Below are 56,607 nucleotides of genomic sequence, written 5' to 3'. Positions count from 1 at the left end.
GGTGAATTTACCTGCGATTTTCTAATGGTTTGAATAAAGGATAAGCACTTAGACCGCAATTGTTCAAAAATAGGGTGGAAGGGCTTGCAATGGTTGCTGTGATGCTTAATAATCCAATCACTCTTTGAGGCAAGCCTCTTAGAAAACGAATCTATGGGGGCCTGGTCCTCCCGCAACAATAGCTCGTGAACTCGGTCAGGCCTGGAAGGGAGCAGCCGCAGCGAGTGACTTGTGTGCCGGGATGTGGCTGGGTTCCCACCCCTTATGAAGCCTGCAATATATGTTCGCATAAATTGCAGGCTTTCTTCATTTCTGCATCATAAGTCTTCATATTTGCACCATAAGTCTTCATAGTCTATTTTTTGTTGTAGGTTTACAACAAAAGTGATTTGCTATGTTCGATCAAACCAAGAAATCATCTCACGTACACAACATCTGTAAGTTCATGAGCTTGAAGAATGATGCTGTTGTCCGCACTCTCTCTATTTTGGAGTTCGATTTCTGCTTTCACCTCGAATATAACGCAAACGTTAAAAGTTTTACCTCTCAACCTTTTGGCTTCCACTATCAATTCAATAATCGTAAGTGCCGATATACCCCAGACTTTTTAGTAACAAATCACAACGAGCAGTCAACCCTCTTCGAAGTAAAACACTCTAGTCAGATTCTCAAACCTGATTTCAGGAATAGATTTGAAGAGAAACAAAGAGTGGCGTTGAATGAGTTCAACAGACGCTTAGTTTTGGTTACTGAGAAACAAATTAGAATGGGACCGACGTTAGATAACTTTAAGTTACTACACCGTTATTCCGGATTGCGAACCGTGACTGAGTTTCAAAAACTAGTATTGGCGTTTATTCAACGAAAACAAATGGTGCAGCTACAAGAGGTGTCTTTGTATTTCGGTTTATCGGAGCAAGACACACTTATCTCTACTCTTCCTTGGATCTCTTCGGGGCAAATCAAAACAGACCTCAACAATATTGGCTTTGGCCTCGAAACCTACGTTTGGTGTTAACTATGCCATCGGACTCTAACAGCATATTTGGGTTCTTTGATGAATTTGAAGCTTCAGAGGGAGAGTCTCAGCAGCTTCCAATAGAGCTAATTCATGAACCTATTGAAATCACCTCAACTATTGATTCTCAATCACCGAAGGTACAGCAAGAAGTTATCCGTCGTATCAAAATCATCGCGTTCGTAGAGAAGCGTTTAAAAGGCGGATGGACCGAGAAAAATTTGAACCCTCTCTTAACTCTTGTGGAATCGGAATTACAACTCATTCCCCCGAGTTGGCGAACTTTAGCAACTTGGAAAAAATCTTACTTTGAAGCGGGGAAAGACCCATGTGCGCTTATTCCTAAGCATACGTTTAAAGGCAATCGACAAAAAGAGTTCGATTCTCAATCTTTAGTTGATGAAGCAATTAACAGCGTATACCTGACTCGTGAACGCTTAAGTGCTGCTGAAGCATATCGATACTATAAGAGTCGAGTGATTCAATTAAATCGTGGGATTGTTGAGGGGAAAATAAAACCAATTGCCGAACGTTCTTTTTACAATCGAATACACGACTTACCTCCTTATGAGGTAGCGAGTGCAAGGTTTGGTAAAAGATACGCAGACCGAGAATTTCGCTCGGTTGGTCAGCAAGTAGTTTCGACCAAACCAATGGAGTATGTCGAAATTGACCATACCCCAGTTCCAGTTATTCTGATTGATGATGAGTTAGATATTCCTTTGGGGCGACCCTACCTGACGATGCTTTATGATCGCTTCAGTAAATGTATCGTTGGGTGCAGTATCAACTTTAGAGAGCCTAGTTTTGACTCTGTCAGAAAGGCGCTATTGAACTCGCTACTAGATAAGAGTTGGGTAAAGCAAAGGTATCCATCCATTGATAATGAATGGCCTTGTCACGGCAAAATTGACTGTTTAGTTGTCGATAATGGTGCTGAATTTTGGAGTCAAAGCTTAGAAGATTCGTTACGGCCTCTAGTGTCTGACATCCAATACAGTCAAGCAGCTAAACCTTGGCGAAAGTCAGGGATCGAAAAGCTGTTTGATCAGATGAATAAAGGGTTAGTGAATTCACTACCTGGAAAAACATTTACCAACCCTACTCAACTACAAGATTACAACCCAAAGAAGGATGCGGTGGTTAGAGTTTCTGTATTTCTTGAATTACTTCATAAATGGATTGTCGATTATTACCACATGGCACCAGATTCAAGAGAACGTGATATTCCATACCACAAGTGGAACCAATCGGAATGGACTCCCTCCTACTACGTTGGTACTGAGAAGGAGCAGTTGAGAGTTGAGCTAGGTTTGCTTAGACACCGAACTATTGGAGTGGCAGGGATTAGACTACATAACTTACGTTATCAGTCCTCCGAACTTATTGAATACCGTAAATATTGGGCATCTAACAATGGTAAAAAGCTTTTTGTTAGGACCAAAACAGACCCCTCTGATATCAGCTACATTCATGTTTACCTAGAATCGGAAAAGAGGTACATAAAAGTTCCAGCGGTAGACAACTCTGGATATACAAAAGGACTGTCCCTTTTTGAACATGAGCGCATACAAAAAGTACGCAGGATTAACACTAAGCAGCTTGCTGATGATGAGGCGCTTGCGGATACATTTCTGTATATGAAAAAACGTATTCAGGAAGAAACCGATAGGTTCCGCAGTGCCAAAAGTAATAAGGGTAGCTTGCCTAAAACGGGTAACACTTCGAAATTAGCAAAATTTAATGATGTGGGCTCAGAGGGGCCAAGCTCAATCAGTACGGCTCCGGCAAAAAAAGAAGCTGCGGTCGTGTTCGATGTTTCAGAACAAGTAGCTGATGATGATTTTGAAGATATTGAGGGGTATTGATTTGAACTTAACATCTAGACAGTTTGAGCAACTAAAACTCTTTGAAACCAGCTTTATCGAGTATCCAGCTATAACTGAAATCTACTCCATTTTCGATCAGCTTCGTTTTAATCACTCCCTTGGCGGTGAACCGGAGTCTTTCTTGTTAACTGGTGAGGCCGGAAGTGGAAAGACGGCTTTGATTAACAACTATTTATCACGCTTTCCGCCGAGTTCAACTTGGAGTAAACAACCTGTTCTTAGCACCAGAGTTCCAAGCCGCATAAATGAACAGAACACGCTTACGCAGTTTTTAGTCGATTTAGATGGAAAGTCAGGTGGAAGAGGTACCCGACGACGTAATGAAATTGCTCTTGGTGAGGCTGTCGTAAAGCAACTTAAACGTAAATCTGTTGAGCTGATTATCGTCAATGAAATTCAAGAGCTTGTGGAGTTTTCTACAGCAGAAGAAAGGCAGGCTATTGCTAATACGTTCAAATACATAAGTGAAGAAGCAAAAGTCTCGTTTGTGTTGGTTGGTATGCCTTATGCTGATGTGATAGCGACAGAGCCGCAATGGAACTCACGATTAAGTTGGAGACGAAAGATTAACTATTTCAAGCTGTTGAAAGCTAACAGCCATTCGAGTGTAACGGCATCTTATAGTTTTGACTTGGAGCAAAAAAAGCACTTTGCTAAATTTGTCGCTGGTTTGAGTGCGAGAATGGGCTTTGATGAACCGCCGGTGCTTACAAAAAATGAAGTGTTATATCCTTTGTTTATTATGTGTAGAGGGGAGTGCCGAGCGTTAAAGCACTTCTTGAAAGACGCACTACTTATGAGTTTCAGTGAGAACGTTGATACGATAGACAAAGAGATATTGTCACGTACCTTTTCATTTAAGTTCCCCTACTTGGACAACCCTTTTAATTGTTCTATCGAGGAGCTTCGTCTTCATCAAATTGACTCTGGATCGTCTTACAACCTGAATGCCATTGCCGTAGAAGATAAGATACTTGCTCCGCGATTTACGGATGCAATTCCATTGAGTATGTTATTGAGCAAAAATGGACTTAAAGCTTAAGTATTACTTCTCGCTCTTTAGGTTATCCAACAGCACCACCTTCTCTTCATCACTCATCTTATCAATGGCGCACGCTAACTCAGCGCTCAATTCGCTCCTACAGAAAAAGTAGTTTAGCGGCACATCTAACTCTTCAGCCATACGTTCAAGCGTACCAATATCGGGTACATGTCTGCCTTTCTCGTAATGATTCATACGACCGCTAGCAGAACTTTGCTCCATACCAATTTTCACCCCTAAATCTTTTTGGGTGATCTTGGCTTTTTTACGCGCAGCTTTGAGCCTCGCAGGGATTGGGTTGTCTTTTTGCACTTACACATTTCTTTTCAACCTTTAGATAACTTAGATTGTCTAAGTTTTACTGATTTTTGTATACTTAGCAATCCTAAGTTTTTATTGCCTGTAAGAGTCTCATGAAGAAAGTAATCAGAATTAACCCTCACATGTTTAACCTATTGATTGAAAAAGGGATGGATAATTTCTCCGTCACAGAAGCTAGGGATGCTTTGTTAAACGGTACTTCAGCTTTCCCGAGCAAGGACGACGCGCGAAAGTATGTTTATAAGCAACTTCTATCTTTTGAGGAGAAAGGCTGGCTTTCTGTTATTGGGGTTCGCAGAGACAAACGCTACCATCAAACTAACGAATTCAAAGCGCTCACAATTGAGCCTAGATCGGGTCGAAATAGGAAAGCTAAGGTCGACTCAACGGATATTCAAATTCCAGAGTGCTCTCTAAATGCACTAGAGCGAGAGAAGAAACAGCATGAAGGCGAGTTGGCGATTACTCTAGGCGAGATTGAGGAATACCAATCGTTGTTAACGCGTTTCCCAAACAACAAGCAAGATATGCAGCCGCTATTTAATGCAGCAAGAGAACGCTCAGCCAAGCTATTAGGCAGAATTAATGCACTAACCAACTGGATGCAAGTCGCGCAAAGCAAGGCTCATCAATGTTAAGAGCATGGCAAGCCGAGTGTGCAGCTCAAGCTATCGAGAAATTCACTTCAAATAAGCATTCACATTTCTTCTGCCAAGCGACCCCTGGAGCGGGCAAAACCGTTATGGCCGCCGAGGTGGCGAGTCGGTTATTTGAAAGAGGCATGATTGACTTAGTGCTGTGCTTCTCGCCCTCTCTGACTGTTGCTGAAGGGATGCAAAAGACCTTTTCATGGAAGCTCGAATGTTCCTTTAATGGAGGCTTGGGCTCTCTAGGTGGGTCTTATACTTATCAATCGATCCGTTTTTTAGGGGAGAACTTTTGGAACACCGTCAGTAAATATCGAGTACTAGTGGTATTTGATGAGATCCACCATTGTTCGTTTGATGACGAGGGGCGGTCAAATTCATGGGGGCTAGAAATTGTTTCTAAGATCCAAGGCTTTGCTCGTTACACTCTGGCGCTGTCGGGCACGCCTTGGCGTTCTGACCGACTACCGATCGTCATGGCTGAGTATTCCGACCCTGATGGTAAGGTTGTTTGCGATTATCAATACGGCTTGCAACAGGCAGTTGAAGATAAGGTATGCCGCCGCCCTAAAATCGTTTTAATCGATAATGAACACCTGAGCGTTAAGGCTGGCAGTGACAATCAACACTTCGCCTCTATTCTTGATTGCCTTAAACAATCCGATGTCTCTTACCAAAGCGTCATTCACAACGAAGACGCTATGAATTACATACTAAATAGCGGTTGCCAAAAGTTAGAGCAGATAAGGCAAGAGTCCCCAAGTGCTGGAGGCTTGGTGGTCGCCTCTTCTATTAAGCACGCTAAAGACATTCAAAAGCGACTTGTTGAGCACTTTAATCAATCAGCATGCATAGTGACTTATCATCACGATAATCCGTTAAATGAAATTGAATCTTTTCGTCATTCAAGCGTTCAGTGGATAGTCAGTGTTGGGATGATAAGTGAAGGAACGGATATTCCAAGGCTGCAGGTTTGCTGTCATATGAGTTCGGTAAAAACGGAGCTTTACTTTAGACAAGTCCTTGGAAGGATATTGAGAGTTAATGATTCACCCAATCAAGAAGCCTGGTTGTATACCTTTGCCGAAGAAAGTTTGATTGGGTTTGCTGAAAGAATTGAGCAGGATATTCCTGATAGCTGCATGTACATTAAACAAGATAACAACGTACCGAGTGGTGTTGATGAAATACGCCTGCAGTCAAGCACTGTATCGGAAAGCGTTCAATCTAATCGACCCCAACCAAGCTTACTTAGTTGGGGAGAAACTTCAGATATGATGAATTCAAATAATGCAGGGTTCACTTTAGCATTTGATGAACTGAGGTTAGGCCAATTTAAACAGCGAGTGATCGCTGCATTTATCTAAATAGATTCCGCTTCAATCTCTTTCAGTGTTTTGCCTGTAGCACTTCTCCAGTAATCGGGTCCGCTGTAAGGGTAACCAAGTAGTACTGCGGCGGCTTGAGATGCTCTCGGCTCCAATAATTTTTGCCCTAGATAATCAATAACATTACCGCTCGGTGATCACAGACATAGTAGACACGTTTGCAACAAACTTTTGGACAAAAGCTTGCTAGAGTTATTGTACTAGTCGATAGTAATACACATTAGATTTTGTAGGGGTAGTGAAGGAATCTAACGAATGCCCTCACTCCATTGACCATCACATGTGTTACCCGCAGTGGTTTAACCTTTTAATTTGTAGCCAAATTAACTATTTCACTACACCACGTCACAGACTATTGTAATATTTACATCACACCGCCAAAAAGAAAGTAACACGATGATTTAAAAAGAAAATCAAACAAGACTCCATAATGATACCCTTCCTTATACCCTGTAATTACTAAGATGCATAATATACAGGGGAATAGCATATTAAATACCACTATTTTAGGAAGCTACACTCTAAAACTATTTATGGTTACTTTTGAAGGCAGAGAACTCCAAACAACTGGTGGAATGTGACCGTAACAATTTACTCGCTAAGTCGCAATGGGGCACATTGCGAGATAGAAAATGTTGTTGGTTCACTCTAAATTAGTGGCCAAATTCACTTAGCCACAACATACCAACTTCGATTGGCTTAGGTAATGAAGGTAGTGACTTGGTTTAGGTGGCCAAGTCAGCTATCTTTCATATTGACGGACAATTTAACGCTGACATTTTGTGAGCCCCCGAAAAATAAGAGAGCAGATATATGCAAAGTAATTTCCTCAGTCACTTCATGTCCTTATTATCTATTACTAGCGATTACATCTACTTTAAGGATATGAATTATAGGTTCATATTGTGCAGTCAGAACTTTGCAGAGCTTGTCGGGAAAAACTCATGGAGGGAACTTCACGATAAAGATGACTTTGATCTGTTTCCTCATGAACATGCATTAATGTATCGTAAGGAAGATGAGAAAATAATCGAAGGTCGAATACAGAAAACAACCTCAATCGAACCTTATACAGATAGTGAGGGAAATGAGGGCTGGGTATCTACCTGTAAATGGCCTCTTTACAAAGATGGAGGAAGTGAGTTGATAGGAATGTTCGGTATTAGTCGTGATATTACTGAGCAAGTAAAGCTTCAAAAACTTCTTGACCTTAAGGAAAAAGAATTAGTTGAGGCAAATATAAAATTAAAGGAGCTTAGCGAGATTGATCCTTTGACAGGGCTATATAATCGTCGTATTTATTCAGCATATTTAAAAAAAATTTCAGCCTTAGCAATGCGATCTGGTGAGCCCTTGTCACTTCTGATTATAGATATTGATAATTTCAAAAACTACAATGATAATTATGGTCATGCTGCGGGGGATACAACGCTAAAGATAATTTCTAGCCAATTAAGAAAAAATGTGTATAGAGATTCTGATCTACTAGTAAGGTATGGTGGAGAAGAGTTTGTGGCTGTATTGCCCAATACTAACCTCCGTGATGCAAAACATGTCGCAGAAAGAATAAGAAAAAATATACAAGCTGAAGCAATGACTCATGAATACTCTTCCGATGCAGGTGTTGTCACGGTAAGTATTGGCATTTCTACTATCAAAGGAAAAGTTATTGATACCGATAACTTGTTTTTACAAGCTGACAATTCCCTTTATAAGGCTAAAACATCGGGAAGGAATAGGTGTGAAGCCTTTTGTTGTGGCTAAGTAATGTTGGCCACTAATTTATAGTTCCTAGGGCGCTTTGGGGCGAAAGCGATTTAGCTAATTACTATCACGTTAGGCTAAATAATCTCTTTAACTGATAGTGTAGTGGATTAGCAAATTTGGTTAGATAGTTAGAGTTCTAGGCATGAAAAAAAGTAAGTCAAATGATGCTTTAGTGAAGAGTTTGTTCAATCGGTCGAAACACACAATGGGGCAGAATTTTCTTAGCTCTTTCGCATCATAGTTGTGATAACCAAGCGATTCTGTCGTATTTTGAATGAGTTCATAGGCATTTTTTCAAAATATGTTGGCCTCTATGGTTGCAATGCATGAAATATCTCCGATACTAAAACTTAGAAACTCTAAGTTTTAGTGGTGACATGTGAAAACGGACATTCAACTTTACCCTGACGAATCGCTCGAAAGCTTCTTGTTGCGTTTATCGCAAGAGCAAGGTTACGAGCGATTTTCTCATTTCGCCGAAGGTATCTGGTTCGACACCATGGATCAGCATGAAGCGATTGCTGGTGCTTTCCCGCTAGAGCTCAACCGAGTTAATATCTACCACGCTCAAACCACAAGCCAAATGCGGGTACGGGTTCTTATCCACCTTGAGAACCAATTAAAGCTCAATAACTTTGGTGTATTGCGCCTAGCGCTATCACATTCAAAAGCTCAATTCTCTCCGCAATACAAAGCCGTACATAGATTTGGTTCTGACTATCCTTATGCTTTTCTTCGTAAGCGCTTCACGCCTATTTGCCCTCTGTGTATTAACGAAGCACCCTACATTCGCCAGCAGTGGCAATTTATCTCTCACCAAGCTTGTGAACATCATGGCTGTAAACTGATTCATCACTGCCCTGAGTGTAAGTCGAGACTTGAATACCAAAGTACCGAGAGTATTGGCCAGTGTGAATGTGGGTATGAACTTCGAAACTCGCCAGTAGAGGATGCGCCAGAGGTTGAGGTGTTGGTCGCTCAATGGTTGTCAGGAAGTGATTCAAAACCCTTGGGATTATTGAAAGCAGAAATGACGTTATCTGAGCGTTATGGTTTTTTTCTTTGGTATGTAAATCGTTATGGCGATATCGATGACCTCAGTTTTGAGTCATTCATTGAATATTGTGGCTCTTGGCCAACGGCATTGTGGCAAGACCTCGATGCCTTGAAAGAGAAGGCAGAACTTGTGCGAGTAAAAGATTGGAAGAAGATGTTTTTCAATGAAGCTTTTGGTGCTCTGCTTAAAGATTGCCGTCAGTTACCCAGTCGGCAGTTGAGTCACAATATAGTGCTTGCACAGATGTTAGCTTACTTTACAAAGCTAATGGCAACAGTGCCCTCAAGCGGCAAAGGAAATATCGGTGATGTACTGCTCAGCCCCTTAGAAGCTTCTACATTGCTTTCTTGCACCACCGATGAAGTGTATCGGCTGTATGAGTTTGGTGAGATTAAAGCCGCTGTCAGGCCGCGAATGCATACAAAGATAGCGAGTCATGAGTCGGCGTTTACTTTAAGAAGTGTCATCGAAACAAAGCTGACTCGAATGAGCTCTGAAAGTGATGGTTTAAGTGTATATCTACCTGAGTGGTAATTATGACGAAATTAAGTGGCTTATTAGCAATTGAAGACGAGGCAGTAAAGCAGTCTGCTTTAAAGAAGATGTTCATGCCCTATACGGAAGATGTCTGTGTTGAAGGATGTGAAAAAGAAGCGTTAACGATCTTGCTTAATCTCAGTTCAAGCCATCAATCAGATAGATGTTCGGATTGGTTGGATGTAGCCCGAGCTAAAAGGCATTTAAAAGCGGCTGAGAACCTAGACGTATCCCTTGACGAGATCAAATGGTTCCACACTCATAATCTCAAGTTTCCAGACTGCCGAGTTAAAGACCAGCGGATAGTTGCACAGCCTCTTGTGACAACCGAGGCATTTGTTTCAAGCGGAGTATTAGAGCAACGTCTGGGGTGGGCGCATAACTCTGCAGTGTATCGCCACATATTGTGGTTATTGAATCCTTTCCGCTGGCAATCACAGTCCGTGAGTCTTCTTTCACTTGTTCAGCAAGAAACCCCTGTTTGGGTTGAGCTGCTCAAAGAATTTGGGTTAGGTGCTAAGTCACTTGCTCGCTTACAAAACACAATGGCAGAACAGCTGCCTGAAAATAGCTTTCCTGACAGTGTCAGTACTTATAGCAAGCAACTACGGTTTCCATGGGAGGGTGATTATATTTCGGTGACCCCGGTGGTGAGTCATGCCATTCAGAGCGAGTTAGAAGTGAGATCGCGAAGTCAGGAAAGTAAGCTCAGCTTTGTGTCTTTATCGCTGCCAAACTCTGCCAGTATCGGGAACTTGTGTGGCAGTTTGGGTGGGCATATGAAAGTCCTTAACTACCCGCTAGACGTCAAACCAGCGCAGGGTGGGACGTTAACTGAAAGTCGCAAAAAGAGTGGCCACTACTTTGATGACTATCAGGTAACTAACGCTAAAATTTGTCAGGTGTTAAATCATCTAATTGGTTCAGAGCCATCAAAAACACAGAAGCAAAGGGAGAGCGCTCGTAAGGTTAGAAGTAAGATATTGCGAAAGCAGATAGCCTTGTGGATGCTTCCATTAATTGAGTTAAGAGATATCGTTGATGCTGACCCCAACCAACAGCAATTGGAACATGATGACACTTTAGCTCAAGCCTTTTTGACCCAACCAGAATCGGATCTGGGCTCTTTAGCTAGTGAGTTTAACCGTTGCTTACATCTCGCGTTTCAGAATAACAAGTATGCCGCCAAGTTTGCCTATCATCCTAAGCTAATGCAGGTCGTCAAAGCCCAAATTGTATGGGTACTTGAACAACTTAGTAAACCAAATAGCAATGAAGATAAGGTAGCGGGTGAGCAGTATATCTATTTGTCATCAATGAGAGTGCAAGATGCGGTCGCAATGAGTAGCCCATATCTGTGTGGTGCTCCTTCTTTGACGGCTATTTGGGGGTTCATGCACCGCTATCAAAGAGAGTTTAATAAGCGAGCTAATTGTGATTCCCCGTTTGAGTTTTCGAGTTTCTCTTTTTATGTTCAAAGCGAGAAGATTCAACCGACAGCGAAGCTGACTGAACCCAACTCAGTCGCCAAAGCGCGAACGGTTTCTAAAGCGAAGCGACCAACTATTCGTAGTGAACGATTGGCGGACCTAGAAATAGACTTAGTTATCAGAGTCCACAGTGACAGCCGAATTTCAGACTTTAAGTCCGCGCTTAAAACGGCACTTCCCGTAGCTTTTGCCGGAGGGGCATTATACCAACCACAGCTATCGACGCAGATTGAGTGGCTAAGGACGTTTACCAGTAGGAGTGAGCTTTTCCATGTCTTAAAAGGGTTACCAGCATACGGGCGATGGTTATATCCAAGTGAAAAACAGCCGAATGATTTTAATGATCTAGAACGTTTAATCACTAAAGGTGCTGATAACTTGCCAGTTTCTATTGGCTACCATTTGTTAGAACAACCAACTAAACGGGGCAACTCAATCACCAGTTGTCACGCTTATGCAGAGAATGCGATAGGGCTTGCTCAGCGAGTAACCCCGATAGAAGTACGTTTTAGTGGAAGAGATCACTTTTTAAAGCACGCCTTTTGGTCGATAGAATGCAGTAGCGAAACTATTCTTATAAAAAACTATAGGGATTAATCGTTTATGGAACTTTGCACTCAGCTGAACTATGTTCGATCACTCTCTGCTGGCAAAGCATATTTCTACTATCTATCTAAAAGTGGTGAGATGTGTCCCCTTGAAATTGATAGAACTAGGTTGCGAGCACCAAAAGGTGGTTATGCAGAAGCATATAAAGGGGGCAAGTTCGTAAAAAAGAATGTTGCTCCACAAGATTTAGCTTACTCCAATCCTCAGTTCATCGAAGAGTGTTATGTCAAACCTGGGATTGATGATATCTACTGTGCATTCCCGCTTCGAATTCGAGCCAATTCTCTAACCCCAGATATCTGTAGTGACGATGAAGTGCGCAGTAAGCTTTCGTTACTGGCTAATACTTATAAAGAGCTCAATGGCTATCAGGAGTTAGCTCATCGATACGCGAAGAATATACTGCTTGGCCGTTGGCTTTGGAGAAACAGGGAGTGTCGAAACCTGTCGATAGAAGTGACCACCAGTGATTCGCAAACCTTGATTATAGAAAACGCAACAAGGCTTTCTTGGTATGGTCATTGGGATGAGGCTTCAGCAGAATACCTAGAAAAGCTCACAGCCTATTTGATGCGAGCCCTTTCTGACCCGACCGAATATTTCTACATGGATGTCAAAGCTAAAATTGGAGTTGGTTGGGGAGATGAGGTTTACCCAAGCCAAGAGTTTTTAGATAGCCGAGAAGATGGTGTTCCGACTAAGCAGTTAGCTACCGTCGAACTATTGAACGGAAAGGAAACCGTTGCGTTTCATGGTCAAAAAGTTGGAGCCGCATTGCAATCGATTGACGATTGGTGGCATGAAAACGCAGATAAACCATTAAGAGTGAACGAATATGGGGCAGATCGAGAATACGTTATAGCAAGGCGACACGTGTCCCATGGAAATGACTTTTACCAATTAGTCAGAAATACAGAGAACTGGATTGAAAGCATGACAGCTTCTCAAGTCATCCCAAATGATGTGCACTTCATCATGTCTGTCTTGATCAAAGGCGGCCTATTCAATTGTTCTAAAGCGAAGTAAGGGATAGATATGACTAAGCGTTACTATTTCTTAATACGTTACATGCCTGCACAAGCCGACCATGAATTATTGGCAGGACGGTGTATATCCCAAATGCACTTGTTTATGGTCAATAACCGACAAGCCATGAATAAAATAGGTGTGAGCTTTCCCGACTGGAGTGATGTTACGGTTGGTCAAGCCATAGCTTTTGTTGCCGAAGATAAAGAGATGATGGTTGGACTCTCTTTTCAGCCCTATTTCTCTGTGATGGTAAATGAAGGTTTGTTTGAGATTTCTAGTGTTTATGAGGTGCCTGACACTGCGGCAGAGGTGAGGTTTACCCGTAACCAAACGATCGGGAAAAGTTTTTTGGGTTCCAAAAAACGCCGAATCAAACGCAGTATGGCGAGAGCCGAACTAGCTGGTGTTGAACCATCGTTACCAGCCACTAATGAAGCTCGTGTCATCGATAGTTTTCATCGAATACCAATCTCCAGCGGTTCATCTGGGGAAGATTATATGTTGTTCGTACAAAAGGAGCTTGTTAGTGAGCGCGATGCAGTAAACTTTAACAGCTATGGTTTAGCCACCAATCAAGAAAGAAAAGGCACGGTACCTGAGTTACGCTTTTAAACCCTTTTTCTAAAGCTCTTTTTCGGAGAAGTAAAAACAAGGAGTTACAGACGTAAGAAGAAAAAGGGTATTTTGGGATTTTGTTATGTAAAACCAGTGGCATTAACAGCTTAATGACTATAGTTAACAGTGTCCTGCCGCATAGGCAGCTAAGAATGAGTGTATCTGTGAACTCAAACCCCTCAATTGGTGTCCTGCCGCATAGGCAGCTAAGAATAGGCCAGGAAGAAAGCAACCAACCTGCTGAACAAGCAGTTAAGAATCAAAACCATCATGTTTAGGCTTGATGGTTTTTTATTAGTTGGTCGATTTTATCCGAGGTGTTTTTTAACACGGAAGTTTCCAGAATCTTCATAGGTTGAATTAGCCAGGCTTATCATTTTACCAACATATCCCTATAATACTTTTGAGGTTGTAATAAACAAGAGACACGGTATGAGTAAAATTATCAAGGCAGCTTTTGATGGCAGTGCTAATGATAGTATAAGCGATATCATTGCTAAAGTTATGGCACTTCGTCTGGAAGAATCAGAGTATAAAAATGACGAATTTTATCTATCAGATGAAAACTATGAATTAGCGAATATTATTATTGGTCAACTAGATGATCAAGCCCAAAAGCTAAGGGAGGCTTATCGCGAGATAGGGCTTTCAGCGCATGTTGAGAGCTACTTTGACAGCTTAACTATTGATGAGCTGTTTGTTGCTAATAGTTGTATCCGAGAGTTTGAAATGATTCTCAATGCAAAGTATTACGCCATGAGTGGTTGCGTTATCGTTTCAGCGGCGTCAGTGATGCAAATAATGAAACAGATTCGTATGTCAGCAGCTAAGTTACGTAGAGTTATTGGTGATCTGATGTCTGTCGAGCGTCAACTTCGAGTTGCTTCAACGGACAAATATGACAGTAGCTTTGAGATGACTAGTGATAAAATCACAAAGCTCAAATTAGCAACAGAAGCAGCGATCACCAGTCATAGCTGAGGTAGGTTTTAGTTGGAAAGCCTTTTATTAATTATAATTTACGGCTTGTTGTTAGCTTTTCTCATAGTAATGATCTTGTTTGGGGAGCACAAAAGGACTATCTGATCCGCCCCACTATCATTGGATATCAGTTAGGCCACTCCATACCTAAAGCTATCCGAGGTTTTATAATTTGGCACAAAACTAAACTCGATTTTGTCCACAAGCTTCTCTGGTTGAATTTTTACCCGTGGCACTTTCTAACTCGAAAGTGCCCCATTCCAATTCGGGATGCATGTCTGTCACACTTCAAGGCTAGCCATTTGGTCTACATTTTCTAACCAGTGCAGTGTCTAGTGAAGTGCGGGCTAACCAAATGGCTCTTTCCTTAGTTGTTCACTACCAGATCATTGGTTTGGGTCACCCGCAGCCCTATAGAGTCTCTAGTTTTACTAGATCACACTTTGTTATATATCTCTAAGCTCGCACCTTCAATGGAATAGCCTGACTCGACCCCTATGTCATCAGAAATTACTGTTTCTGTTTTCAAGGTTCCTGTGATGTAAACGATATCCCAAAGGTCTTTAGTTGGAGTCCCTTCTTCAAACTTGACGTAAATAATCTGGTTTGGAGGTGGTGGTGGAACGTGAATACACGCACCATAAAAGGGAACCAAAAGAAACTCAGAGATTGACTCTGAGTCCCCTTCTAATGGAATCACGAAACCCGGTATTTTGACGTTGCTGCCATTCAGTTCTGGACGAACACTTCCCACTAGAGCCTGCTGAGCAACATTCGCACTATGGTCAAGGGCAGCAAGGGTTTCATCGCTGACGCGTGCACGTTCGCTTTCTGGGATCAGATCAAGCCACTCAATTTCTACCGTATTTTCATCGCGCACTTGGTTTGCTGCAAAAGAGGCAGAGCTGAATGTCACCATGATCAAAGAAGCGATGAACAATATGTGTTTCATATATTAACCTTTGTATTGTACATAACCCTTGTGCTGCACAGATTTGCGCGTCGATGGAAATTGCCACCGGTTTAAGGGGGATTAAGCCGATGGCGAGGGACAAAGCGAGCTAGGGCTTATTTCACTTGGTACTTGCTGTTAGTACGGATGTAGATTGTTGCCTCAGAGTCCCCCGTGTTGGTGATGTTATGAGAGAACTTGCCCTCAGATTCCACGTAGCTTCCCGGGTTTAAAGTAAGATTGCTGCTTTGTTCTTTTGAGTTGTACTCAATCGAGCCTGCAATCACAACGGCGCGGAACTCACTTGCGTCCGTGGTGATTTTTCCTTCAAAGCCGGCAGGCAGTTTGATCATTGAACCACCCATGTCAGAAGTGCTACCCCAAACATACGTTGATTGAACACCGTCTACTTTGATATCGTGAAGATCACTGCTGTTTAGCCACACGATATTGTCTTTATGCAAGTTTAGAGGACGTTCGCCATTATCGAACTTCTCTTCAGATGGTTGAACTAGATATGGACCCGCATCAATCTCAAGGTAGATTAGGTTTGTTTCACCGTTTGCGGCAGTGGTGTGGTCTTCACCTGCTGGTTGCGTCCAGAACGAGCCTGTTGGCATCCACATCTTTTCTGATGTTGGATCGTCATTATGCATTTGACCTTCAATGACCACACCGCGGTACGTGATGTTATGAATGTGCGGTGGTGACTCAAAACCCTTGTTAAAGCGTACCAACATACCTGTTGCGGTATCCGTTGTACGGTCACCCCAAAGGTCCGCAGCTCCCGGGCTAAGTACGCCGCGCAAAGGGTTTAGATAACCCCACTCAATATCGTTTACCGCGACAACTTTTGAAGAACCTTCATCGGCAAAAGAAGGTGTAGTAAGTAGCGTTGCGGCTAGTGCTAATGTCGATGCTTTAAATAATGATTTCATAGTAATGTCTCTGCTGTATTTGCTTGAGATTAATAATATTCAAAATTATTCATTCGATAAACGGGCTAATCTTTAATACACTTTCCTTAAATCGTGGATAATAAAACTGACCATTCGAGTAGTGAAGAGTATAGTGATGAAAATTTCAGATTTACAGGTTTTGTTGAAAGTTGCTGAGCTTCAATCGATTACAGCCGCGGCGAATCAACTTGATATGAGCTCTTCTGCTGCAAGTGTGTCATTAAAACGGATAGAGCAAGAGTTAGGAGCCGAGTTATTTGTTCGAACGACGCGAAAGATGCGCATGACCCCAGAGGGTGAGCGGTATCTACCTTTGTGCCAACAAGCATTGGATTTGTTGCAACAAGGGCAGGTGTTGGTCAATGAAGAGCAGCAATCCATCAGTGGGGAAGTTCGTATCGCGGTGTCTTCTGAGATGGGGCGCAACCTGATGCGCGTTTTGCTTAATGATGTAATGGACAAGCATCAAGACCTGTCATTGAGGCTCCATGTGAGTGATAGCCGAACCGATTTTTACCGCGATGGGGTCGATGTGGCGTTACGAGCTATGACTAAAGGTGCCGCGCAAGAATCCAACTTGTATGGATTTAAGATCTGCGATATCCCTCATGTTCTATGCGCTTCTCCTGATTATATTGAAAATCATGGTCGACCTTTGGTTCCTGATGATTTATATCAACATAAAGCCTTGCTCTACAAACTGTACGAAGTCGTGCACGACGGTTGGGATCTTTATCATGGTGATCAAAAATACAGAATAAAAATGAACAGTGATCGAGCTGTGAATGATGGTGATATTGTTCGTCGGTGGTGTATTGATGGGGTGGGGATAGCGAAGAAATCCGCTATTGATGTCGGTGAAGATTTACTCGCGGGCCGATTAGAGAGGATATTAGTTAATAGCGATATACCACTGACCGAAATGTGGCTGATATTACCGAGTCGTCAGTTGATCTCTCCAGCGATTCGATTAATACGTGATGAGCTAAAAGTCAGGATTCACCAGCTTCGCGACAACTTGCTTGAGCAAGGGTTGATTGAAACTCGTGAATGGCCGTTGGATAACTAGCTATGGTCGCCAATAATTGTTCTAGAGACAAGCTAAACCAGCGTTTGCCATACTTCAGTTAATTCGTCTTTCCCTAATTTAGCAAAAGTGCTAACTCAGAAATGTCCGTGCGACCTGAAGTCGTATGAAGCGTTGTTCACCACGAAGAGTGAACCATCTGTACCACCAGATGCCCCTAAGAGCCTGAATAAAGCAGCGGCTCTGACAATGTAACGAAGCTTGGTCGTTAAACTGAGCGGGAACGGAATCGTGAGAGGACGTTTCTCCTGACAACCACAAGTTGGGTGAGTGCTAGGGGGTCAATATGATGAATGTAATGTGAATCCATTTAAGGCGCGTTATATGATGAAGCAGCGGAAGTGGTTAATACGCTGTAGCCAAAAGGCAACGAGAGTCGGAAAGAGATTGGACATTACTCTTTCGTGGTCATTGCACTCTCCGCACCATTGTGGGCATCTAAGTTGACATTTTACGCGACATACGGAACAGGGTAAGCCTGTATATCTCCCTATGGGAAAGCAGCCTGTGAAGGTTGCCGATAGGTATGCAGGTAAAGGAGGTTAGAAAAAGCGAATGCTACTTTGTAATGAAGTAGATACAGGTTTATATCTGGCGCGAAAGCGAGCTGACTTCTAACTGGTCTCCCGTTGCGAGATAGCTTGAAGAACTTTATTAAAGAAGAAAAGCAAATGATGATTTCGAATGAAATTAGTGCGTCTTCTGACAACGAACCGTGGTTTCTTATTCATCAAGTGGTCATTGGGTCAGTTTTAAAGCTTTGAGTGTGTATCGCAAAGGTAATTTTGTTACTGGGTGCTTAACGGTGCCTTTGTGGAGGCTTGAGCCGTATGCAGTGAAAGTTGCACGTACGGTTCTGAGGAGGGAGGCACCTGGTAACAGGTGCCGCCTATCCGACAGAAGCTTCTTAGCGCATTAACTCATCTCTTGTGATCACCAAGCGATTCTGTCTAGAGGATTAATTGGAGCGTAGTAAATTTACTACGTTGAATCTTAGTCGTTGTTCAAATTTGCAGACTTTCGATGCAATGTTATGCGAACTTATGTTGCAAATTGTACTTTAACTCTTTGATAATTGGTTTGCGTTATGAAGACTTATGTTGCAAGCATCACCTTAAAAAAGCCGCTCTTTATGAGCGGCTTTTTGCTATCTGATGCTTTCTAAAGTGAACACAGTTCGCAATTAGTTTAGTCCACACTGCATACCAAACTATTCGTAAATGCTGTATGAAAAATACTTACTTGCGATTTTTTGATGCTGACCATTGTCGATCAAGCGCTGGATACCGTCATCAATAAGATCTTTGAGTTCATTATCTTGTTTTCGTACCGCGACACCAAAACCACGCCCGAACCATTTTTCTTCTGTAAATTTAGGACCCGTAAAGTGGTAGTCCTTACCTTGCTCCGTTTCAAGAAAGCCCGTATTGAGTCCCATAGAACCACCAAACACGCTATCTAGGCGCCCGTTGAGTAAATCGGTAAAGGCTTCGTCGAATGATCCATAACGCTTGATATCTACATTTGGGTAGATCTCGGAAAGGTATTTGTCACCAATGGTAGTGCGCTGAACTCCAATTGTTAGTTCATTTAAGCTGCCGTCATCCATATTGATTTCACGCCCTTTTTCCATGACAAAACGAGTGGGAACTTTAGCGTAAGGCATCGTGAAGTTAACTTTCTTTTCACGTTCTTCGGTAATTGTCATAGCCGCTATAATTGCATCGTTTTTACGGCTTAAAAGCGAAGGGATAATCCCGTCCCAGTCAGTTTTTGAGATGATACATTTTACTTCTAATTCGACACACAAGGCGTTGGCTAAATCGACTTCAAACCCCTCTAATTCACCATCTTGCGTTGTCCAGCTGAATGGTGGGTATGCTCCTTCCACCGTAAATCGGATTTGCTTCCAATCTTTTGCGTAAGTAAATACTGAGAAAACACTGACGAATACAACAAATATCCACTTCATTTTTATTTCCTTATAGTTTTAATGGATAAGTTGGTTAATCAAATGTTAAATAATATCAATGTTAATGCATATCATTGTGAGCAAAGGCATTAGATAACTTCTGGAACTCTTGCTTCCCAAACTAACTACACGACTTTTTCTTATCTAAATTTCTATTTATATCTTTCATAAACAGTAGCTTGCTGTACTTCTCGCAAGATCTTTAAGATACTCACCTTTGATTTATGTTGCATCTGAAACAAAAATCAATACAATGAGCGCATTATTTTGTTGTAGGTGAAACATTATGGCTAATAAAGCGTATCAATGGATGCTCTATCTAACACTTGGCACCAGTGCCTTGTTTGCTCTTTTCTTGGTGGCAAGTGACAACCTTGCGCCGTTCACAACTCAAGCTCAATTGCACATTCCAACCAGCCGTATTGCTGCAGAAGTGTCGGCGCCAGTGGTGGAGTTGGCTGTTAAGAATGGTCAGGATGTAAAAAAAGGGGAACTGCTAGTTCGCTTAGATCCAACTCGTTTTGAATTGGCGTTAACTCAGGCTGAAGCGGCTTTGGTTGAAGCAGAGCAAAGCTATGAAGCAAACAAGCAGCACTTGCATGGCGCGGAAGCGACGTTACGTCAGCGCCAACACGAAGCTCTGAATGCCGAGAGAAAATTGAAGCGTAACCAGCAATTGATTTCGAGAAAACTTGTTAGCCAAGAAACGCTAGACGATAGCCGATCGGACACGATTGTAAGACAGCAAGCCGTCGAAGCTGCGCAAGCCGATATTGAGCAGATAAAAGCTGAGCTTGAGAAAAGCAGCGACAACGGTGCTTTGGCTGTTGCTCGAACTCGCGTTGAACTGGCGCAATTGGATTTGGACAAAACGACAATCGTCGCGCCTGTTGATGGCGTAATCAGCAATCTCAACCTTAACTCAGGAACCTATGTTGGCGCTGGCAGCCCCGTTTTGTTTTTGGTTGATCGCCAGCATGCTTGGATTAACGCAGACTTCAACGAAAAGGGCAGTGCAAATCTGACTGCGGGAACAACCGTTCGTTTGGTGTTTGATGCAATGCCTGGTGAGGTGTTTGAGGGAAATATTCAAGGTCGTGAACTGGCTATCTATGATGCGAGCAGCGACAACAGCGGCCTCGCGAAAGTCGTGAATGATGATCGCTGGATTCGAGACCAACAAAAAGTGCGTACACAAGTAACGTTGCCGTCACTTGATCACTCATTGTTCTCAGGCTCTAAAGTGAGCGTGATGGTGGTGCCTGAAGCGACGTTTTGGGATGTGATCGGAAGTGCATGGATGGAAGTGCTAGCTCGCATTCGTTACCTAGTTTAACTGTGCTCTTCAATCATCGACTAACTGACTACCCACTGACGAAATAACGATTTACGACCTAAGAGGCAGATTATGAATAACGAAGTTCGAGGCCCGATTAACTGGTCTGAAGTAGCTTGGATCAGCGCTATCGTGTCTTTGGGTATGTTGGCTCAACTTTGGCTACAGCTAGGTGTTGCGGCGTACCTCGCTCTTTATCCGGTAATGGCGGCGACCAAGATTAACGACTACTCAGTGAGAGGTATGCTCAAAGCGTTTCTCCCTATCTTGGGTGTCGCTTGTGTGGCTCTGCTTGTCGATCAGTTATTTGCCTCACACCCGGCAGTGGTTTGGGGGATCAGTTTATGGGTATTTGATTTAGCAAGAAGGTGGGCCGACACGCCTGCCAAACTTGGGAAAATCTACATCCCATTGCTCAATTGGTTTTTGGTGATTGTGTTTGCACAACATGGCCCAATGCCGATGACGGACTGGGTTCGCGATATAGCAGTGAGCATGGTGACGACCATGGTTGTGGTGAGATTTGTGATGCTGTTCTTAAAGCCGCCCAAAGCGATGTCGCCGCTGCCAATGCAAAGTGTTCCTGTGACGTACCAGCAGCGAGTGATATATGTGGTCATGCTTGGAGTTGGTTTAGCATTTTTGATGATGGTCGATTTGATTGCCGCGACGTTCTGTATGATGCCTGTGATTATTGCGGCTGCGCAAAGTGAACGCATGAACTATCAAATGGTGGTGAAAAACTGTTTACAAGCCCACGTTGGTGGTTGTGCATTGGCGTTGGTCTTCGTAACCTTGTTAGCGGGGCAACACTCCTATAATTGGGTGTATATCATTGGACTAACAAGCTTGGTGACCATGATAGCAATTTGGATCAGCGGCAGTCGTGGTGGCGTGCGAGGTATGCATACTGAAGCGATGTTAGGAACTATGCTACCATTGCAACTCTATGTTTCAGCAACCGATCTTGGTTTGCAAGATACCTACTTTCGTGCAGAGTTAATGTCCATCGTGTTGGTATTATTAGTGGTCTGCCAAGGAATTATATATGGAAAATCAACCAGCATTATCCATCACCGGAATTGATGCACTCGACAGCAATCCTATGTTCTTAATGGGCTTTGCTTACAAACAGTTTCGAGCTCAAGTCACCGCTGAGATGGGCACCACTTCGGGCATTTCTCTAGAGATGTTTGGTGCGCTTCGAGTGTTAGATAAGCATGGCAAAATCACTCAGCAAGAGTTAACCAATTACTTGCTTCGAAATCGCTCTGTGACCAAGCGTTTGGTTGATAACGCGATTAAGCTGAACCTTATTGAGGCCAGCAAGAGTGAAACGAACAAAAAGGTAAAACTTCTTTCTTTAACGGAAGAGGGCAAGAAGCTTGCCGAATATTGTGAGCCTATGGTCGATAGTATCAGCGAGCAGTTTCAGAGTGCGTTGAGTGAAGACGAATCCAAGCAGTTACAGACCTTGTTGGCTAAGCTTGTAAAAACAGACCAATTCGTCGACTGATTATGCGATCGAAGGTGTGGGTCTAATAACAATCGAATAAAGAGTAAGTGACATGACATACAAAATATTAGCGATGCTAATGATTAAGCTGTTGTTTACGTTTCGTGGCAGTAAACCTACGTCTAAAATCCCCGCCTCTGACTTTGATGCCGAACGCTTCGCTGGTACATGGTATTCCGCTTGTTTTATCCCGCATCCATTGCAATCAAAGCTCGGTTCTTTGTCGTTTAGCTTTTTATTTGAATCTGACGGTAATCTTAAGCTGACAACTCGAGGCTATAACGCGAAAAAGAATGAGTGGAAGACCAAAGAACAAGCCGCAACATTTAAGGGCTCTCAAACCGAAGCGTGGTTTTCAGTCGAAGCGAATAGCCCTTATGAGAAGCAGAGAAAGGTAATTTTCTTGAATGAAGATTACACTCAGGCTTTGTTGGTGGGTCCTACCAAAAATACCTTACAGATCTTGTATCGCACTGCAGAGTTCACCAAACAAGACTTAGACTCGCTGATTGAACGGGCGCAGAGCATGGGTTTTAAAACCAGTAAGCTAGTTCGTGTGTCACAACATATCAATGATGTGCCTGAACAATAAAGTAAGTTCGGCTAGTCCTGACTAGGTAGCTCGGCTAATAAGCAAACAACATTGCTAACCCGTTCTAATTCGCAGGCAACACCACTGCCGACGCATCTTCCTCTGAATCTTCTTTGTCTTCTACTTGGTCAGCAACCCAATCAATTGTCTTTGTTAGATAAAGCTTGTTGGTTTCGGTGTCACACCAACTCTTGGATAACCCTCTTCGATTGAATTCACTGCCAATTGCTGCGAGTGTCTGGTTACTTGAGCGCCCGTAATACAAGGTGTCGCACAGTTGCAGGTTCGACATCGATTGTGGGTATGTGTTAACCGACGAGGAGTTCATGCTCAGTGCTTTTGATTGGTTATGAGTACATCCTGTTAGGCTCAGGAAAAAGAAAAGGATTAGCGTATTTTTCATGGTGTATCAGGTCTATTGCTGATGATTTGAAGACAGTATTGGCGTGTATGATTAGATTATTGTCAATTTTTTGCCAACTAGTTATAGACCAAGACTTTCCTCCCAGTTAGAAAGCGTTATTAAGCCAACGACAAAAACGGTATTAACAAACAAAAGCGCAATTTTGTACAAAAGCTGAAAGAGACTATAGAGTAGACTGATAAGTCGCTCGATAATCAACAGGCTTGGGAATTGTTATGGAGAACAAGAAACGCTCTAAAGAGAAGGCCGAATATAAGATAACCGAAGAGCTCGGCGGCCTTGAAATTCTTAATGCTGAATACGAAAAGCAGAACTTCTCGCGCCACAGCCACGAGGGCTATACGCTGGGAGTCATCGAGCAGGGCGCTCAGCGTTTCTATCGAACGGGCGGACATCATATTGCGCCACAAAATGCGATTATTCTGGTCAATGCCGACGAAGTCCATAGCGGTCACTCTGCCACTGAAGGCGGTTGGGCGTATCGAGCCATGTATCCACTCCCAGATCAACTTGCCAAGATCACTCAAGAGCTAAACCTACCCAATTACGGCGCGCCTTACTTCCCAAGAGCGGTTGTTGAAGATCCTGAACTCGCCAATCAATTGAGGCTGGTCTTTAACACGATCGATGAATCCGACAATCGCCTGTTAAGAGAGACCTTGATGTACGGGATGCTGGTTAAGCTGATTAGCCGACATGGAAAATCGCCGCTTAACCCTCAACTCGATGGTAAAACTCAGCGTCAGCTCGTTCTGGTTAAAGAGTTCTTAGATGATTTTCCACAAGCCGATGTTTCCCTAGACGAACTATCTAAGTTAGCGGCATTGAGCCCGTTTCACTTAGTGCGTTCTTTTCAAAAAGAGTTTGGTCTTCCGCCACATGCGTATCAAATCCAATCTAGGTTAAGGCTTTCGCGTAAGTTATTGAAACAAGGACATACCATTTCTGATACCGCGCAAGAGTGTGGGTTTCACGACCAAAGCCATTTTCATCGACACTTCAAAAAAGCCAATGGTTACACGCCGGGGCAATACATCAAGATGCTCTAAATCGGACACGTTAATTCAGTCTTTAAATCGAGCAAGTTTGTACAATCGAACCGACTCCACTCTTCTTACATTGAATAGCGAATGTAAAGAGAGAAAAGAATGATATGGACAGTGAAACAATGGATAGACGAACACAGTTATGGAAAGGCGTTTTAGCGGGAATGCCTTTGAGTATTGCGGTAATCCCTTGGGGAATTCTAGCCGGTTCATATGCGATAGATGCCGGATTGAATCAACTTCAAGCGCAAGCGATGTCGGCTATTTTGTTTGCTGGCTCAGCACAACTTGTTGCTGCAGGTATGTTTAAAGCGGGTATTGGTTTAGGCACTATGTTGTTGACCACACTGTTCATCACCTCAAGGCACTTTCTGTATAGCGTATCGATGCGTGACAAAATCAGCCATCTTCCTGCGCGTTGGCGTCTATTACTCGGATTTTGGCTCACCGATGAGCTGTTCGCGATTTGTAGCGGGCAGTCTCAGAAAGAATTTAATCGCTGGTATGCTGCGGGTGTAGGCGGCGGTTTTTATCTCGTTTGGAATATTGCGAGCTTTGTTGGCATTGTCGCGGGAAGCCAAATTCCTTCACTCAATGAAATTGGGCTCGACTTCGCGGTCGCAGCAACCTTTATCGCTTTGGTGTTCCCATTAATCCGAACTCTACCCGTCGTTGTGTGTGTTGTGGTTTCATTGGTCACTTCGGTTGCCATGTCGGTTAACAATATTGAGGGCGGGCTAATGATTGCAGCGATTGCAGGTATGTTAGCGGGCTTTTTGAGTGAATCGTTCCAAGAGCGAAACAACGGTAACAAGACAATCGTGGAGGGGAAATAGAGATGATTTGGTTAACGATATTCCTCATGACTGCGATTGTTTTCTTTAGTCGGTATCTGTTTCTTGAGCCTGCAATCCCGCTTCGACTCAATCAAACCGCAAGGCGCCTATTGCGCTATTCAAGCCCAGCGGTGCTGACTGCGATTTGGGGGCCAATTGTATTTGCTCCTGAACAAACATTTTGGCCAAGCCTTGAAAACCCATACTTGATAGGCGCGGTGGTGACTGGCTTATTGATTTGGAAAACAGGCAATGTGCTACTAACGATCGGCGTTAGCATGGCGGTGTTTTTGTTCTATAACCTTGTCGCGGTTGATTACCTTTTCTCGTGAGCTTCAACTTCAATGTCAACTTAGGCTTTGTGTTTCTCCTATTATTTAAGGGCTGTATAAATATGATTACTTGTTATGTTCGATATGTGATTGATCCTAAAAAGGTAAATGAGTTTGAGGCATACGCAAAAATGTGGATTCCTCTGGTCGCTAAATTCGGGGGCCAACACAATGGTTATTTCTTACCGTCGGAAGGGGCGAACAATATTGCCTTGGCGCTGTTTACCTTTGAAAGTTTGGCTGCCTATGAAGAGTATCGGATTAAATCGTTGAACGATGCTGAGTGTATTAAAGCGTTTGAATTTGCAGACGAAGTTGATTGCATCGTGAGTTATGAACGCAGCTTTTTTAGACCTGTTTTAGAGTGATAGACCTTGCAACGTATAGCGTGGTGGCATCTAATGTACTGATTCACTGTTTGTGTGTTTAGGTTTTGGTAAGGAGTTAGTTTGGCTAAGAAATATTATGTGGTTTGGAAAGGTCGCACACCGGGTATTTTTACCACTTGGAACGAGTGTAAATCCCAAGTCGATGGTTTCGCTGGTGCGAGATATAAATCGTTCCCAACACTAGGCGAGGCTGAGTCTGCTTTCGGTGGTAAAACGTCGTCTGCGTCAGGTTCTACAGCGACAAAGCCAAACTCTGCGGGTAAGGCGACGAAAGCTAAGGTGCCGCCTCTTTCGGAGCAGCAAATCACAGATATGCCTTTTGATATCAAGATCTTTACCGATGGTGCGTGTGAACCAAACCCTGGTGAAGCAGGGACGGGGTTAGCGGTATACCAAAACAACCAATTAACCGAATTGTGGTATGGCTTGTATCAACCTGTTGGTACCAACAATACCGCCGAATTACATGGGCTTAAGCAAGCGTTTATTCTCGCGAAAGAGAAGTTAAACGCGGGCCTCTCTGTTGCGATCTATTGTGATTCTAAGTACTCAATTGATTGTATTACTAAGTGGGCAACGGGTTGGGAGAAAAAGGGCTGGACTAAGTCGGGCGGCGAGATCAAAAACCTCGATATTATTAAGCCTGCGTATGCGCTCTACCAAGAACTGGCTTCAAAAATTACCATCTACCATGTGAACGGTCACGTTGGTATTGAAGGTAACGAATTGGCCGATAGAATGTCGATTGTGGCTATTTCATCGAAAGAGCAACAACTCGCTCAATATCGTGACATCGACGATATTGAGTCTATTTTGGCACTGCGAGCAGGCTAGTTAGGCTTCTTAATGAAAAGCTACTGAAAGCATAAGTCGCGATCATTGGGCAGTGCTAAGTTGAGCGTTACATTTCAAATTGATGTAGCGCTCTTTTGTTTTTGTGGTGCTCCGTTTTCTTATGGTGCATAGTCGTTCTTGTGAGACGCAGCAGCCCTTGCGATGCTTACTGCCTGAGTTCATCCTTATTGAGCAGGGTTCTCTATCCAACGAGATAATTGCTGAGCTTGTTTGATCGAATTAAAACTGTCTTTCACTCTCTCACGTGCCTTTAAACTCATCGATGTTTTATCGTTACTGCTCAGCTGCGCGAAACGCTCAATCGCTTCTCTTAATTCTTCCACGTTTTTTTCGTTAACCACAAAACCTGTCTCTGGTGAGACGATCTCTTTGCATCCCATGATGTTGGTGGTAATGACTGGCGTTCCCACAGCCATCGCTTCTTTTAAAACCAGAGGCCCTGTATCCACACATCCGGTTTCGGAAAAACAGAAGGGCGCGATTAGGCTGTCATAATTCGATAGTTTCTCTTTCACCCATTCATGAGGCTTAGCGCCAAGAAAGGTCACGTTTCGAGTGAGCCCTTGCTCTTTGACCTGTAACTTTAATTGTTGCTCTAAATCGCCAGTACCGATGATATCGAGATGAATGTCGAGAGGTTCGGCAATCGGCGCCAATGCATCAATAAGATGGTGGATACCTTTTTGCTCCACTAATCGGCCAAGGAAAATAAAGCGAAGTTGCTTCGTTTCGGTTTTTGGGTTGAGTTGGAACTGTTTGGTATTAACTCCGCAATGCAGGAGCTTAATGTTTCCTTTCGCCATGGTATTGAAGTCAGCAAGCATGTCTTTACACACTGCAACCACAAAATCACTCGATGAGATTTTATGTTCAATGTCATAAGCGAACTCGTAAACATCATGACCATGAGCAACGAACGAACAGGTGATATTCAGCAGCTTTGCCGCGACGATGGCGTGAGCTGTGGTGTGCTGACAGAAATGCGCATGTACGTGTTCGACGTCGTTTTCCGCGAGTTGCAGCGCTAATTTAAACCCATAAGCGAACAGTGACTTTTTCGGCATGCTGGTTTGCTTAGAAATAAATGAGACAGCCTTGATGAAACCTATCCAGTTAATGCTGGCGACTTTACCCTTCCGAACATTTTTACCTATTTCGACAATGTCGTAGTCGAACTGTTTTTCACTGTTTTCAATTTTGAACGTCATTACACAAACATCGTGCCCACACGCTTTCACAGAGTCGACTTCTGTTTGAATGAAGGTCTCACTGAGTACTGGGTAGGTTGGCGCCACAAATGCTACTTTCTTCATTCCTTACTCCTCAAATCCATATGACTAAAGCTATCAAGCCAAGGTAATAACCAATAAAGCAAGATACGAACCAAGATCGAATCGTAGCTTTGGAGGGCTTTCTGATTGCTTTTCGAAGGTTACCCCTTAAGAGGTAGCTCGTTTTCTCAAATTGATAATCAAATTGGAGTTGCAGTTTTTTTGAACATCTGTGTTTGGTCGTCATTTTGAGAATGGACGCGTAGGTGACTGATATAGAGGTGATTTCATAGCAAGACACTCTCGGCATAGAACATGCAACGTCAGCCATATAACGTATAAATCTGAGGGCGTCATTATGGCTAAAGTAAGTGTTGTTATTCCTACCTACAATTGTTTGGATTACCTGCCGAAAGCGATTGGCAGTGTACTAAAGCAGACTCATCAAGATGTTGAGCTGATTGTCATTGACGATAACAGTAACGATGGAACGTCGACGTATCTTGCTTCTATAGACGATGAACGCATTATTACGTTGTCCACATTGGGTGTTGGTGCGCCTCAAGCGAGAAACCTAGGGATTGACAAGGCGACCGGTGAATACATCGCTTTTTTAGACGCAGACGATTTCTGGTTTCCTGAAAAAATTGAGCGCCAACTCGAATTTCATCAACGTTACCCTGATCTCGCGATGAGCTTTACTAACTACGAGCATCTTACTGAAGATTACCAAGTAATAGTCGACTGCTTTAGTTACTGGTCGCAGTTTCAAGATCAAGATGAGCTGTTCATCAATATCGAGAACCCGTTGGAGTTCATCATAGAAAATAACGTGATTGGAACATCAACGGTCATGGTGAAAGCGGATGTGTTTTCTCAAACAGACAGTTTCAATGCTGACATCAAGTATGGGGAAGATTGGGAACTGTGGCTTCGAATGAGTGAAAACCATCAGATCGGTGTGTTGAACTCGGTGCAGGTTGGCTACTTGATGAGAGCGAGCTCTGTTACCCAAACTGAAAGTCTTAAATTGAGAAATTTGCAGTCTATAGAGACTATTCTTCAACATTACCAAAATGACAGTCAACGATGGAATCTACCCACTTCTAGCTTCAAAATCGCAAAGGCGAGAATACTGGAAGGTTATGCTGACTATTATCGAGGTTTACAACAGAATAGACAGGCTATTGCCTACAGTTTCCGTTCTTTGGTCATGTCACCTCAAAAACGCACATTGCGACACCTAATTGGAGACTGTAAAAGTTTCCTAAAGCCAGCTTGGTAAGGAAAAGGTGACGACTATGGGTTCTTTAAAGCAGTCGGCTTACTACGCCATCGGTATATTAATGATGAAAGGGATTTCATTGGTGATGATCCCGTACATTACGCACAATATGACGTTGGCAGAGTATGGTTCCTTAGAAGCCATTGTCTTGCTGGCAGACATTGGGACGATATTGTTCAGCTTCGGTATTGTCGATGCCATGTATCGTTATGTGGGTGTCGCCGAAGGTGATGAAAAGCAAAAGCTCGTCTCGAACTGCTTCACATTGAGCGTGCTGGTGTGCGTGCTTGGGGGCGCCTTGATTGCCCTCAGTATGCCGTTGTTAATCTTAATGTTGCCAGTTGAATTCCAGCCTTACCAGATACTGCTTCTGCTTATTCCTACCATGCTCGATGGGGCGATTTCTATCCCGCTAACGCTGATGCGTATGAACGCGATGGCGAAACGTTTTTGCATGCTCAATGTGTTGAAAGCCGGTGTTCAAGCCATCATGACTTTTGTTTTGCTTGAGGCTGGATACGGTATAGATGGCGTGTTGATTTCAGCTGCGGTATCCAGTGTGTTGCTAATGGTTTGTTTAGTGCGTTATCAATGGCAAGAGATGGGATCTTTTGGTTGCTTCAAATACTCGGCGAAGATCTTAAAATTCGGACTGCCCGTTCTGGTTGGCGGTGCATCAATGTATATGATCATGGGGCTCGACCGCTGGGTAATGGCAAGCTTCGTCGGTGTCGAAGAACTCGCGATTTATGCGGTTAGCGGAAAGTTCGCGTTGATTCTTGGTCTGTTGTTGCAGCCTTACGCGCTTTGGTGGTTTCCAAACCGTGTGGCGATGCTTCAACAGCCGGGTGGCAGTAAGATGTGTGCCGATAGGGCGTTAGTCGGTGTTAATCTGGCCATTGTATTCGGTTGTTTGATGATCCTTACTGTACCTGGTTTTATTACTTTGATTTTGCCAAGCAGTTATCAATATGCAGGCACGATTGTCGTGGCACTCTTGGCGATTGGTGTGATTAAGAACGCTGGGGATTACCTTAACCTTGGCTGTTTCAGCGGTCACTCAAGCCAATCGCAAATGTGGATACAAGGCGGGTGTGCGATTCTAGCTGCGATTGGTTATTTTGTTGTGACACCGATTTATGGAGTGTGGGGCGTTGTGGTGGTGCTTTGTGGCACTTATGCCGTGAGACTGTCACTGCTCTATATCGTGAGCCAAAAAATGGAGTACTTGCCTTACGAGCATCGTAAATGGATGACAGCGCTGAGTATCGCCATACTTGCCATCATTAGTGATCGAGTTCTTGGCTTGGTGCTGGTTGATGTTCATGACTTTATTCTTGGATCGGCTGTTGGTGTAATCGCGCTGGTGGCCTTTGTTAAATACTCAGTGATCGTTGTCCCGCAAGCTCTGCTCGACAAGTTGATGCTGGGTAAGCAGTCTCACGCAAATTAAAATAAAACACTGTTCATAATGTGTGAGATCCGATAGTTTTTATAAATTCAATGAATGCCATCAATGGAAAGATACATGAACAAGTGGATTGTGCTCTCAGCTCTATTCTCAACCTTATCGTACGCTTCGTCTGAATTGTCTAACCACGACGTACTCACTCAGCACTTTGACGTTCCTGAAGCTATCTCCTTAGAAAATCAAAACAGGGTATGTAATAGCCTTGTTTGTAGTTCGGTGTCTGCGCCAAAATCTGTTCCTGCTGTTGGCGACTTCCCAGAGCGAGAATCAAACCCAACGATAGATACAATTGCGAGCGCTATCTATTTCGTCGGTGAGATTGGTGTCGCCGAAAATCTAGCGACACCCGAGTACGAACAGTTTTTTGAGAACTGATTGAAAATTTACTGTATAGATTTGGTGCTTATTTTTTATGCAGTTACAAAAGATATGAAATGCTGTTATAAACGATAAGACATTGTTTAAGGATTTTATAATCACGGCATTTGGCAATTAGGAAGCACCAATGGAAATCTGGAAGTTACTGCTGTTTATCCCCGCTTGTTTTGCGCTCAACATGACTCCGGGCCCAAACAATTTGTTATCAATGAACAACGCCCGTTGTTACGGATTTCAGGCCGCCTTTGTCGCAGGCCTAGGAAGAATCCTCGCTTTTTCTGGCATGATTGCTTTGGCTGCATCTGGCTTAGCGGTTGTGCTTTATACTTCTGAAACGCTGTTTTTCCTGATCAAACTATTTGGCGCGATGTATCTGTTGTGGATCGCGTTCAACCTATGGCGCTCACACGCCAGTCCGGTCGTGGATATCGAACGAAATAAGAATTGGTTTGGTCTGTTTAAACAAGAATTTGCACTCGCTGCTGGCAATCCAAAAGCGATACTCATTTTCACTGCATTCCTTCCTCAATTTGTCGATGTTTCAGCGAACGTAAATACTCAATTCTTTGTTTTAGGTAGCACCTTTCTAGTGTTAGAAATGCTCGCGATATCGATCTACGCGGCATTTGGCTTATACCTCAGAAACTGGTTCTCTAAGCCACAAATGGCAAAACGTTTCAACAAAGCGTGCTCGGTTTTTCTTGCGTTATCTGGCGCAAATTTGTTGGTTATTCGACAGTAAAACATAAGTAACCTAATCTACTCCTCAGGCGTTAGTTAAGTGGCATCTTCGTTAAGGTAGTTCGTAAGCCTTTAGGCTGTTGATATATTATTAATAGCACCTTTAGTTTGCATGTTTAAACTTGAGGTTCGGTTTAAATGAGGTCTATCTATGAATGTTGTTTGTGCGGAAAAACAAGAACTGGCTGATATCTACCAGCTTGAACATGCTTTGTTTGGCGCTCACGCCTATCCGCTGTTTTTCTTTCGTCAGGCCTTTGATTGCTGGGGAAAAGGTTTATTGGTTGCTAAGCAAGACTCAAAGATTGCTGGCTATGCCTTAACGACAACCACAGACAAGCAGAATGAGTTTTGGGTCCTATCATTGGCTGTAGACCAGAATTATCGTGGCATGGGAGTTGGCCGGAAACTGATGCAACAGGCGATTGAGCAGTTGCCTCGAGATGCTAGGCTTTTGCTCACTGTAGACCCAAATAACACATCGGCTCGTGGGCTTTATGCATCGATGGGGTTCGTTACCATCAAGCAAGAAGACAACTACTTTGGTGATGATGAGCCGAGGTTAGTGATGAAGCTCATCATCTAGATTGTTGCTAACGGTTTTTAACAAAGGCGCTTAACTAAATCAAAGGCTCACATTTCAAAGACAATCTCGTAGCTCTAGGTTAGCATCACGATACCGTGCATTAACACGACACTAGAGGTCAGCCGAGTCCTCATATCAAAGTAGCCATCAGGACCTTGGCTCTGGTTCTCTTCTCTCATCGTCCTTTCAGCTCGCCAAACCGCAATATAACCAAAGATGAGAATCAGAGTTGTCACTAGCTCTTTTTGTTCGCCAAGCAATACTGCCAGCCAAGCGATGAGCACAATCGCGTTGCTTATTAGCAGTGCTTTGTTACTTGATTGGCTTTCAAAGTTTTCGATGCCATTTGCCCACAAGATCCCTGAAAGAAAACTCAAAATTGCCACGCTGTAGGTGATGAACAGCGTTTCACCGCTTATCCCCATAAATTGGCTGTCGGTGAGCGAAAGGAGAAGACCGAATAAAAACGGAATTAACCCCATGTACCCCAGTTTGGCCATGGTGTTACGGGTTTGAGTTGTTGCCATGTAATCCGCCTTCATAACTGCTGCTCAATCGCGTTTTTGAGCGTGGCACTCACTGGAGATGTGGAGCTAGGGAAGGTGGCGACGACTTTACCTTCTTTACTGATCAAGAATTTGTAAAAGTTCCATTTAGGCGTTACGCCCGCTTGCTGTTGTATCTCTGTAAACACGGGGTTGGCGTTGCTACCAGACAGTGAAGCTCGCGCCATCATTGGGAAGGTCACGCCATAGTCTAGGTAACAAACCTTTGCCGTCTTCTCTTCGCTTCCCTTGTCTTGGCGAAAATCATTACTTGGGAAACCGATAACCGTGAAGCCTTGGTCTTTGTAGGTTTGATGAAGTTGCTCGAGTTGCTCAAACTGCGGAGTGAAACCGCACTGACTTGCCGTGTTCACGATCAATAAAGTCTTACCATGAAACTCTTCACACAGCTCAATTTCTTCGTTTGAATTTAACAGCCTTTGTTTGCCGTAGAGTATCTCAGGGCAGCTAGCTGAAAAAGCGAATGAACTTGTTAGGCTCGCGATTAGGGCGGTGGAGCACAGCAGTGAATGTTTCATAAGTCTGACTCATTTTAGTTGGCGTAACTGTTATTACTGTTCAACGACTTAAAATGATCACTTTAAAGACCAGAATTGCTTCAGTATCAGCTATCAGTTAAGTATCAGCTGTCGCTTAGCAAATAGGGCGCCACCAAGCGCCTGATATTCACCTTGGCTCCAAGGCGAGATGCCAGCAGGTACATGCCTCCAATCTTTCGGTGGAGGAATAGAGCGTCTGCTGGTGGCGTGTGCCAATACTCTTGTTCCATGCTGAGTATGGTTCCAGCTTCACGAAGCCTTTGTGCTAAACCACTGGCTTTGAAGTCGTAATCTTCATCGACAAGCATGGGTTCACAGGCCATTTTCACTAAGTTGAGAATCGCTCGGCGCTGGTCTGGGAGGATGGTCTCGCTAAAAAATCCAATCTGCTCTAACGCCTTGTTGAGTCCTTGTTCATCGTGAGTAATCACAGAGGTAAAAGCCAAACGATAGCCATCACTGAAGCGGCCGCTGTATTCTCGGGTTGCTCCAAAGTCTAAAAGCCCAATCTGTCGCTTGTTTTCAACGTAAAGATAGTTGGCGAAGTTGGGATCGGTTTGCACTATCTTGAAGTCAAACAGCTCTTTGAACATTAACTCGAGCAAGCTGTGCATCACAAAATCTCGAGTACTTTGATCATAACCTTCAATTTGCTCTATCGAGATGCCCTCAATGAAGTCCATGGCGAGCACCGATTCTGATGAGATTTGCGTATGAATCTTAGGTACGACGAAGTGAGAGTGCTCTTTAAGCGCATGATAGTAACGAGTCGCGTAGTCAGCCTCGCGAGCATAGTCGGCTTCATCATGTAGTTGTTTTTTCGCCTCTTCTAACAAGCCTTTGTAATCGACTGACTTTGGTATCAACCCAACAATATTGAGCAATGTACCAACGTTGTCCACATCACTGTCGATGCTTTTTCGAATGCCTGGGTATTGGACTTTGATGGCAAGTTTGTCTCCCGCATCACTGTAGGCTTGGTGAACTTGTCCGATGGACGCACTGGCGATCGGTTTAAAGTTGAAGGAAAGAAATTCTGCTTTCCAGTTGATGCCGAGTGAGCTTTCTAACACTTGGTTGAGTTGCTTTGTTGGCAGAGGATCTGCGTCTGAGCGCAGGCGAGAAAGAATATCGGCTAATTCAGGTTCTAAGATATCGCCTGCATCCATTGATAGCATCTGCCCCAGTTTCATTGCTGCACCGCGCAGGTGTGCGAGTTGATCGGTTAGACGAGCAATGTTTTGTGGCGTTAGCAGTAAGTCTTTTGCTTTGGGCCTGTTGCCTTGTGCTATTTGCTTGGTGCCTTCCGTTAGCACATTACCCGCGACCCTTGTTGCCAGCGAGACGAACTTACTGAATCTTGAAATACGATGGGTAGGTAGATTTCTTTCTTTTGCCGACATAAAGGTTCTCACTTAGTTATCAAGACTCACTACAAAGTTCTATCAATCATTACACAACCGTATGTTTTGTTGTGCTAACTTGTCGCGTGGAACAGTAAACAGAATTAAAAGGACAAAGCATGAAATTTATTTGGTTGAAAGTGGCCGTTACGGTATTGGTGTTCGCAGCCCTATTTGGCATCGTTTACTACAAAGTCGCCAGCGGCATGTCTTAACTCAACACTATTTTGTGCAGCTGTTACCGTTGCAACGTGATTTTCCGGTTAGCCAAAACGAAATCTTATATCGATTTTTGGCAAACCGTAGATAACACCAATCTGCCATTGGCTTAAAAATCGCCCAACGTAACGGGGCATACAGCCAACCCTTTCCTACTAGCTTCCACGCTTGGTAAGTCACGTCTAAACCGAGCAGCAGCTTTCCGTTTTCGTCCAGTGCATGCAAGATTGTATTGGCTGCCTCGGCATCTATTTGCGGGTAGTTTGAAAACGCTTCACTGTAGATATCGACGGTCTGGATCTGATCTTTGGAATCAGACTTAGTCAGTGCTGCCATCTCTTTTGCACAAAGTGGACAGGTTCCATCGTAAAATATCGTTAATGCAGTCATTGTTTTCCTTACTATTTTCGTCAATTCTCATTGATACGACATCACCATTTAGGTGGATCATTCTGCCCAGTTATCCGACACTGTTATTGTGACAACCAATTTACAGTATCATCTCGAGGTAACATCCGTTCCATGCATTTAAAAAATAAGAGCCTATCTCCAATGACAACAAAGTTAATGAACCGTTTGATTATAGCTGTGACAGCCCTGATGCTCAGTGGTTGTGTTAGCTACAGCATTACCGAGCAAGAAATGACGAAGTACCTTGAAGACTCAGTGATGCTAGAACAAGAGGTTGGTGTGCAAAGTGTGATGTACGCACAAGTGGCTGTGGATGATCTAGAAGTGCAAATTGGTCGAGCCGATGCACAACGCGTGTCCGTGTTGGCGAATACCAATGCAAAAGTTCAAGTGTTCAATATGCCTAATATGGGGTTGGATTTAGACTTAGAGTTCAGCGCGATTCCCGAATATGACAAAGAGAGCGGCGAGATTTATTTGAAATCACTGCGTTTAGAGCGCTTTGAAGAAAAAGACAAACAGCTTTCTCCTGAGGTCGCCAAACTACTTAAGCCTGCCGTTTCTATGATTGGTTTTGCGTTGTCTCAGTCGCCAGTTTATAAACTGGACAGCAACAAGGTTCAAGAGTCATTGATCAAGTCATCGGAACCTAATCTAGTGATTAAAGACAACAAGCTGGTCATCGAGTTATTCGATTAACCTTTCACGTTTAGCTTAGACTCAGATTTAAAACACAATGGCTGCCGATTTGGTGGCCATTTTTGTTTGTGTTGAATCAGTAAGATTTCTGTTTTTAGACTGTCTATTCAGCTTGTTTTCTCTGGCTTATTTATTGAATTCGCCGCGTATCTCACCTTTACTTTACTCTTGTGAGCAAGTCATCGCTTCAGTCATCAAATCATAAAAAAGAAAAGGTGAGCGAACTATGAAGAATCCAGTAATAGCGGATAACAAACCCGTTAAGGTCGAGCTAACCGAAGGCGAGGAGTATTACTTCTGTACCTGTGGCAAATCGAAAAACCAACCGTTTTGTGATGGTTCTCATGCAGGAACGGGCTTCAAACCAAAGAGTTTCGTGGCCGAGGAAACCGGCGACGCTTACCTGTGCCGCTGTAAGTATTCGAACAACCTCCCTTTTTGCGATGGTACACATAAACAGTTCACAGCGGAACAAGTTGGGCAAGAAGGCCCGGAGGTTCACATTCAAGCGGCTGCGCCAGATTTGTCGCCAGCTGCGAGCGCAACCAAAGAAGAACCTACCGTCGAGTTTATTCATCAACTGGCGCGTGATGGTTTATCCAAGGTTGGACATCATGGGCCAATGACCTCCATGGGCGTTCCAAGACATCTATTGCCTCACTGGGACGATATTCAAGTGATGGTCGCGCAAATGGCCACCAAGCCTTTGCTGGAGAATGTGCCCGTTGGAACTGAACTGATTATTGGCCCCAAAGCGAAGAAGCCACTCAAATTGGACATCTCTTTGTTTGTGTCTGATATGAGTTTTGGCTCGCTATCTGAAGAAGCAAAAGTCTCATTGGCGAAAGGTGCCGAACTCGCAGGGACGGGTATCTGCTCCGGTGAGGGCGGTATGTTACCCGAAGAGCAAGCGGCGAACTCTCGCTACTTTTATGAATTAGCCAGTGCTCAGTTTGGTTACGATGAAGCTAAGCTCAAAAACGTTCAAGCCTTCCACTTTAAAGGCGGGCAGGGTGCCAAAACCGGAACGGGCGGGCACTTACCGGGCGTGAAGAACATAGGCAAGATCGCGGAGGTGCGTGGCATTGAAGCGGGCACGGCAGCGATTTCTCCACCCACCTTTGTCGACCTTAACACGGTCGAGGATTTTAAAAAGTTCGCCGACCGTGTTCGAGAGGTGACAGGCGGTATCCCGATTGGCTTTAAGTTAAGTGCCAATCACATCGAAGAAGACATTCAGTTCGCGCTTGATGCCAGTGCCGATTACATCATCTTAGATGGGCGTGGTGGCGGTACAGGGGCGGCGCCAGAAATGTTCCGTGACCATATCAGTGTTCCCACTATTCCAGCACTCGCTCGCGCTAGAGCCTATCTAGACAAGCAAGGCGTAAGTGACAGAGTCACCTTAATCATTACTGGTGGGCTTCGTGTTCCGATGGACTTCGTAAAAGCGATGGCGCTTGGTGCAGATGGTGTCGCTATCTCGAACAGTGCCATGCAGTCGATAGGTTGTGTTGCCGCCCGAATGTGTAACACCAATAATTGCCCGGCGGGTATCGCGACTCAAAAAGCCGATTTACGCCAACGGTTAAATGTCGAGAAGGCATCGAATCAATTGAAGAACTTCTTCGAAGCCTCGACTGAGTTGATGCAAGTGATGGCGAGAGCGTGTGGTCATGATCATTTGAATCAGTTTAATCCTCACGATTTGGCAACATGGAATCGCGAAATGGCCGAGCTATCCGGTGTCGCTTACTCTGGTGTCTGTCCATTAAATCACTTTAAGTAAATAATACTTCGATAAAGCACACTCAATGTATTTTGGGTGTGCTGACTTTTTCCTGTGTAATGCCAACCTATGTTAAACCTTTCATAATCAACTGCTTTATAAGTGTTTTTAAACTATTTCCTATATTTTGAAAATATCGCTTTACCTCAAGTTAACTTGAGGTTTTATCATCATCCCCAATCTAAAAACACAATCTATCACCTTGTCGCCTAGTGCAGGTTTTGATGTTATCAAACAGACGTTACGAATCTTCAGTTATGAATTTTGAGCTCCGTAATTGAAGTCATGAGTGCAAAAAGGTGAGAAAAATGAACAAGGATCAACAATGAAAGTATTAGCGATTGGCGCGACCAACAGTACAACATCAATTAATCAACAACTTGCAGCGTACACCGCAGGTTTAGTCGAAGGCGCGCAAGTCGAGGTGCTCGACCTTAATGATTTCGAGATGCCAATTTACAGCGAGAAAAGAGAGCAAGATTCAGGTGTTCATCAACACGCTCAACGCTTTTTTAGCAAGATTGGCGAAGCAGATGCTGTGGTCATCTCTTTTGCAGAGTATAACGGCTCATACACCGCAGCCTTTAAGAATGTGTTTGATTGGACATCACGAATCGACATGAAAGTATACCAAAGCAAACCTGTTGTGATGCTCTCCACATCACCAGGTCCAGGCGGCGCAAGCTCTGTGTTGTCGTCTGCGGTAAATTCCGCACCTTATTTTGATGCTGATGTGAAGGGGTCGATGTCGGTGCCAAGTTTCTACGACAACTTTAATGTAGAAACGGGAGAGATCATCAATGCCGAAATGGCCGAGAGCCTGAAATCGATCATGAGTCAGATCTAACTGCATCAGTGAGTGAGAGAATTATTTACATCGGTGCGCAGATAGATAAATACACAAATGGCCATCAAGCGATGGCCATTTAATTGCGTCATTATCTATTGTGATAACTCTGCTGCGGTGTCAACGAAGATACCTTGAATGTCTTTCGCTTCACGCTCAGTTTGACCACCGTGTTTTAGAAACGCACCGATAATTGCTGCGGTTTTCTGCTCTTTTGCGCGCTCTAAGAAGTAACGAAGTTCTAGTTCAGCGCCCGCTTGCTCATCTTTGATTGAGGCAGCGATGATCTCTTTGTACATCACGATATCACGTACTTCTAATTGGCTGATTACACCGAGTGTCGCTGCTAAGAAACCCTCTAGCTCTGCCTTCGGTACAAACTGCGTGATGATGTTACGCTCTTCTGCTTGTTGAGCCGTAAAATCGTTACCAAGCAGCAAAGCTTGTAGCGCTTTGTTTTTGCCCATGCGTCTTGCAAATTGAACTGCGCCTTGGCCACCCGTTGGGATGTTTACATGAATTTCTGGTTGTGCGAACGCCGAGTTTTCAGTGCCGTAAGCAAGGTCACACGCCATCACAAATTCATTACCGCCCCCACGAGCTACGCCATCAACTACCGCGACAGAGACTTGTTTCATCGCTTTAATGTTCTCAATCATGTGGTTGAATTCAATCGAACCAGCTTGTCCACCTTGTGTACCGTTGATCACATTGAGATCTAGGTGAGCCAGAAAGAAGCTCTCATGTAATGATTTGAAGACCACAACCTTAGTATCACGATCATCTTTCAATGAAAGTACAAAGGCATTGATCTCGTTGATCAAGTCGAAAGTCAGCACGTTCACTGGTGGGTTGTTGATCGATACTGTTGCGGTGCCATTTTGGTTAGTCACAGATAGTAGTGTCATGGGGTGTTCCTCTATTAGGTCGGGACTGAATGTTGTCTCCGTTATGTGCAGCTACTATAGATTTGTAATAAGATGAGAAAAATAGTCATATTGGCACTTGATTGGTGCCTTAAATGCAACAAAGGGCGTTATGGATATATCGAGTCGTTTATTATTGTTACTTGAAGTGGTTGAGCTGGGTTCGTTTGTCAAAGTGGCGGAGCAAAGAAACGTCGACCGTTCCGTTATCTCTAAACAGATCAGCCGTCTTGAAGAAGAGCTGGATGTTCGGTTATTAAATCGCACCACTCGTTCGTTATCTCTGACAGCTGCAGGCAATGAGATGGTCAATCAAGCGCATCAGCTTCGTGCACTGTTGAACGATACTCGACGCTTGGCGCAAAATTATCATGCAGAGCCTCGAGGGTTATTAAGAATCACCAGCTCGACCATGTTCGGTCGACAATATGTTCAGCAGGCGATTGCGGTTTTCCAGAAGCAGTATCCAGATGTTGATTTTGAATTGAGACTCGAAGACCGAATCGTCGATATGGTTAAAGAAGGGTTTGATATTGGTTTCCGTATTGGTAAGCCCAAAAACTCCAGCCTAATCAGCCGTAAGATAGCCAGAAGTCGATTGCTGATTGTCGCTTCACCTGAGTTCATTGCTCAGCATGGCGAGATCAACACCATCGAAAAGTTAGAGTCATTACCTGCGACTATCTATGCCGCTCCGGGTTTGTTGATTGATAAGTTTTCTTATGTCGATCAAGAGGGGCAAGCGCAGCATTTCCAGCTTAATGCCGCTTATAAAGTGAATGACGTTGAGATGATTTCCAAGAGCGCGCTAACTGGCAGTACTCTCGCGGTTGTCACGGCGCAGATGATTGAAGATGAAGTGCTCAGTGGAGAGTTAGTGCCTATTATGACTCACTTAAACTTGGATGACTTTGGCACTTTCTATGCGGTGTACCCACATCGAGATGCACCCATAAAAACCAAGCTCTTCATTGATACATTGAAAACCATTGTCGGTGAAGATAAACCTGTGTGGGAGCAAGGCATTCCCGGGTTTGACGACATGTATGGTAATCAGCGAACAAAATCATAGCTCAAAAAAATCAATACGTTAGGTTGCTTTGTTGCGCGTATTTTGTAATCTAGCCCAAACCTAAGTTTGAACGCAAACTTCAAGTTAAAATGAACTATATTATACTGGTTATTATCAGGAAGAAACGGCTATTCAAACAGGAAGTGAAAGATCATGAGAAACATCGTATACCTCACCATAGGCCAGTTGGCTGAGCGCAGTGGCGTGGCTCCTTCGGCCTTACGCTTTTACGAAACCAAGGGGTTGATTGCTTCAATTCGTACTAACGGAAATCAGCGCCGTTATCAGTCGGCGATGTTGAGAAGAATTGCTTTGATACAAGTCGCACAGTCGATTGGCTTCACGCTGGAAGAGATCACCGAAGAGTTATCGACACTGCCGATGAACCATACCGCGACTAAGCGAGATTGGGAGCGCGTTGCTAAGAAGTGGCAGGGTCAACTTGATAGCAAAATGGCGCAGATTAAATCGCTACAAGAAAACTTAACAGGCTGTATCGGTTGCGGGTGTTTGAGTATGCAGAAATGCCACTTGTTGAACCCTGAAGATATTCTGCATGACCAAGGGCAGGGCGCACAACGAATTGTTGAACAGACTAACTGAGTTCCCGAAAGGCATGGAACAGCGAACTAAGTTTCAGGTGTTTGCTCAATGGGTTAAGCAACAGTTGTGACCGAATAGCGTGCCTAGACAAACACGAATTATAGGTCTAGTTTAGATGGTTCTTTCAATAAAAGAAGAGGTTAGTTATGTTCAGCCATGTTTTTCTCGGTACCGAAGATATTGAACGCGCGAAGGCTTTTTATGACCCAATCATGAAAGTGCTTGGTTATAGCGAAGGCTCTGTTGATCCCAAAGGGCGCTGTGTTTACGTTAGCCAAACGGGTGTGTTGGGCTTAACGAAGCCGATTGATGGTCAGCCTGCGACTCACGGCAACGGTATGACGGTGGGTTTTCTTGCGTCTTCTCCCGAAGTTGTAGATGAGTGGCATCGAGTTGGCGTCGAAAATGGCGGTACCAGCATTGAAAATGGCCCCGGAGCGAGAGGTTCTGACGAGCGTCGCTTGTACATGGCTTATTTGCGAGATCCTGATGGAAACAAGATTTGTGCAACGCACTTTATGCCGTAGTTTACGTTATGCCATCGTTCATTTTATGCCACAGTGGCGTATACTTAGATCATATTGATGGTTCGGAGTTGGCTAAGTTGCGGCTCTGGACTTGTTAGCTTCCCGATAACTCAAAATTTTGCAAAGGACTGGCTAGATGAAACCGAACGAACTGTTTTATGAAAGTTTTGAGCGCTGCCGGATTGACCAAGAATTTCTCGAAACGTTTTTGGCGGATTTTTGCGAGCATAATCCAAGATTTTCAGAACGTTTTGAAAATATAGGGTTAGAGCAACAAACCAAGATGCTTAAAGCCTCGATCATTCTTATCTATAACTCTGCGGGTCTGCCGAGCGTGCGTAACTCAGTAAAGAAATTGGGTAAAAGGCATAAAGATTTAGGGCTGGATATTTCCGAAATTGAGCTCAACGAATGGTTTAATTCGTTACTCAATACGGTTAAAAAATACGACCCACACTACAATGAGCAAGTAGAAAAAGCTTGGACCGAAACTCTTGAAGCAGGCTTAACTATCATGAAGAAAGAGTGTGTTGTGCCAGGTTCTGTGAATCAATAGTTAAGTCACCAGCAGCTTTTCTTGAAAGGTAGATTTCGTTTGAGAGGTAAGCCATCAATCAGGCTTACCTCAATTCTCAATTTTTTAACTCATCATTAAAAATGAGCAGCCCAACCAATCAGGAATCCTTGCGATGCGGTATCGTATTCAAAGGTTCCTTTGTTTTCGTAATCAACCCAGGTCGATTTATAGGCAATATTTAAGTCAGACCAACTGTTTATCTGGTATCGTACGCCAGTTAATAGGGAAGAGGTAAAGTCGGTATCACTGCCAAGCCCTGCATCAATAGTTGTGTGAAACTTCCAATCCTTATTGAGCTGCGTTATCCATCTCACACCTATTTGGTAGTCAACCCAATCTTCATCGAGTGATCGGTCTGTACTTAGCTTACCACCTGAACCGTAAAGCTTGGCATCAATGTCGTTATCCCACCAACGAAGCCCAAACAGATAATCAATCGAGCCAAAATCGTATTGGTAGCGCTTAAACCCCTTCACATCTAAAACACCTTGTCGGATATCAAGATTGCCTTTCAATACCTCTAGGTTGCTACCTAAAACTGAGTTCGTTTTTCCGCTTAACTTCATGAAGCTGTAGTCAATGTAATAGCCCCACTGATTGTCATAGATACCCTCTAAACGCACCATTGCGGTCATATCAAGATGATCCATGATGAATGCAGGATCAACATCGACATCTGCTGACAAATCACCAATGGTACTGTCTCCGCGGATATTGAGTGCGAGCGCGTAAATTTCGAAGCTATGTTGCCACTTTTTTGTATCCGCTTGTTCGTTTGCTTCCTGAGCATTTACGGTTGAACTGGCAGCCAATGCTGATGCGAGTAGGTAGCGCCATTTAGCCATATTGATATCCCTATATTCGATGTGAAACTGCGCCTTAATGAATGATTGGATCTTTGATTCACCTTGCTTATATGCAACTTGTATATCTCTGATTGTAGACTATGTTTTTTTTAAAGAGCCAAATTTTGAGAGTAAGGGTATGAAGCCACAAAGTATTTTCTTGTTAGTTGCTGTTTTAGGTTTAACACCGATTGCACTGTCTTATGGTTATGCACCAGTTGTCTCTCTTGATTACCTTTTTGGGATCGATGCTAGCCCCATCAATGTGACTCATATCTTTCGTGCAGTGATGGGGCTTTATTTGGCTCTGGCGTTGTTTTGGGTGTTTGGCGCACTGTTCAAAAAGTATCGACTGCCAGCGCTCTATAGTTTGGTGGTATTCATGTTGGGTTTAGCTGCCGGACGAGTCATCAGTTTGGTGGTGGATGGCATGCCGCATTGGCTACTTTTTGTTTATCTAATATTGGAGTTGGGCTTTGGTTTAGTTGGTTTAAAAATGATTCATAAAGAGCAATCTGAAACAGTATAAGGACATTCTATGAAAAGGATTTTCCACCTTGTTGTGATGAGTGTGTTGAGTAGCTTTTCGCTATCGGCATGGTCAGCACAAGAGCAACCGAATATTTTTGTTATCTTCACGGATGATATTGGGATCTCAAACCTGAGTGCTTATCACAATGGTGTGATGAGTAGTGAAACACCAAACATCGATAGTATTGCTGAAAAGGGCATGCTACTCACAGATTATTATGCGCAGCCATCGTGTACGGCCGGGCGCTCTGCATTCTTAACGGGGCAGTTACCAGTGCGAACGGGTATGCACACGGTGGGCTTACCGGGTGGGCCTGTTGGGCTGCATGCGGATACGCCAACACTACCAGAAATTCTCAAAACCATGGGTTACGTGACTGGTCAGTTTGGTAAAAACCACTTGGGTGACCGTGATGAATTCTTACCAACAATGCACGGCTTCGATGAGTATTGGGGCTGGTTGTATCACCTGAATGCGATGGAATACACCGAAGATCCAGACTGGCCAAAAGACGGTTCGTTGGATGCTTTTGCGCCTCGCAATGTGATTTACGCGAAATCCGATGGCAAGGGCGGTCAAACCATTGAAGACGATGGCGCGCTAACTATCGAGCGTATGCGCACACTAGATGATGAAGTAAATAAGCACGCGATCAACTTCATCGAAAGGGCGGTTGAAGCGGATAAGCCATTTTTCACTTGGTACTGTCCATCACGCGGTCACGTTTGGACGCACCTGTCACCTGAATACGAAGCGATGCTCGGTCAAAACGGTTGGGGACTCCAAGAAGTGGTCATGAAAGATCTTGATGATCACGTCGGTGAGATGATGGCGAAGATGGAAGAACTCGGTATTGCTGACAACACCATCATCATTTTCACTGCCGATAACGGCCCAGAGATCATGACTTGGCCAGATGGCGGTATGACACCTTATCACGGTGAGAAAGGCACAACTTGGGAAGGTGGCGTAAGAGCCCCTGCATTGGTTAGCTGGCCGGGTAAAATCCCAGCGGGTACTGTAGGCAATGGCATCTTTGATGGTATGGATTGGTTACCCACTCTGGTTGCTGCGGCTGGTGGTCCAACAGACCTGAAAGAGAAAATGCTGAAAGGTCACGATGGCTTTAAAGCGCACCTCGATGGTTACAACCAAGTCGATATGTTGACGGAAAAAGGCGAGTCGAACCGTAAAGATATTTACTATTACGAGCGAGATAAGCTACAAGCCGTTCGAGTAGGAGATTGGAAGGCACACTTCGTGGTTCAGAATCACGGTTGGAGTGGCCCGAAAGAAGAACTTAACGCACCATTGCTGTTCAACCTGCGTCGTGATCCTTACGAGCGAGCAGCTGAAGAGTCTGGAATGTACTTGAAATGGATGGGACAGAAAATGTGGGCATTTGGCCCTGCTCAAGCCGCTATTCAGCAACACTTAGCAACCTTCGAAGAGTGGCCGCCAGTCACACCAGAATCTCCGGCTGAGAAAACCGGTGGTGTGGGGAATTAACGTATGCTCATTTCCTAGAACCTAAATAAACAAAGCCCAGCCCCTAAGTTTTAGAAATCTAGGGAGCTGGGCTTTTGTTTTGCTGAAAGAACAGGGCAGTCAGGAGAAGTGAACTAGTCCTCAAGAGGAAGCTGATAGCTGTTTTTTAGTTCTTTCACTGAGATGTTGGATTGAATCGCACTCACGCCTTTTACTCGTCTTATTGAGCTAATACGCTCAAAGTATTCTTCCAAATCTTTTGCTAACACTTGCACCATATAGTCGGCACCGCCAGCAATGCAGTGACACATCGGAATCCAATCGGTAACGGCGACAAACTCTTCGAACGGTTCTGTGTTTTCAACTTCGTGGTTACCCAAGGTCACAAGAGTAAAGCCTGCTACATGAAAACCCAGCTTTTTGCGGTTTAGCTTCGCTGCGTAACCATCGATATAACCCGTCTCTTCCATGCGTTTCCAACGGCGCCAGCATGGGGTTTCGCTGAGGTTTACCTTCTCGGCGAGTTTACTGTTACTCATGCGCCCGTCTTGTTGGATATGTCCTAAGATGGCGATATCTGTGTCATCTAACACTTCTTTGGTGGATTCTTTCTGTTTCATAGCTATTTTGGAAAAGTCTTGCTCAAATTTGGCTTAATATTAGCCTATATAGCAATTTAATTCCTAGTCGAATCTGTAAACTCTCTCCCTATAAATACTTTACTTATTAGGAGTGAGAGGAAATGAGCTCTCAATTAATGCTGGCGTTCTTGCTATTTTCAACATCAATTGCAATTACCCCTGGGGCAGGCAATATCGCATTACTTGGGATTTCAAGTCGTTATGGGTTTGCTGCGACTTTACCTTTTATCTCTGGAAACGCTGTTGGCATCATCATCGTACTGGCGGGTTCTAGTGTTGGTTTGGTGAGCCTATTTACCCTTTATCCAGAGCTATACAACATTTTGAAATACGCGGGTGCGGCTTATTTGCTGTTCATGGCGTGGTCGATTGCGAACATGCAAATCGAAGAAAGCACCACCGACAATCGTTCAGGCTTTGTGTCGGGTGTGTTGGTGCAGGTGTTAAATCCTAAAGGTTGGATAGCGTCATTAACCGTGTTTTCGCAGTTCATCACTCCGAATGCAGATTACTTGATTCAAGTCGTGACCATTATCGCGGGTATGGTGATTACCGGTGTACCGTGCATGTTGGTGTGGGCGTATTGCGGCACTATGCTTAAAAAGCTACTGCAATCACCAAAACAGATGATGTTTGTGAACCGTTGCTTGGGCGGAAGCTTAGCTATGGTGGTTGCCTTTATGCTTTATCAACCGGCGTAAATCACAAAGAAAAAAACCACTCCTAAATCCATAGGAGTGGCGTCTAAATGTCGACTAAGTCGTTAACAGTAAAGAATTAAGTTAACAAATATTTAAGGAACTTGAGTTAAAAGCTTTAAGCTTTTCAGTGTAAAGGTTAAGCGGTTTCAGCCTCTTTAACTGGAGCTGAGTTACGGATTAGGTGGTCAAATGCACCTAAGCTTGCTTTCGCACCTTCACCCATCGCAATGATGATCTGTTTGTAAGGTACGGTTGTTACGTCACCCGCTGCGAACACACCTTTCATTGATGTTGCGCCATGAGCGTTAATTTCAATTTCACCGCGTGGTGAGAGCTCAACTTTCGAACCCTTCAACCATTCGCTGTTTGGCATCAGGCCGATTTGAACAAAGATACCTGCGAGTTCAATCTGTTTAAGTTCATCGGTGTTGCGGTCTTTGTATTCCAGACCGGTTACACGGTTGCCATCACCAATCACTTGCGTTGTTTGTGCCATCTTGATGATTTCGATGTTTGGTGTTGCGTTCGCTTTGTCGATAAGCACTTGGTCGGCACGCAATGTGTCTGCAAATTCAAGTACGGTTACGTGTTCAACGATACCCGCTAAATCAATTGCCGCTTCGATGCCTGAGTTACCACCACCAATAACCGCTGTTTTCTTACCTTTGAATAAAGGACCGTCACAGTGTGGGCAGTAAGCGACGCCTTTATTGCGGTACTCTTGCTCACCCGGAACGTTCATTTCACGCCAGCGAGCACCGGTACTTGTGATAACCGTGCGAGCTCGTAGTGTTGCGCCGCTCTCTAGCTCAACGTGGATGTAGCCGTCTTCAGTGTCTTCTGCTGCAATGATGTTTGCAGCGCGCTGCTCAGTCATCACTTCAACACCGTACTCTTTTACGTGCTCTTCAAGGCTTGCCACTAATTTAGGGCCAGTTGTCGCTTTTACTGAGATAAAGTTCTCAATCGCCATAGTGTCCATCACTTGGCCGCCGAATCGGTCAGCAACCACACCAGTACGAATGCCTTTACGTGCAGCATAAATTGCCGCTGAAGAACCTGCAGGGCCTCCGCCGACAACCAATACATCAAACGGTGCTTGTTGGTTTAGGTTTGCTGCTTTCTTTTCCGCTGCGCCTGAATCAACCTTGTTAAGGATTTCAGCCAGTGACATACGGCCTTGACCAAATAGCTCACCATTAACGAATACACTTGGTACTGCCATGATGTCGCGAGACTTCACTTCATCTTGGAATGCTGCGCCGTCGATCATCGTTGTCTTAACCAGAGGATTAATCGCCGACATCATATTGAAGGCTTGAACCACTTCTGGACAGTTTTGGCATGAGAGCGAGATAAAAATCTCTACATTAAGCTCTTGATCGAGTTCTTTAATTTGCTCGATTACGTCCGCTTCAAGCTTGATAGGGTGACCACCACTATGAAGCAGTGCTAGAACCAGTGACGTAAATTCGTGACCCATTGGCAAACCGGCAAAACCGATCGCGGTGCCTTTCTCTTGGTTCACGACCTGCATGATAGGGCTGCGAGTGCTTGCGCTGTCATCGCGAGTCACTTCAATTTTATCGGTTAAAGACGAGATGTCATTCGCCAGATCTTGAAGTTTGTTCGCGGTGTCGCTGCCATCCAGGCTAAGCACTAACTGAACATTGGTTTTTAGGTTTTCTAGGTATGCTTTTAGCTGCTGCTTCATTGCTTGATCTAACATAATCGTGCCTGCTCTTAAATTCTGTGTCTTGGTATTGACCAATACCTTCTTGCTGAAAAAGGAAAATAAAAAGGGGGCGCAAGTCGGCAAATATTGTGGTGTTGATGTTTTGAAAGGGTGGCGCGCGACTGCCCTTTAGGAGGGGGGCCGAAGCGCGCCTGTAGAACCGTTTAGCTATTCTTGTTAGCTAGGCTTAGATTAAATCTTGCCTACTAGGTCTAGAGATGGAGCTAGAGTCTCTTCGCCTTCTTTCCATTTAGCTGGGCAAACTTCACCTGGGTTAGCGGCTACGTATTGTGCTGCTTTAACCTTGCGTAGTAGGTCTTCTGCGTCACGGCCGATGCCTTCAGCTGTGATTTCCATTGCTTGGATAACGCCTTCAGGGTCGATTAGGAACGTTGCACGGTCTGCAAGGCCTTGACCTTCACGCATAACGTTGAAGTTATTTGTGATGTTGCCAGTTTGGTCGCCTACCATGAAGTATTCGATAGTGCCGATTTTGTCAGAAGTATCGTGCCATGCTTTGTGAGAGAAGTGAGTGTCAGTTGATACTGAGTAAACTTCTACGCCGCGAGATTGAAGCTCTGCGTATTTGTCTTGTAGGTCAACTAGCTCAGTTGGACATACAAACGTGAAGTCTGCTGGGTAGAAGAAGAATACAGCCCACTTGCCTTTAACGTCTTGCTCAGTGATTTCTACGAATTCGCCGTTTTTAAATGCTGTTGCGTTGAATGGTTTGATTTCTGTGTTGATCATGTTTTGACTCTCTTTCTAATTTGTAGTGTTTAACGCTATCCCGCGTCGATGGAGATATATTGCATCCGCACCGAAAATTAGTGAAATCGGACATTTCTATAGATTCAATAGGTGATTCCTATCTTTGAAAGGAGAAAGCTATCGACAAAAGCTATCAAAGGTCGGCAATACCTAATTTCAGTAGCTATGCTCTTTAGGTTGTTCTCTATATTAGGTTTGTCTCTATTACCGTAGAGCGCCTATTTACAGTTTGAGCATCTATGTATAGCGAGAACATTTATGTATAGCGTGAACATTGATGTAGACAGTGTTTCTTTAAGTGAGCTGAGATCTCCTACTAATTTGCAGATAACGAAAAATTATCATTAATATAATTTATGATAATTTCAGTTAATCATATTTTCTCCCTATACTCTCTTCATCGAAACGAAATACCGAAGTTAGACTTCGAAAAGCACAGAATAAAAAACGAATTGGAGAAAGTTATGAAAATGAATCACGTAGGCATCATGGTAGGCGACATGGACCAAGCAGTAGAGTTTTACACGAAAGCGCTAGGTCTAAGAATCGTAATGAACAACACTAAAGTGATGGAAGAGCGTGAATCAGCAATCGGCCGTATGTGTATTGCTGTATTTGGTGAAGGCTTCAAAGGCTTCAACATCGCACACCTAGTAACATCTGATGGTATCGGTGTTGAACTGTTCGAAATGGTTGACCGTGAAGAGCGTCATAATGTTGATTTCTCTCGCTTAGGCATTTTCCACTTCTGTCTACAGCTTCCAAAAGAGCAGTTTCATTCAGCTATTAAGCGCGTTGAAGAGTTTGGCGGTAAGGTACGTATGGACATTCACCGTTACCACCCAGAAGACGAACTAAAACAAGCACAAATGGTTTATCTAGAAGACCCGTTTGGCAACCTATTCGAGTTCTACTCTCACTCATACGAAGATACGTACGCGACTGATTACGAGTAATAGGCGCCATCTACCTGTCGTAAGGTAGAAAAACCGAAACACCCCCTAAAGAGGATTGGTAGAGATACCAATCCTTTTTTTGTGTCTGCGGTATTTGGTTAGAGGTAACGAGTAAACTAGAGCAAACGAGTGCTTTGTGTGTTCTTCGTTGCACTAAAACAAGCCGACTGTGTTGCTCTATAGTGCAGCATTGGCTAGAGATGAAACTTAACTGATTGATAAGTATGATGTTAAACCATTGGCATATATGTTGCTCTATTGTCTTTATGTAAATTGTATACAATAAAAAATACATAAAGGAAGTCACATGGAACAGAACAGTGAATTGATCTACGGATTAGACGATCGACCATCAGTCAGAGCTGCCAGTTACGCAGCGTTGCAGCATGTATTAGCCAGTTTCGTTGGTATTATCACGCCCACACTCATTATTGGCGGTGTGCTTGGGTTGGGTGAGCACATTCCTTATCTGATCAGCATGGCACTCATGGTGTCTGGGGTCGGTACCTTCATTCAAGCGAGAAAAATAGGGCCAGTTGGCGCAGGGATGATCTGTGTCCAAGGAACCAGCTTTGCGTTCTTGGGATCTGTATTAGGTGCAGGTTTTCTGGTTAAAGCGAATGGAGGTGGGCCAGATGAAATGCTCGCTACCATTTTCGGTGTCTGCTTCTTTGGTGCATTTGTTGAAATCGTACTATCGCGCTTTATCGAAAAGCTCAAAGTCGTTATCACGCCCGTTGTGACTGGAATCGTTATCACGACGATAGGTATCTCTTTGATTAAAGTCGGTGTTACTGATATTGCGGGTGGCGTTGGCGCCGAAGATTTTGGCTCTGGAAGCAATCTGATGTTGGGTGCCATCGTCCTCGGAACCATAGTCGTGCTTAACCTGAGTAACAATAATATGGTTAGGCTGTCGTCGATTTTAGTTGGGTTGGTAGTTGGCTGGGGCGTTGCCATTTTGATGGGTAAAGCGTCTATGGTTTCTTTTGTTTCTCAACCGCTATTGAGTATTCCTGTCCCATTTAAATATGGCTTCGCTTTTGATTGGCAAGCCTTCCTGCCTATCGCTTTTATTTACTTGATTACCGTTATTGAAACCACGGGTGACCTTACCGCCAACAGTATGTTCTCAGGGCAGCCAGTTAAGGGGCCAAAATACATCAATCGACTCAAGGCTGGCGTGCTAGGTGACGGTGTGAACTCGCTCATCGCAGCGGTATTCAATACTTTTCCGAACACGACTTTCAGCCAGAACAACGGTGTGATCCATTTTACGGGGATCGCGAGTCGCTACATCGGCTACTTCATTGCCGCGATTCTTTTTCTGTTAGGGTTATTTCCCATCTTAGGTGCGGTTTTAATGACGATTCCAAAGCCAGTATTGGGCGGGGCGACATTAGTGATGTTCGGTACGGTTGCTGCGGCGGGCATCAAAATCATCGCCAATGAAAAACTGGATCGCCGCAGAATTATGACGATTGCCATCTCACTAGGCTTAGGGCTTGGGGTGATGCTAGTGCCGGATTTATTGAAAGAAGCACCCAAGCTAGTGCAAAGCATATTTGGGTCACCTGTAACCATGTCTGGTATTGCCGCGCTTGTGACTACCGGGTTGATGTCTTTGGTGCCTGAAACAAAAGCCAAGCAGATTTCGAACGTCGTACAGACCAGTAAAGCGTAACGGGCTTCTTCGTGTTGAACTAAGGATGTTTAACTAGAGCCACATGACATATGTGGCTCTCAACTTTAACTTATTGTGTGACGTGTTGGCATCTCACTTAACTTGGTAAATAACATAAAATTATCATTAATATAAATTATGATAATTTCAGTTAATCGTCGTATCTCCATATACTCTCTCCATCGAAACGAAACACCGAAGCGAGTCTTCGAAAAATACAGAATTAAAGAGAATTTGGAGAAAGTTATGAAAATGAATCACGTAGGCATCATGGTTGGCGACATGGACAAAGCAGTCGAGTTTTACACAAAAGCGCTAGGTCTAAGAGTTGTAATGAACAACACTAAAGTGATGGAAGAGCGCGAATCAGCAATCGGCCGCATGTGTATTGCAGTATTTGGTGAAGGCTTTAAAGGCTTCAATATTGCTCACCTAGTCACTTCTGATGGCATCGGTGTTGAGATGTTCGAAATGGTTGACCGTGAAGAGCGTCACAACGTTGATTTCTCTCGCTTAGGTATCTTCCACTTCTGTCTGCAACTTCCAAAAGAGCAGTTTCATTCAGCGATTAAGCGTGTTGAAGAGTTTGGCGGTAAGGTTCGTATGGACATCATGCCTTACCACCCAGAAGACGAACTAAAACAAGCACAAATGGTTTACCTAGAAGACCCGTTTGGCAACCTGTTCGAGTTCTACTCGCACACATACGAAGACACGTACGCGACTGACTACGAGTAATCGCGTTACTACCTTCCATAAGGTAGATAAACCGAAACACCCCCTAAAGAGGATTGGTAGAGATACCAATCCTTTTTTTGTTTGTGTGCTTTTTAAGTGCTCCATCATGTGGTGGTGGTTAATAAATCAACAACTTTAAGGCATTGTTAAAGTTGACGTTTTGAAGATAAAACCTTTCATGAATATGACTGAAGCGAGCGTGCTTCATGAAAACATTGCGGAATCACACTAGTGATAGCCTTCGCTGAGAACTCATAATACTCAGTTCAATACTGCTGAACCGCACTACAATGAAAATAGATAAACATTACATGAAGAAGATCTACTGAAATAGCATGAAAAAACTAAACCTTATCTTTGCCGCTTTTCTTATTACTTTGCTTGCCGGATGCTCGTCACATGCGGCCGTCGATACTTCAAAAACAAAGGGCTATGCCAATTCACATGCGCTTGTGGGAGTGGCTTCTTGGTATGGCGATAAATTCCATGGAAAACTGACGGCAAGTGGTGAAACGTATAATAAAAACGCCTATACAGCCGCTCACAAAACCTTGCCATTTGGGACTATCGTGAGAGTGACCAATACAGCCAATAACAAGTCAGTCGATGTCAAAATTAACGATAGAGGCCCTTACGTAAAAGGCCGAGTGATTGACCTTTCCCACAAAGCATTCTCTCAAATTGGTGACGTTAAGAAAGGCGTAGTAAAAGTCAAAATTGAGATTATTGATGACAGCAACACCTTTCGATACAAACACTAGAATCCCCTCCTAACCTCCCCTTGGTGTACATCTCCGCTCCCTTACCAGCAACGGGAAGGGGAGGAAAAAAACCTCGATCTCGATGATTGAATAGCATATTTATGCTTACTCGATAAGGCTGCTTTTGCAGCCTTTTTTGTGCCTTTCGATAATCCATTTTTAATAAGATTATCTTATTTTCAGTATGTGGGTTGATGATGTAATGTGGTCAATAAATCAGTGTCTTAGCTTTCTTATCATTAGGGTTCATTGAAATTCATTGTGAAATAATGAAAAGCTAACCTAATCCAAGTTGAGCTTTGGTGTGATTAACAGTGAAAGCCTAAGGGCAATTACATTTAGTTACTTACTGAAGTAAAACTGAAATATTAGTTACACGGTTCTGAAATTTTTGGTGTTTAGCTTATGGGCTTCTATATCGCATTTAAATAAGGAAATACCCGTGAAGCTAACCCCTGTCGTTGCAGCCGTAATTATGTCTTTCAGTTCAGCAAGTTTTGCTTTTAGCTTGCAACAATCTGCCAATGAAAACAGTGAAGATCTCGTATGGACAGGGCACCTAAGCCCAGACAGCGACACGGTAATGTCTGCGATGCTCGCGGCTCATATTTATGGTGGTACGGCGACAGTGCCTGAGCCGATTAATCCTGAATCGACGTTTATCTTGAACTACTGTAATGCAGAATCTCCACGTGTAGAGACAGATTACTCTTCATACCGAGTGGGGCTGGTTGACTTCAACCAAGTGACTCAATTAGCACCAACTATTGATCAAGCATCCATTGTGGCAGTGGTCGATCATCATGCGATTGGTGGCTCTCCAATTAACACCCCGCAGATTGTCGAGATGGATATCCGAGGTTGGGGTTCAGCTGCAACTATACTGGCTGACAATGCTGAAAAGCTCGATGTGACATTACCTAAACACCTCGCTTGTGTTGGCTTGGGTGCGATTCTTTCTGACACAGTGGTATTCCAATCAACAACTACAACAGATCATGATCGTGAATACGCAGAGAAGCTGGCGAAGGTTGCAGGCATTTCAGATATCGAAGACTTCGGTCAACAGATGTTGGTTGCTAAGTCAGATCTTAGCCACCTTTCATCTGAAACCATTCTGACGCTGGATTACAAAAACTTTAAGTACGGTGGCAAACAGGTGGGTATCGGTGTTGCTGAAACACTAATGGCTCAACAACTGATTGACCGTAAAGACGATCTTCTAGCAGCAATGAAGACTTACAAAAAAGAGAACGGGCTAGACCATCTGTTCTTTTCAATCACAGATACCAATAACAAAGAAGCGAACTTATTGTGGGTGGATGAAAGCGACTATCAAGTCATCAAATCGGCTTTCAACGCTGAACCAACAAGTGACATGCTGACTTTGGAAGGTGTCACTTCACGTAAGCGCCAGATTGGCCCTGCGGTTCAAAAGGCAATTGAGAGCTTGTAAGTAGAAAGAGAGTTTGGAGGGGATTGGTAGAAATACCAATCCCTTTTTTAATTATTGGGCGTCTAAATGGGATTTGGACAAATCCAAGTTGCGTTTTTGCTAAATTAGAAAAAAATGAATAACCACAAGTATGGAAAGCCCAAATAGCTAAAGAATGTGTCAGTCAATTTGGTGCAGATCAAAAGGCGACATGCCCTTCAAACTAAATGGCACAATTTACTTAATAAGGTACCTTCGGGCTTGTTCAACACTCGGGATTTAGTGTTGGCTGCGCAACACCTTAATCCTTATTAGTTATGTCACTTTGCCAATATTTTGCGAGCTATTTTCACAGAGTCCTCACACTTGACTATATTGGCACTCTTTCTACCCTCAGCTCTTCCTACATTGTCCGTAGAACCTACAGTCCTAGCTAGAACCTGAGTAGCTTCAACCAGAATCAAACGTTCGCTGCCTTCGAAATAATACGAACAAGTGGAGAGAAAGCCATGGTAGTAAGCATTATCATAAGCATCTTTTTGCGCATTGGATTTTTTATTTGACTCATACCAATTACTAACTAATGACAACAATGAAACGACTATAAAAGCTTTCAAACCCCATAAAAATCCAGATTTTGCACCTTTAAAACCTCCGACAGCTAAGCCGCCAAGAGTCAAAAATGCAACAATTCCCAAAGGAAATTTCAAAAATTCTGACATACTCTCACCCAAACAATAAAAACATGTTGATTATACTCACTATGAAATCGTCATTTGGAATAATCATTATTACTGGCTAAAATCACGCTAGTGATATAACGCTCATTAGACGGTTTTTTTCTGTGTTTATATTTCATCTATGATGCTGGTATACGTTATTAAACTAATTAACATCAGTATGTTATGTGAATAGAAAGAGGGTTTTTGGATAGAATTACAGAAAGTTTTCGTATAAGCGCCCAAAGTACGGATTAGATAAATTGGGTCTACCGCAATGCTCGCCAGAGGGTAAGTTCATAGGGGTTAACAAAGTTTGGAGCACTTTCTTGTTAGAAAGTGCCACGGGTAAAAATTCAAACTGAGAAGCTTTTGGACAGAAAAGAGTTTCAGGAATTCTAATATTAGTTATTCATGAATAACTTTTTATAAGGCAAATTTGCCAATTAATATACCTTCGTACAGTGCATACTTTGCCTGATTACATTAAAACAGGCTTTATATGCATAATCGAAAATGACCGAGTGCTGAGTCACTCAGGAAGACTGGAAAGAGGTTAAAATACACATGATGGTTTGGAGCTTCCAACTGGATAGATGGTTAGCACCTGTCTCTTGATCAGAAATTAGCCTAAAAACCCATCAATCCAGTCGTTTCCTTGCTCAGATAATATCCACTAAGCATATCCTGCAGTTTGTCCCTGCAAGCCACATGGTTCCCCCAGCTGGCAATGCCTGTCCGTTTAGAGTCGTAGAAGCTGTCAGTGGATAATATAGCTTGATCATAAATGCCCCTGAAACGGGTCATATACAACACTCAGAGTGATAAAGTTTGATCATAAATTGCGCTAAAATATTAGCGCTGAAATTTGTTCACTACTTTCCATGGAACAAGCTCGATTGGCCATTTAATAGTCTATACACTGATCACCTTCTTGTCGGTAACCACTATTACAAACCCATTTACGACCTGTGTAGTCAATTTTGGCATTCGCAGGTACGGTGA

General features: G+C 43.7%; 58 protein-coding genes and 1 other RNA gene. 42 read left to right on the top strand and 17 right to left on the bottom strand.

Annotated features, from left to right (window positions below; all coding sequences use genetic code 11):
* Positions 1–159: 159 nt before the first annotated feature.
* The 4 genes from ffs to AB4274_RS09130 all read left to right on the top strand — a co-directional run bounded on the left by ffs (position 160) and on the right by AB4274_RS09130 (position 3,949).
* An RNA gene (gene ffs / locus AB4274_RS09145) (signal recognition particle sRNA small type) lies at positions 160–256 on the top strand.
* Between the two features lie 138 nt (positions 257–394).
* On the top strand, positions 395–1,018 hold the full coding sequence (locus AB4274_RS09140) for a Tn7 transposase TnsA N-terminal domain-containing protein (protein WP_372044232.1): 624 nt from the start codon (positions 395–397) through the stop codon (positions 1,016–1,018).
* Between the two features lie 2 nt (positions 1,019–1,020).
* Positions 1,021–2,886: a Mu transposase C-terminal domain-containing protein gene (locus AB4274_RS09135; protein ID WP_017067306.1), complete on the top strand. Its 1,866-nt coding sequence runs from the start codon at positions 1,021–1,023 to the stop codon at positions 2,884–2,886.
* Positions 2,855–3,949, top strand: a complete 1,095-nt coding sequence (locus tag AB4274_RS09130) for a TniB family NTP-binding protein (protein ID WP_372111842.1) — start codon at positions 2,855–2,857, stop codon at positions 3,947–3,949. The genes AB4274_RS09135 and AB4274_RS09130 overlap by 32 nt, the downstream gene beginning before the upstream one ends.
* Positions 3,950–3,952: 3 nt before the next feature.
* Here the strand turns inward: AB4274_RS09130 and AB4274_RS09125 are convergent, their stop codons facing one another.
* Positions 3,953–4,261, bottom strand: coding sequence for a helix-turn-helix domain-containing protein (locus AB4274_RS09125; RefSeq protein ID WP_372111840.1), 309 nt, complete (start codon positions 4,259–4,261; stop codon positions 3,953–3,955).
* Between the two features lie 101 nt (positions 4,262–4,362).
* Here AB4274_RS09125 and AB4274_RS09120 point away from each other — a divergent pair, with 101 nt between their 5' ends.
* Both AB4274_RS09120 and AB4274_RS09115 read left to right on the top strand, forming a co-directional pair.
* Positions 4,363–4,908, top strand: coding sequence for a hypothetical protein (locus tag AB4274_RS09120; RefSeq protein WP_372111837.1), 546 nt, complete (start codon positions 4,363–4,365; stop codon positions 4,906–4,908).
* Positions 4,902–6,284 (top strand): DEAD/DEAH box helicase, encoded by a 1,383-nt coding sequence (locus AB4274_RS09115; protein WP_372111835.1) that lies wholly within the window; start codon positions 4,902–4,904, stop codon positions 6,282–6,284. Before AB4274_RS09120 ends, AB4274_RS09115 begins: the two co-directional genes overlap by 7 nt.
* On the opposite strand, the gene AB4274_RS09110 is transcribed toward AB4274_RS09115, so the two are convergent.
* Positions 6,281–6,400 (bottom strand): DUF4357 domain-containing protein, encoded by a 120-nt coding sequence (locus AB4274_RS09110; protein ID WP_241823911.1) that lies wholly within the window; start codon positions 6,398–6,400, stop codon positions 6,281–6,283. The two genes, AB4274_RS09115 and AB4274_RS09110, sit on opposite strands and share 4 nt — an antisense overlap.
* 718 nt (positions 6,401–7,118) lie before the next feature.
* Here AB4274_RS09110 and AB4274_RS09105 point away from each other — a divergent pair.
* The 6 genes from AB4274_RS09105 (at position 7,119) to AB4274_RS09080 (ending at position 14,390) form a co-directional block, all read left to right on the top strand.
* The gene (locus AB4274_RS09105) at positions 7,119–8,069 is read left to right on the top strand and encodes a diguanylate cyclase (protein ID WP_372111831.1); all 951 of its coding nucleotides are present in this window, start codon (positions 7,119–7,121) and stop codon (positions 8,067–8,069) included.
* 382 nt (positions 8,070–8,451) lie between these two features.
* Positions 8,452–9,663, top strand: a complete 1,212-nt coding sequence (locus AB4274_RS09100; protein ID WP_372111828.1) for a TniQ family protein — start codon at positions 8,452–8,454, stop codon at positions 9,661–9,663.
* A gap of 2 nt (positions 9,664–9,665) precedes the next feature.
* Positions 9,666–11,753, top strand: coding sequence for a type I-F CRISPR-associated protein Csy2 (locus AB4274_RS09095; protein WP_372111825.1), 2,088 nt, complete (start codon positions 9,666–9,668; stop codon positions 11,751–11,753).
* A gap of 6 nt (positions 11,754–11,759) precedes the next feature.
* On the top strand, positions 11,760–12,791 hold the full coding sequence (gene csy3, locus AB4274_RS09090) for a type I-F CRISPR-associated protein Csy3 (protein ID WP_372111823.1): 1,032 nt from the start codon (positions 11,760–11,762) through the stop codon (positions 12,789–12,791).
* Between the two features lie 9 nt (positions 12,792–12,800).
* Positions 12,801–13,406 carry a type I-F CRISPR-associated endoribonuclease Cas6/Csy4 gene (cas6f, locus tag AB4274_RS09085; RefSeq protein ID WP_372111821.1) on the top strand — a complete coding sequence of 202 codons (606 nt, stop codon included), beginning with the start codon at positions 12,801–12,803 and terminating at the stop codon, positions 13,404–13,406.
* A gap of 435 nt (positions 13,407–13,841) precedes the next feature.
* Complete coding sequence (locus AB4274_RS09080) at positions 13,842–14,390, top strand: hypothetical protein (protein ID WP_372111819.1); 549 nt, start codon at positions 13,842–13,844, stop codon at positions 14,388–14,390.
* A gap of 436 nt (positions 14,391–14,826) precedes the next feature.
* On the opposite strand, the gene AB4274_RS09075 is transcribed toward AB4274_RS09080, so the two are convergent.
* Together AB4274_RS09075 and AB4274_RS09070 are read right to left on the bottom strand one after the other, a co-directional pair.
* The gene (locus AB4274_RS09075) at positions 14,827–15,342 is read right to left on the bottom strand and encodes a DUF3299 domain-containing protein (protein WP_102320869.1); all 516 of its coding nucleotides are present in this window, start codon (positions 15,340–15,342) and stop codon (positions 14,827–14,829) included.
* A 116-nt stretch (positions 15,343–15,458) separates the two neighbouring features.
* Positions 15,459–16,280, bottom strand: coding sequence for a DUF4437 domain-containing protein (locus tag AB4274_RS09070; protein ID WP_102320870.1), 822 nt, complete (start codon positions 16,278–16,280; stop codon positions 15,459–15,461).
* A 136-nt stretch (positions 16,281–16,416) separates the two neighbouring features.
* Here AB4274_RS09070 and AB4274_RS09065 point away from each other — a divergent pair, with 136 nt between their 5' ends.
* Positions 16,417–17,370, top strand: a complete 954-nt coding sequence (locus AB4274_RS09065) for a LysR family transcriptional regulator (RefSeq protein ID WP_102320871.1) — start codon at positions 16,417–16,419, stop codon at positions 17,368–17,370.
* Between the two features lie 1,228 nt (positions 17,371–18,598).
* Here the strand turns inward: AB4274_RS09065 and AB4274_RS09060 are convergent.
* Positions 18,599–19,360 (bottom strand): transporter substrate-binding domain-containing protein, encoded by a 762-nt coding sequence (locus tag AB4274_RS09060; RefSeq protein ID WP_372111818.1) that lies wholly within the window; start codon positions 19,358–19,360, stop codon positions 18,599–18,601.
* 286 nt (positions 19,361–19,646) lie between these two features.
* Between AB4274_RS09060 and AB4274_RS09055 the strand changes: the two genes are divergently transcribed.
* The 4 genes from AB4274_RS09055 to AB4274_RS09040 all read left to right on the top strand — a co-directional run bounded on the left by AB4274_RS09055 (position 19,647) and on the right by AB4274_RS09040 (position 22,804).
* On the top strand, positions 19,647–20,696 hold the full coding sequence (locus AB4274_RS09055; protein WP_017062229.1) for an HlyD family secretion protein: 1,050 nt from the start codon (positions 19,647–19,649) through the stop codon (positions 20,694–20,696).
* A 72-nt stretch (positions 20,697–20,768) separates the two neighbouring features.
* Positions 20,769–21,782 carry a DUF2955 domain-containing protein gene (locus tag AB4274_RS09050; RefSeq protein WP_017070267.1) on the top strand — a complete coding sequence of 338 codons (1,014 nt, stop codon included), beginning with the start codon at positions 20,769–20,771 and terminating at the stop codon, positions 21,780–21,782.
* A complete protein-coding gene (locus AB4274_RS09045) occupies positions 21,745–22,212 on the top strand; it encodes a MarR family winged helix-turn-helix transcriptional regulator (protein WP_017062227.1) in 468 nt (155 codons plus the stop codon). The genes AB4274_RS09050 and AB4274_RS09045 overlap by 38 nt, the downstream gene beginning before the upstream one ends.
* A 52-nt stretch (positions 22,213–22,264) precedes the next feature.
* On the top strand, positions 22,265–22,804 hold the full coding sequence (locus AB4274_RS09040) for a lipocalin family protein (protein WP_017062226.1): 540 nt from the start codon (positions 22,265–22,267) through the stop codon (positions 22,802–22,804).
* Positions 22,805–22,868: 64 nt separating this feature from the next.
* Here the strand turns inward: AB4274_RS09040 and AB4274_RS09035 are convergent, their stop codons facing one another.
* Positions 22,869–23,207 carry a hypothetical protein gene (locus tag AB4274_RS09035; RefSeq protein WP_086775055.1) on the bottom strand — a complete coding sequence of 113 codons (339 nt, stop codon included), beginning with the start codon at positions 23,205–23,207 and terminating at the stop codon, positions 22,869–22,871.
* Between the two features lie 236 nt (positions 23,208–23,443).
* Here AB4274_RS09035 and AB4274_RS09030 point away from each other — a divergent pair, with 236 nt between their 5' ends.
* The 5 genes from AB4274_RS09030 (at position 23,444) to AB4274_RS09010 (ending at position 26,665) form a co-directional block, all read left to right on the top strand.
* Entirely contained in the window at positions 23,444–24,277 is an 834-nt protein-coding gene (locus AB4274_RS09030) for an AraC family transcriptional regulator (RefSeq protein ID WP_372111815.1), read from the top strand.
* Between the two features lie 104 nt (positions 24,278–24,381).
* Positions 24,382–25,110, top strand: coding sequence for an AzlC family ABC transporter permease (locus AB4274_RS09025; protein WP_029235402.1), 729 nt, complete (start codon positions 24,382–24,384; stop codon positions 25,108–25,110).
* Between the two features lie 2 nt (positions 25,111–25,112).
* Complete coding sequence (locus AB4274_RS09020) at positions 25,113–25,442, top strand: AzlD domain-containing protein (protein WP_029235401.1); 330 nt, start codon at positions 25,113–25,115, stop codon at positions 25,440–25,442.
* 62 nt (positions 25,443–25,504) lie between these two features.
* Complete coding sequence (locus tag AB4274_RS09015; RefSeq protein ID WP_017070270.1) at positions 25,505–25,810, top strand: NIPSNAP family protein; 306 nt, start codon at positions 25,505–25,507, stop codon at positions 25,808–25,810.
* Positions 25,811–25,891: 81 nt separating this feature from the next.
* Positions 25,892–26,665: a viroplasmin family protein gene (locus AB4274_RS09010; protein ID WP_372111813.1), complete on the top strand. Its 774-nt coding sequence runs from the start codon at positions 25,892–25,894 to the stop codon at positions 26,663–26,665.
* Positions 26,666–26,850: 185 nt separating this feature from the next.
* On the opposite strand, the gene AB4274_RS09005 is transcribed toward AB4274_RS09010, so the two are convergent.
* Positions 26,851–27,999: a glycosyltransferase family 4 protein gene (locus AB4274_RS09005; RefSeq protein ID WP_372111811.1), complete on the bottom strand. Its 1,149-nt coding sequence runs from the start codon at positions 27,997–27,999 to the stop codon at positions 26,851–26,853.
* A 316-nt stretch (positions 28,000–28,315) separates the two neighbouring features.
* Between AB4274_RS09005 and AB4274_RS09000 the strand changes: the two genes are divergently transcribed.
* The 5 genes from AB4274_RS09000 to AB4274_RS08980 all read left to right on the top strand — a co-directional run bounded on the left by AB4274_RS09000 (position 28,316) and on the right by AB4274_RS08980 (position 32,418).
* Positions 28,316–29,242 carry a glycosyltransferase family 2 protein gene (locus tag AB4274_RS09000; protein WP_372111809.1) on the top strand — a complete coding sequence of 309 codons (927 nt, stop codon included), beginning with the start codon at positions 28,316–28,318 and terminating at the stop codon, positions 29,240–29,242.
* Positions 29,243–29,258: 16 nt separating this feature from the next.
* The gene (locus tag AB4274_RS08995) at positions 29,259–30,695 is read left to right on the top strand and encodes a lipopolysaccharide biosynthesis protein (RefSeq protein ID WP_372111806.1); all 1,437 of its coding nucleotides are present in this window, start codon (positions 29,259–29,261) and stop codon (positions 30,693–30,695) included.
* Between the two features lie 75 nt (positions 30,696–30,770).
* Entirely contained in the window at positions 30,771–31,088 is a 318-nt protein-coding gene (locus tag AB4274_RS08990; RefSeq protein ID WP_017070274.1) for a hypothetical protein, read from the top strand.
* Between the two features lie 130 nt (positions 31,089–31,218).
* Positions 31,219–31,833 (top strand): LysE family translocator, encoded by a 615-nt coding sequence (locus AB4274_RS08985; RefSeq protein ID WP_102320553.1) that lies wholly within the window; start codon positions 31,219–31,221, stop codon positions 31,831–31,833.
* A 150-nt stretch (positions 31,834–31,983) separates the two neighbouring features.
* The gene (locus tag AB4274_RS08980) at positions 31,984–32,418 is read left to right on the top strand and encodes a GNAT family N-acetyltransferase (RefSeq protein ID WP_372111803.1); all 435 of its coding nucleotides are present in this window, start codon (positions 31,984–31,986) and stop codon (positions 32,416–32,418) included.
* 74 nt (positions 32,419–32,492) lie between these two features.
* Here AB4274_RS08980 and AB4274_RS08975 read toward each other — a convergent pair whose 3' ends face one another.
* The 4 genes from AB4274_RS08975 to AB4274_RS08960 all read right to left on the bottom strand — a co-directional run bounded on the left by AB4274_RS08975 (position 32,493) and on the right by AB4274_RS08960 (position 35,535).
* Entirely contained in the window at positions 32,493–32,960 is a 468-nt protein-coding gene (locus tag AB4274_RS08975; RefSeq protein WP_017062213.1) for a DUF3429 domain-containing protein, read from the bottom strand.
* A complete protein-coding gene (locus tag AB4274_RS08970) occupies positions 32,957–33,502 on the bottom strand; it encodes a glutathione peroxidase (protein ID WP_372111801.1) in 546 nt (181 codons plus the stop codon). The genes AB4274_RS08975 and AB4274_RS08970 overlap by 4 nt, the downstream gene beginning before the upstream one ends.
* 104 nt (positions 33,503–33,606) lie before the next feature.
* Entirely contained in the window at positions 33,607–34,926 is a 1,320-nt protein-coding gene (locus AB4274_RS08965) for an ABC1 kinase family protein (RefSeq protein ID WP_372111799.1), read from the bottom strand.
* A 222-nt stretch (positions 34,927–35,148) separates the two neighbouring features.
* Positions 35,149–35,535, bottom strand: coding sequence for a thiol-disulfide oxidoreductase DCC family protein (locus AB4274_RS08960; RefSeq protein ID WP_017062190.1), 387 nt, complete (start codon positions 35,533–35,535; stop codon positions 35,149–35,151).
* Positions 35,536–35,697: 162 nt separating this feature from the next.
* Here AB4274_RS08960 and AB4274_RS08955 point away from each other — a divergent pair, with 162 nt between their 5' ends.
* From AB4274_RS08955 to AB4274_RS08945, 3 genes are all read left to right on the top strand, one after another.
* Positions 35,698–36,255: a DUF1439 domain-containing protein gene (locus tag AB4274_RS08955; protein WP_372111796.1), complete on the top strand. Its 558-nt coding sequence runs from the start codon at positions 35,698–35,700 to the stop codon at positions 36,253–36,255.
* A gap of 226 nt (positions 36,256–36,481) precedes the next feature.
* Positions 36,482–38,044 (top strand): glutamate synthase-related protein, encoded by a 1,563-nt coding sequence (locus AB4274_RS08950; protein WP_372111794.1) that lies wholly within the window; start codon positions 36,482–36,484, stop codon positions 38,042–38,044.
* 325 nt (positions 38,045–38,369) lie between these two features.
* Positions 38,370–38,891: an NADPH-dependent FMN reductase gene (locus AB4274_RS08945; RefSeq protein WP_372111792.1), complete on the top strand. Its 522-nt coding sequence runs from the start codon at positions 38,370–38,372 to the stop codon at positions 38,889–38,891.
* A gap of 95 nt (positions 38,892–38,986) precedes the next feature.
* Here the strand turns inward: AB4274_RS08945 and AB4274_RS08940 are convergent, their stop codons facing one another.
* Complete coding sequence (locus AB4274_RS08940) at positions 38,987–39,799, bottom strand: enoyl-CoA hydratase/isomerase family protein (protein ID WP_372111789.1); 813 nt, start codon at positions 39,797–39,799, stop codon at positions 38,987–38,989.
* A 130-nt stretch (positions 39,800–39,929) separates the two neighbouring features.
* On the opposite strand from AB4274_RS08940, the gene AB4274_RS08935 reads away from it, so the two are divergent.
* The 4 genes from AB4274_RS08935 (at position 39,930) to AB4274_RS08920 (ending at position 42,575) form a co-directional block, all read left to right on the top strand.
* Positions 39,930–40,889 carry a LysR family transcriptional regulator gene (locus AB4274_RS08935; protein ID WP_012604456.1) on the top strand — a complete coding sequence of 320 codons (960 nt, stop codon included), beginning with the start codon at positions 39,930–39,932 and terminating at the stop codon, positions 40,887–40,889.
* A 153-nt stretch (positions 40,890–41,042) separates the two neighbouring features.
* A complete protein-coding gene (gene soxR / locus AB4274_RS08930; RefSeq protein WP_372111787.1) occupies positions 41,043–41,492 on the top strand; it encodes a redox-sensitive transcriptional activator SoxR in 450 nt (149 codons plus the stop codon).
* Positions 41,493–41,638: 146 nt separating this feature from the next.
* On the top strand, positions 41,639–42,019 hold the full coding sequence (locus tag AB4274_RS08925; RefSeq protein WP_048609300.1) for a VOC family protein: 381 nt from the start codon (positions 41,639–41,641) through the stop codon (positions 42,017–42,019).
* 136 nt (positions 42,020–42,155) lie between these two features.
* Entirely contained in the window at positions 42,156–42,575 is a 420-nt protein-coding gene (locus AB4274_RS08920) for a globin (protein ID WP_372111785.1), read from the top strand.
* Between the two features lie 95 nt (positions 42,576–42,670).
* Here the strand turns inward: AB4274_RS08920 and AB4274_RS08915 are convergent, their stop codons facing one another.
* Complete coding sequence (locus AB4274_RS08915) at positions 42,671–43,441, bottom strand: hypothetical protein (protein ID WP_372111782.1); 771 nt, start codon at positions 43,439–43,441, stop codon at positions 42,671–42,673.
* A 139-nt stretch (positions 43,442–43,580) separates the two neighbouring features.
* Between AB4274_RS08915 and AB4274_RS08910 the strand changes: the two genes are divergently transcribed.
* A complete protein-coding gene (locus AB4274_RS08910) occupies positions 43,581–43,970 on the top strand; it encodes a DUF4345 domain-containing protein (RefSeq protein WP_372111909.1) in 390 nt (129 codons plus the stop codon).
* Between the two features lie 9 nt (positions 43,971–43,979).
* Entirely contained in the window at positions 43,980–45,482 is a 1,503-nt protein-coding gene (locus AB4274_RS08905; RefSeq protein ID WP_372111780.1) for an arylsulfatase, read from the top strand.
* Positions 45,483–45,595: 113 nt separating this feature from the next.
* On the opposite strand, the gene AB4274_RS08900 is transcribed toward AB4274_RS08905, so the two are convergent.
* Positions 45,596–46,081 carry an Lrp/AsnC family transcriptional regulator gene (locus AB4274_RS08900; RefSeq protein WP_019825927.1) on the bottom strand — a complete coding sequence of 162 codons (486 nt, stop codon included), beginning with the start codon at positions 46,079–46,081 and terminating at the stop codon, positions 45,596–45,598.
* 122 nt (positions 46,082–46,203) lie between these two features.
* On the opposite strand from AB4274_RS08900, the gene AB4274_RS08895 reads away from it, so the two are divergent.
* Positions 46,204–46,803 (top strand): LysE family translocator, encoded by a 600-nt coding sequence (locus AB4274_RS08895; protein WP_229648049.1) that lies wholly within the window; start codon positions 46,204–46,206, stop codon positions 46,801–46,803.
* A gap of 136 nt (positions 46,804–46,939) precedes the next feature.
* Here the strand turns inward: AB4274_RS08895 and ahpF are convergent, their stop codons facing one another.
* Together ahpF and ahpC are read right to left on the bottom strand one after the other, a co-directional pair.
* Positions 46,940–48,532 (bottom strand): alkyl hydroperoxide reductase subunit F, encoded by a 1,593-nt coding sequence (ahpF, locus tag AB4274_RS08890; RefSeq protein ID WP_017065983.1) that lies wholly within the window; start codon positions 48,530–48,532, stop codon positions 46,940–46,942.
* A gap of 198 nt (positions 48,533–48,730) precedes the next feature.
* On the bottom strand, positions 48,731–49,288 hold the full coding sequence (ahpC, locus tag AB4274_RS08885) for an alkyl hydroperoxide reductase subunit C (RefSeq protein ID WP_016798107.1): 558 nt from the start codon (positions 49,286–49,288) through the stop codon (positions 48,731–48,733).
* A 485-nt stretch (positions 49,289–49,773) separates the two neighbouring features.
* Here ahpC and AB4274_RS08880 point away from each other — a divergent pair, with 485 nt between their 5' ends.
* The 5 genes from AB4274_RS08880 (at position 49,774) to AB4274_RS08860 (ending at position 54,904) form a co-directional block, all read left to right on the top strand.
* Positions 49,774–50,265, top strand: a complete 492-nt coding sequence (locus AB4274_RS08880; protein ID WP_008220945.1) for a VOC family protein — start codon at positions 49,774–49,776, stop codon at positions 50,263–50,265.
* Between the two features lie 307 nt (positions 50,266–50,572).
* Positions 50,573–51,949, top strand: coding sequence for a uracil-xanthine permease family protein (locus AB4274_RS08875; RefSeq protein ID WP_372111776.1), 1,377 nt, complete (start codon positions 50,573–50,575; stop codon positions 51,947–51,949).
* A gap of 246 nt (positions 51,950–52,195) precedes the next feature.
* Positions 52,196–52,687 (top strand): VOC family protein, encoded by a 492-nt coding sequence (locus AB4274_RS08870; protein WP_372072956.1) that lies wholly within the window; start codon positions 52,196–52,198, stop codon positions 52,685–52,687.
* A 335-nt stretch (positions 52,688–53,022) separates the two neighbouring features.
* Positions 53,023–53,448, top strand: coding sequence for a septal ring lytic transglycosylase RlpA family protein (locus AB4274_RS08865; RefSeq protein ID WP_017068116.1), 426 nt, complete (start codon positions 53,023–53,025; stop codon positions 53,446–53,448).
* A gap of 442 nt (positions 53,449–53,890) precedes the next feature.
* On the top strand, positions 53,891–54,904 hold the full coding sequence (locus AB4274_RS08860; protein ID WP_372111774.1) for a manganese-dependent inorganic pyrophosphatase: 1,014 nt from the start codon (positions 53,891–53,893) through the stop codon (positions 54,902–54,904).
* A 299-nt stretch (positions 54,905–55,203) separates the two neighbouring features.
* Here the strand turns inward: AB4274_RS08860 and AB4274_RS08855 are convergent, their stop codons facing one another.
* On the bottom strand, positions 55,204–55,605 hold the full coding sequence (locus tag AB4274_RS08855) for a hypothetical protein (protein ID WP_372111771.1): 402 nt from the start codon (positions 55,603–55,605) through the stop codon (positions 55,204–55,206).
* Positions 55,606–56,607: the final 1,002 nt, after the last annotated feature.

Origin of the sequence: Vibrio sp. 10N.261.55.A10, from assembly GCF_041470825.1 — a bacterium.
Taxonomy (GTDB): Bacteria; Pseudomonadota; Gammaproteobacteria; order Enterobacterales; family Vibrionaceae; genus Vibrio; species Vibrio crassostreae_C.
The sequence above is the reverse complement of the archived record's forward strand: the minus strand, read 5'-3'. Positions and strand labels throughout refer to the sequence as shown.

Excerpts from the sequence above, each read along its gene's own strand:
- AB4274_RS08910 (WP_372111909.1), top strand. The coding sequence starts at position 43,581 with ATGAAGCCACAAAGTATTTTCTTGTTAGTTGCTGTTTTAGGTTTAACA.
- AB4274_RS08925 (WP_048609300.1), top strand. The coding sequence starts at position 41,639 with ATGTTCAGCCATGTTTTTCTCGGTACCGAAGATATTGAACGCGCGAAG.
- AB4274_RS08980 (WP_372111803.1), top strand. The coding sequence starts at position 31,984 with ATGAATGTTGTTTGTGCGGAAAAACAAGAACTGGCTGATATCTACCAG.
- AB4274_RS09070 (WP_102320870.1), bottom strand. The coding sequence starts at position 16,280 with ATGAAATCATTATTTAAAGCATCGACATTAGCACTAGCCGCAACGCTA.
- AB4274_RS09095 (WP_372111825.1), top strand. The coding sequence starts at position 9,666 with ATGACGAAATTAAGTGGCTTATTAGCAATTGAAGACGAGGCAGTAAAG.
- csy3 (WP_372111823.1), top strand. The coding sequence starts at position 11,760 with ATGGAACTTTGCACTCAGCTGAACTATGTTCGATCACTCTCTGCTGGC.
- AB4274_RS08870 (WP_372072956.1), top strand. The coding sequence starts at position 52,196 with ATGAAAATGAATCACGTAGGCATCATGGTTGGCGACATGGACAAAGCA.
- AB4274_RS09040 (WP_017062226.1), top strand. The coding sequence starts at position 22,265 with ATGACATACAAAATATTAGCGATGCTAATGATTAAGCTGTTGTTTACG.
- AB4274_RS08940 (WP_372111789.1), bottom strand. The coding sequence starts at position 39,799 with ATGACACTACTATCTGTGACTAACCAAAATGGCACCGCAACAGTATCG.
- cas6f (WP_372111821.1), top strand. The coding sequence starts at position 12,801 with ATGACTAAGCGTTACTATTTCTTAATACGTTACATGCCTGCACAAGCC.
- AB4274_RS09060 (WP_372111818.1), bottom strand. The coding sequence starts at position 19,360 with ATGAAGTGGATATTTGTTGTATTCGTCAGTGTTTTCTCAGTATTTACT.
- AB4274_RS08895 (WP_229648049.1), top strand. The coding sequence starts at position 46,204 with ATGAGCTCTCAATTAATGCTGGCGTTCTTGCTATTTTCAACATCAATT.
- AB4274_RS09035 (WP_086775055.1), bottom strand. The coding sequence starts at position 23,207 with ATGAAAAATACGCTAATCCTTTTCTTTTTCCTGAGCCTAACAGGATGT.
- AB4274_RS08920 (WP_372111785.1), top strand. The coding sequence starts at position 42,156 with ATGAAACCGAACGAACTGTTTTATGAAAGTTTTGAGCGCTGCCGGATT.
- AB4274_RS08875 (WP_372111776.1), top strand. The coding sequence starts at position 50,573 with ATGGAACAGAACAGTGAATTGATCTACGGATTAGACGATCGACCATCA.
- AB4274_RS08865 (WP_017068116.1), top strand. The coding sequence starts at position 53,023 with ATGAAAAAACTAAACCTTATCTTTGCCGCTTTTCTTATTACTTTGCTT.
- AB4274_RS08970 (WP_372111801.1), bottom strand. The coding sequence starts at position 33,502 with ATGAAACATTCACTGCTGTGCTCCACCGCCCTAATCGCGAGCCTAACA.
- ahpF (WP_017065983.1), bottom strand. The coding sequence starts at position 48,532 with ATGTTAGATCAAGCAATGAAGCAGCAGCTAAAAGCATACCTAGAAAAC.
- AB4274_RS09015 (WP_017070270.1), top strand. The coding sequence starts at position 25,505 with ATGATTACTTGTTATGTTCGATATGTGATTGATCCTAAAAAGGTAAAT.
- AB4274_RS08900 (WP_019825927.1), bottom strand. The coding sequence starts at position 46,081 with ATGAAACAGAAAGAATCCACCAAAGAAGTGTTAGATGACACAGATATC.
- AB4274_RS09050 (WP_017070267.1), top strand. The coding sequence starts at position 20,769 with ATGAATAACGAAGTTCGAGGCCCGATTAACTGGTCTGAAGTAGCTTGG.
- AB4274_RS09045 (WP_017062227.1), top strand. The coding sequence starts at position 21,745 with ATGGAAAATCAACCAGCATTATCCATCACCGGAATTGATGCACTCGAC.
- AB4274_RS09140 (WP_372044232.1), top strand. The coding sequence starts at position 395 with ATGTTCGATCAAACCAAGAAATCATCTCACGTACACAACATCTGTAAG.
- ahpC (WP_016798107.1), bottom strand. The coding sequence starts at position 49,288 with ATGATCAACACAGAAATCAAACCATTCAACGCAACAGCATTTAAAAAC.
- AB4274_RS08960 (WP_017062190.1), bottom strand. The coding sequence starts at position 35,535 with ATGACTGCATTAACGATATTTTACGATGGAACCTGTCCACTTTGTGCA.
- AB4274_RS08915 (WP_372111782.1), bottom strand. The coding sequence starts at position 43,441 with ATGGCTAAATGGCGCTACCTACTCGCATCAGCATTGGCTGCCAGTTCA.
- AB4274_RS08995 (WP_372111806.1), top strand. The coding sequence starts at position 29,259 with ATGGGTTCTTTAAAGCAGTCGGCTTACTACGCCATCGGTATATTAATG.
- AB4274_RS09130 (WP_372111842.1), top strand. The coding sequence starts at position 2,855 with ATGATGATTTTGAAGATATTGAGGGGTATTGATTTGAACTTAACATCT.
- AB4274_RS09000 (WP_372111809.1), top strand. The coding sequence starts at position 28,316 with ATGGCTAAAGTAAGTGTTGTTATTCCTACCTACAATTGTTTGGATTAC.
- AB4274_RS08975 (WP_017062213.1), bottom strand. The coding sequence starts at position 32,960 with ATGAAGGCGGATTACATGGCAACAACTCAAACCCGTAACACCATGGCC.
- AB4274_RS08855 (WP_372111771.1), bottom strand. The coding sequence starts at position 55,605 with ATGTCAGAATTTTTGAAATTTCCTTTGGGAATTGTTGCATTTTTGACT.
- AB4274_RS08880 (WP_008220945.1), top strand. The coding sequence starts at position 49,774 with ATGAAAATGAATCACGTAGGCATCATGGTAGGCGACATGGACCAAGCA.
- AB4274_RS08935 (WP_012604456.1), top strand. The coding sequence starts at position 39,930 with ATGGATATATCGAGTCGTTTATTATTGTTACTTGAAGTGGTTGAGCTG.
- AB4274_RS09020 (WP_029235401.1), top strand. The coding sequence starts at position 25,113 with ATGATTTGGTTAACGATATTCCTCATGACTGCGATTGTTTTCTTTAGT.
- soxR (WP_372111787.1), top strand. The coding sequence starts at position 41,043 with ATGAGAAACATCGTATACCTCACCATAGGCCAGTTGGCTGAGCGCAGT.
- AB4274_RS09115 (WP_372111835.1), top strand. The coding sequence starts at position 4,902 with ATGTTAAGAGCATGGCAAGCCGAGTGTGCAGCTCAAGCTATCGAGAAA.
- AB4274_RS08945 (WP_372111792.1), top strand. The coding sequence starts at position 38,370 with ATGAAAGTATTAGCGATTGGCGCGACCAACAGTACAACATCAATTAAT.
- AB4274_RS09075 (WP_102320869.1), bottom strand. The coding sequence starts at position 15,342 with ATGAAACACATATTGTTCATCGCTTCTTTGATCATGGTGACATTCAGC.
- AB4274_RS08965 (WP_372111799.1), bottom strand. The coding sequence starts at position 34,926 with ATGTCGGCAAAAGAAAGAAATCTACCTACCCATCGTATTTCAAGATTC.
- AB4274_RS08990 (WP_017070274.1), top strand. The coding sequence starts at position 30,771 with ATGAACAAGTGGATTGTGCTCTCAGCTCTATTCTCAACCTTATCGTAC.
- AB4274_RS09135 (WP_017067306.1), top strand. The coding sequence starts at position 1,021 with ATGCCATCGGACTCTAACAGCATATTTGGGTTCTTTGATGAATTTGAA.
- AB4274_RS08950 (WP_372111794.1), top strand. The coding sequence starts at position 36,482 with ATGAAGAATCCAGTAATAGCGGATAACAAACCCGTTAAGGTCGAGCTA.
- AB4274_RS09105 (WP_372111831.1), top strand. The coding sequence starts at position 7,119 with ATGCAAAGTAATTTCCTCAGTCACTTCATGTCCTTATTATCTATTACT.
- AB4274_RS09065 (WP_102320871.1), top strand. The coding sequence starts at position 16,417 with ATGAAAATTTCAGATTTACAGGTTTTGTTGAAAGTTGCTGAGCTTCAA.
- AB4274_RS09030 (WP_372111815.1), top strand. The coding sequence starts at position 23,444 with ATGGAGAACAAGAAACGCTCTAAAGAGAAGGCCGAATATAAGATAACC.
- AB4274_RS08905 (WP_372111780.1), top strand. The coding sequence starts at position 43,980 with ATGAAAAGGATTTTCCACCTTGTTGTGATGAGTGTGTTGAGTAGCTTT.
- AB4274_RS09025 (WP_029235402.1), top strand. The coding sequence starts at position 24,382 with ATGGACAGTGAAACAATGGATAGACGAACACAGTTATGGAAAGGCGTT.
- AB4274_RS08955 (WP_372111796.1), top strand. The coding sequence starts at position 35,698 with ATGACAACAAAGTTAATGAACCGTTTGATTATAGCTGTGACAGCCCTG.
- AB4274_RS09055 (WP_017062229.1), top strand. The coding sequence starts at position 19,647 with ATGGCTAATAAAGCGTATCAATGGATGCTCTATCTAACACTTGGCACC.
- AB4274_RS09080 (WP_372111819.1), top strand. The coding sequence starts at position 13,842 with ATGAGTAAAATTATCAAGGCAGCTTTTGATGGCAGTGCTAATGATAGT.
- AB4274_RS09005 (WP_372111811.1), bottom strand. The coding sequence starts at position 27,999 with ATGAAGAAAGTAGCATTTGTGGCGCCAACCTACCCAGTACTCAGTGAG.
- AB4274_RS08985 (WP_102320553.1), top strand. The coding sequence starts at position 31,219 with ATGGAAATCTGGAAGTTACTGCTGTTTATCCCCGCTTGTTTTGCGCTC.
- AB4274_RS09120 (WP_372111837.1), top strand. The coding sequence starts at position 4,363 with ATGAAGAAAGTAATCAGAATTAACCCTCACATGTTTAACCTATTGATT.